This window comes from Pseudomonas sp. NBRC 111139, assembly GCF_001753955.1.
GTDB lineage: Bacteria > Pseudomonadota > Gammaproteobacteria > Pseudomonadales > Pseudomonadaceae > Aquipseudomonas > Aquipseudomonas alloputida.
Genome location: NZ_BCBP01000028.1, coordinates 1 through 55,910, shown reverse-complemented (window position 1 = coordinate 55,910; position 55,910 = coordinate 1). Strand labels below are relative to the sequence as shown.

Here is a 55,910-nt window from a genome sequence, read left to right as displayed (position 1 = left end):
TATGGGTGGAGTGAAATTTTCAGAGCCTCACATAATACAAGTCGACGTTGATGGGGTTCTTCAAAACCCAGTTATCAGCTTGGCGCCAAAGTATTATGTTGGAGCTTTCCTAAAGCACATTATGATTCACTCGCTGTTGGATGCCGTTTTTGAGTCAGAAAATCCTAGTTTGGAAAATTTAGGGTATGTACAAAAATATAAGAAACTTCCTGAAGGAAATGACTATGAAGTTGCGGTAAAAGAAACATACCGTGTCCTCACAATGGTGCGAAACGTTATCACTCATTGTAAGAGCAAGCTTGCGTCTGCTGAAGGGCGTTTAGTATGTTCGTATATGAAGAAGAGCGATAGAAATAAGTCATTAATTCCAATTTCTATCGACATCACTTCGGGTGGTCTCGATATTCTCTACTCAATCGCTGTGATGCGCTCCAAGCTGAAAGGGGATGTGGATGCTTATCACCAGCTCATGATTGTAGCAATGTACAATTCAGCAAAAAGAAAAGTGGCTGACTTTCAAGACGAGTACCGATTTAGTTCAGATATTCCGCTAAGGACAGTCTCTACTTCTCAGGGGGTCAGATGGAGTAGACGTTATCGCCTAATTGCTCCTGAGTTCCGAGTCGATGAGGACTCTGTCAGATTTACAAGGTTCTCTATTCCTCAACAGGATAAATCATGGGCCGGGGATGAATATTTATACAGCGAAGATGGGTCTGATTACATTATCCCTGGTGAGTTTTTGGATGATCATGGATCAATATTCAGAAGGGACCTTGTGAACTGGAAGGTGATCAACAAAGTTATTAGGTTCGGGTGAAAAATGTCCGCTGAAAAAATACTCAATCAGGTTTTAAAGAAGGTTTTGGTAGTCGTGCTGGGGTCAGGAGTTTTGGTTAATGCTCTATATCTTTTTGGCATGTCTTACTACGAAGGGTTCATAAAAGCTCTCGGTTTTGAGTTGCTTATGTTTCCGATAGCATGGAGTGATGGCCGGTTATGGACATACATAGCAAGTCGCGAGATTGGGCTAAGCGCAGTCAGTGTTTGGGTTGAGCTAACAGGTCCTTATGTTCTCCTTTTGATGGCGGTTTGCTACGCCACTACCAGAATCTGGCTAAAGGCGAAAAAAAGGTCAACGATAAATGCAGGAAATCCTACTGGAAGGCGAAGGAAATTTTTAAAGTCAGTCGCTTATCAGAAAAAGAAGCACCCAATCATATTTGCTAAACTTTTGTGGTTTGTAAGGACAGATGATGCTTTTTGGGCGTTTATTTCTGCATATTCAATAATAATTTTTGTTTTCTTTATTCCGTTATTTCTTATTGTGTGGTCTTTTTATCCGTCCTTTGGGTTTGCTTATGGTGAGAAAGTAGGTGAGAGAGTTCGGAAAAGTTTTGAAAGTGCGCTGTGTGGTGAAAATGGAGAGTACTGGAGTTCTTGTTTTGTTTTTTCAACTAAGCATATTGATCAGGAAGGCTTACCGGGCCAAGTGCTTGGTAGGCTAGTCTTTAAGAAAGATAGGACAATCGGATTGTACACAAAGAATGGTCCCGTCACTCTGACTTTGCCTGAGGATTTTTATCAAGAAACGAAAAGAAATGCGTGTTACAGAATGTGCTGTCCAGGTGAAAAATAATGAAAATTTTTTAGTCAGGGTGCATCATTATATTTTAAATAGCATCGCAGGATTTTTATATGCTCAGCCTCTAATCAGGTGCTACATCCCAGTTTTTGGTGTCTCATTTCACTGGGGCCTATGGTTCAAAAGGAGAAAAGTCGTGCTCCTCGCCAGAGAGATGAGTTGTGTCTCCTGAGGCTTCGCCGTAAGAATGAAAGTAATCGCAGTGGATTCCCTTAGATTGAAGGGTTGAGGCTAGTTCTTCCACCAGTGCGAAACGATGATGAATTGCACATATGTCATCGTCTTCCTCTGCATCGGTAGGCATGAAGAAATCAAATTCATCTATTGAAACCAAATAGCGACCTTCATCCGTGATCGTAATTGCCCCCTCACGGTGCAGGGCCCGGGTCAGCGGTTGTCGATTGTCAAGAAGCCATAGGTGAGTTGTGTCGAAATCGCCATATTCACTATTTGTAGTGAAGTGTGGGTCGTTGTTGGCGTGCTTTTCTAATGTATGCTCAATTGCCAGTCTGAACTTTTCTAGCTGAACTTCGTCGCCTTCCTGGGTTGGGTCGGCGTACCATGGGTTAACGGAATTATTTTTTGCACATGCAATCTCTTGCGCGAATTTGCTGTACTGTCCGTTTGTCGTGCTGTCTGCCTCGTTTAGGATAACTTTAAAGTTCTCAGGTTCTATAAGGCCTTTGTCATCCATGAATTGTATGTCGCTCAACAGCTTTTCTAGCTCATGCTGTTGCTTGATGACTAGAAAAATGCTTTGTAGCTCTGAAGGCCATGGGGCTTCTAGGTGTCGGACTTCGATGTAGGTTCCCTCTAAGAAACCTCCGCAAGCGGTCGCTGGCACCCTCCATATCGAATCCAAATGCTGATAATGTATTTTTATATTCATTTGAGTAATTGCGGGGCAGGGAAGGTCGAGTTTAAGGCTGATCTGCCTGCGATTCATTTGGTGGGTCTTGAATCCTCCAAGTTGTCTCAAGTCTTTTATTTCAAATCCTATAGCGTAGTCAACTTGTTGCCAAAGACCTTCCGCTGTCGTCTCTGGGCGCTCTGAGAGTTCGGCGTAATATTGGTGCTCTGTTTCCATTGCCAGCGGAACTCGTCCTGAACGGAGTGTTTGTCGTAAAAACGCAAAATCCTTATTTTCTTTAATATTTCCGTCGGAGACATCCCTCCCTGCATTTCGTGAAGTAAAGTCAATGAATGCAAAGAAAGGCATGGCTGTCACCGGCTATTCTACTTATGGTTTTTTAATCGTAGAAGAAAGACGAGGAAGGTCAACTTCTTGATCGTAAGAATGATCAAATTTATCATCTTCATTGGTGGGGCCGAATGCTCGCTGTTGGGCGCTCTCGCTTGGAATCCCTACCTCCCGACCAATCGGATGAAGGAACCTTCATGGTACTCCAGGGCGTCAAAGATTCAGTTACGTAATCCAAACTTGTACGAGTCGCAATGATCGGTGAAAATCTCCGGGTACCCGATTGCTGCAACCACACACAAAAGGAATATTACGATGTCGAGATTGGCCGAATTCCGGAAGCTTGAGCAAACCTTGGCTGCCCAGCTGGCTGAGCTTGAGTCCATGAAGAACGACGAGTCGTTGAAACGCGAGATCGAATTCGAGAAGAAGCTTCGGGATTTGCTGGAGAAGTACGGAGTAAGCCTTCGAGACGTCATTAACATCCTGGACCCACAAGCTGCCCGCCGTGCCCCGGCTGCGGCGCCGGCAAAGGCGACCCGAAAGGCTCGGGATGTGAAGGTGTATCGTAACCCGCATAACGGCGAGCTGATTGAGACGAAAGGTGGAAATCACAAATTGCTCAAACAATGGAAGCAGGAATACGGGGCACAAGAAGTGGAGTCTTGGGTCGGCAATTGATCCTTCAGAATCCTGTAGTGTGGTCAGGGGCGAGAGCCCCTGATCAAAGTGAACCATCACAGCACTTCAATCAGCGATGATGAGATCGCTTGCTTCTTGAATGTCACGTTTCAAATCGCGCAGCGGCCTCTCGTTGTTGCGGCCGACGAGGACACGAGGGGATGCATGATGTAGCGACGGACTCGTCCGTATTCTTGGGGCGTGGACGAGTTTTTTGTCGGCATATCTCGCTCTGCAAGCGGCGTAATTCCGACAATACACCCAATGGCATACATGATTTAATCCCAATCTCCTGATGCCCAATAGACCGGACCTTGTGAAGACAGTCAGAGATTACCTCGACCGGTTCGACCCGCCATTGTGTACCTCAAGTCCCTGTCTCAAGCCCCGGCTATCGGACCATTCCGTCAGCAATCTGAATCCGAATTGCCTGGTCGTCTTGGTGGGCACTTTCCTGGCGGAACACCCAATGCTGGGCGACCCGCGCAGCGGAGCTACGACGGTTCGCTAGAAGCGTGGGAGGAAATGGAGGGCAGGGTTGAATTGGTCGATGACTTCCTCTCACAGACAACACCGTGAGCAGAATTCAAGTCTAATCTTTCTATCCGTCTCCGCTCGGACTGAAGTCGATGAAAATTGCGATGGCACTCTCTATTACTGATCTGGAGATGATCTGTGAATCACGGATTTGTGGTGGTGTGAGGGACGTGCTGGGAGATTACACAGCGACTCGTATCCAGGGGCTTAAGATTCTTCAAGGAGTACGCATACCGCAAGCTGGGGACGGGCGAGGTGGGTGCGTCGCTCTCAGGTTAGTACAGCGTGCCGGATGAACGACCCATCGAGCGCTGGTAGTAGTCAGAAACGGCTTGGAAAAGCTCTTCAGCCTCATTCTTGTACTGCTGGATGACGTCTGCCGGCGCGCCCGCATCGACCGCTTCGTGATAAGTCTTCAACGAATCTAGGGCTCGCTTCATCAGCGGGTTATCAGGAGGCAGCGGGGCAACCAACGTTTTCATCAATGAGCCTCAATAGCATCCCATGCAAGGCAGTGTCGGCAGAGAATATGCCAGCAATATGGCTACTTTGAATGTGTACTGGATCCTTGCAAAGCGGACCGCGTGACGCTCATCGGCGGGATGCAGGGGGGGCTCAGTGCCCATTGGTGCGCAGGAGTACATCTGTACTCTTGCGGCGAGAGGTCACGTGAAACGTGGCTTTATAGGAATTTATAGACAATTATAGAGTGATTATAGATTCTGCTTGAGTCAGCTCAGCGCCAGCTAAACGGACTCCAAGGCAGAGTCCGTTCTTTAGGCGCTGGCATCCGTCCCCATTGGTTTCTAAAGCGCTATGCCAAAAACGGTGCAGGAGTTTTATCGAAACGGTCGACCACATCGTGTATCTGGGCAGCGAATTGCTCAAGACCGAGCAGGTCCGCCACCCCTACGACTACGGGGATTGCGCCGTATAGGCAGTAGTAGAGAGACACGGCTACCTCATCAGGTTCACCTGCGCCGACCTTATAATTCCAATATTTTCGATCTTCTTGAGGGGCTACCTAGTGATCCAGAGATGAGGCCGAAACGTGTCCGGCATTGTCACACAGCACTTGGTAAACAAAGTACGAGGCCTCCAAAGGACCAAGAGTCGCCAGCGCTTTCGGGCTGATGATGCTCAGCGATTTCTCAAGCTGGCCTATCGCCGCTTGAAGTGCTTTACGCGCCTCAGGCTCTGTGCTTTGAGTGAGGAGAGTTTGGTAACGATTGCGTCGGCTCTTTAAGTGGTCGTCCCGCAGCATCTGCATGAATTTATCTCTGTCGCCATCCATCGCTGAGACTGCAAGACTGACTTCAATCACTTATGGCGCCATGGCTCGACATTCCACATACATAGCGCGCTCAGCCAACATCAGCGCTCCCTGATAAAACCCTGCTGCCCGCATAAGTAGGCGTACTAAAACCGCTCTCTCGCTCATTGAGCTGGTGTGCACGGTATTCACCGCCTCTTGAGCAACCGCCATGATGAGATGGTTTACGTCTTTGACTAGACCAAAGAGCTTTTGGTTTGCTTGCAAGATGGTTGGCACAGCCTCATCAACTTCTGAGCTTAGAAAACCGGCTTTTGGGAGAATCCATTCCATGCACAGCTCCTGACAAACGATCGTTTTGGCCGACCCCCAGACTTTCAACGTTAAGCTCAGGGCGCTATCAACGGTCAAATATTCAGTCCCATACTACGAAAGGTGGCGGATTGATCAATAGTTTTGGGCATAGAACCGTGTTTATGTGCGAGGTGGAATTGGAATTTGCAAATTTTTCCTTTCACAAAGGTCTGTGTGTGCTGGTGCCTGCGGAAAAACGGGCTTCTGGTAAGCGTCCGACGCGGAAGATTTTTAGGCGCTTTTTAACCTTAAACCTGTTTCATCGCGATCTTCTTGATTCGTCCAAAAAATCCTAAGACACATCACGGAAGAGTTGTTAGGTCCCGTAAAAATTGGGTTTAGTAGTTAACTGCCCCGCCCGAAAGGCAGCTTCGGGTCGAAAGCGGCTATTCATATGCCGCGCACTGGTAGAAATAATCACTCAAACGAGTGTAACCATGATGCTGAAAATACTTGCTAGAGTTTGTACAAAAAATCGCCGAGTGGCGATCAGGCAAGGCGAAAACAGGCGAGGAGGCGGAGTTTACGGGTTGTAAATTAGCATTCCGAGCCTGTTTTTAACGCCACCTGATCGGCGCTTAGGTACTTTTCGTACGAAGCCTAGTCTGGAACCATCTCTGTGAACTCCAAAATTTGAAGGGTCACGCTGCAATTTCAATCTAAGTGATCACGCTGATCCAATATCAAAGTCAGCTCAGCGGTTTTGTAATGTGCCAAACAACAGGTCAATATGTCTGCAAAAATAGGGAGAGTCAGCCCCGCCGCCTTGAATGAATATGCCTACAGGTTTAACCCAGCCATCGGGAAAAATTTTCCACACGGGCGCACCGCTCATTCCACCAAAATGCTCGGGCGTGCTTATCCCTTCAGTGAAAGGAATTTTTATCCTAGCGCCTTCCTCATTAACAATAGTAAGAAGGTCGTCAGTTGATGATGCAACAAAGTCAGTCAGGCATGCTATTGCAGCATCAACGGTAGTGCTGCCTCCCTTTCGTAGCTTTCCAGGATAACCAACTATGAAAGTAGAGTCACCTCTGCTAGCTCTCTCTAATGGCAAAGCTTCGGACTTATAAAAGGACTTATTGATTTGCGATGGGCAAAAATTCTTCGGGATTTTTAGTAAACAGTAATCTAGCTTGCAGTCAATCTCTTCAACTTCCCATTGTGATATATCAACCATAGGGCAATCGCTTCCACCGATGAAAGTCGTATAATTATTCCCAAGCGACGCCAGGTAATCCTCTACAACGTGAGCAGCAGTTATTAGCCACTTCTTATTCATAGCTTCAAAAAACCAACCTGTACCGCCACTGACCCACTCTTTTGCCTCGCCAGCATCAGCTTTGTAGTGCAAGATCGGAACAATAATATCAATGACCAGATTGGTATTGTGCTCAGCCGCTTCTTGTAACTCTGAAATACTCATAAGACCCCTTAAGTTTGTGAACTAAGCAGGCGCAGAGACAGTCCACTTTATTGGCGAAATTCCAAAAAACATGATGAAGTCAGCACTTTATCTCATTAACTTCAATCCACGAAATACTCTAAAATAGTAAACATGCTACAGTCAACACTCAAATCATCAGAGAGTGAGGAGGCAAACGAATTTGGCTTGACGCGCTAATTATGTATAGCCTTTGCCGCCAATCCCGACGCATTAAGAACATGCAGGCAGTATATGCGGTTGGTGTGGCATCGTAACAATTATCCAAATCACATTTTGGTACGGAGCCACTTAATGAACGACAGAACCTTAAATTTTTTCAACCGTCTTAACCTATTCAACCTCTTCAACTGCCTCGCTTTATGTGCTTTCCTCCTCAACGCGGCTGCTAATATTTCTTTATGACGGGCGAGAAAAAGCCGCTTGAACTCCGCTAATTTTTTAGGATGATCCCAATGTAGTTTATCCCAGTGCACTGTTACTATCCAATTAGGTGGAGAATGCCAATCGGTTGGTGCGTGCGAGCACGTCGCGCCGAGCGACGAAAAAAGCTTCTCTTGCGCAACGCGTAGCGACATAGGATTGTCTGATGGGTTTGGCGATGCAAATAAAACTGGAGAACCGTGAAATTTGGCAAGAACCTAGCTACATGTTCAGCAAATAGCAGCGCCCCCAAGCCACCAACTCCGAACCCCCTTAGCTCCGCCACGACTGCGTAATGGTTAAAGGAAAGATTGCCGTTACTCTTCTCTCCGGTTGGAGACTCGATATTGGCGATGACGAAGGATCAATAGCAAATAATCGCCGGCCCCAGCCCTTGATATGGCGCCCCGTCGGAGTCTAATACACAAAAGTTCAATTCAGCCATATTTCTTTATGCCTCCGGTCATCTAACCCATGAGTTGAAGCGCTCATACGCGAAAAGCTTAGCGTTGCATCCGAACTCAGTTAATCATTTTCCGTAAGCATTGCTTTATTAATCCCCTGCCTTACTAAGGATCTTTATTTGGCCTTTTTCAAGGGTCAGATTTGAGACATCCAAGGTAATCATAGAGTCGTAAGACATCGCCACCACCTGCTCCTCCTGCTTCAATTTCTGAGTTCTACTCAGGTTTAACACCTCTACTTTAACTTGCGGGCGAGTAGCAGGGTACAGACTGTAGCGATTGGGAATCACGGGGACTATTTGTGTCAAGAGCCTCTCACCAAACACAGGAATATCCGCTTGGCCGCGAAACACTGGGATTTGCAATACCACATTACTAAAACTAATTTGGAACAGCATGTAGGGGCAACCAAACACGTTAGGCTTACGCCGAGCTAGTAGAATATGTATATGCGGATATGGCTTCGGAAGATATATCGTGCTCTTGATCGCACGAAACGCTGAAGCAGGAACAAAATCCCAAGAGTCATGCGCTTTCTCAACCCACTTTCTACACTCCGAAAATTCATCCAGATACTCATCCGGCATGATGGAAAGAGCAATTTTTGTCAGGCACTTAAAGACACCAGCTGGCACATAAGGTGCTCTAACCGTTTTAAATGTAACCGTCTTCTGATCAGGGTCATGAACAATGGATTCAGATCCAGGCATACTACATATTTCAGTGAGGCGCGTATACTTTCCTTTTTGAATTGATCCTCCCTTGAGTTTTTCTTTTGGTAGCCCTTTCTTACCTTTCATTCCTGTTAGAATTCGCTCAATCCCTAGATAGTTAGCAAGATCGGTTTCGATTGTCCCGCCAAATTTATTATTACAAGTGTCACATTCATCTATGGCTATGAGCTTGGTATTCCCCAAAAACTCTGGTACCGCATGAGGTACTAAATCAAAAGTCGTTTTATCTAGCCCAAGACCACAAAATCGACAAATAGGATTCTGCTCAGCCCCCTCAACACCCACGTGCATTTTTTCCCGAAGTTCACCAGCAGCAATAGGCTCGTATTGGTTGAGAATCGCGTCGTCCGGCGATTGAGCGAAGTAAGGTCGAACATGAGTAAGATAGAAAGCAGTGAGATCATCCATGATGGCACTCTAGCCGTTAAGTAGATGTGCCATCATGATACGACACCAAGAGAATGCCAACCCCTCCTTCCCGATACGCACTTGCAGCCTCCCTACACGATGCTGAGCGTCGAGCGATTGATGCTGCCCCATGGCGCCATCCAAGAGAATTCGATGGTGCCAGGATCGATGTTGTTAGGGGCACTCGCAGTCGGTGAAGCAGGTTGAGGGGCTGTCTCTGGCCGACCCTGCTCATACTGAATGGCTGCTATGGGTCGAAACGCTGCCCGGCTTGCGGGTTGGGTACCTGATTGCCAGCCCCGACCTGTTCCCGCACTTGCTGCGGCTCAAGCAATCGGCGGACCTGCACACCAGTCGGGTTGGGCAATGGCAGGTCCTTCAATGGCTGGGGACAGAACGGCTTGAGCGTCATCTTGAAGAGTTACGCAGCTATTACCGGGGTCGTCGAGACGCTTTCCAGGCCGCATTGGAGACGCACTTCGCCGACCTGGCCGAGTGGCAGATGCCAGAGGGAGGGTTGTTCTTCTGGTTGACGCTCAAGCACCCCATCGATACCCGGGCATTGCTCGAACCGGCACTAGCGGCCAATGTGGCGTTCATGCCCGGAGAGCCCTTCTTCCCAGAGCCTGACAAACATCCAGGGCACCTGAGGCTGAACTTCAGCCATGTTGCTCCCGACAAGCTGGATGAAGGTCTGAAGCGTTTGTCGGATGTCCTGCGTCGGGCTCTGAGCCAGCAGGCGGCCTGACTATCTCTAATGGGTCGAAATCTGCGATTCACGACAGGCCGCTTTCGACCCATAGCAGACAGTGAGGAGCCGCTAGTTGCTTCGAAGCTATTCAATAAGCATCATCAGGGCTCGACAAGGAGGCGTCCCCATGCTCACACCAGTGCTTCATCTCATGTCTGGCAAGATTGCATCTGGCAAATCAACATTGGCAAAAAGTTTGGCTACCCAACTGTCGGCGGTTCTGCTAAGCGAGGATCATTGGCTCTCAAAGCTTTACCCAGACCAGATCAAGTCAGTAACCGATTACGTACGCTTCTCGCGCCAGATTAGAGAGGTGGTGGGCCCGCTCGTCACTGATGTGTTGCGTGCCGGGGTGACAGTCGTCCTGGATTTCCCTGCCAACACTCTCCAGGATCGGCAATGGCTGCGGGGCCTGGCTGACGCGGCCGGGGTTGCCCATTGCGTTCACTATATCGAGGTACACGACGATGTCTGTCGAAGCAGATTGCATATTCGTAACCGCCGCGCCGAACATGAATTTGCTGCGACCGACGCCGAGTTTGATCTGATCACCAACTACTTTCAGGCGCCCGATAAGGATGAGGGGCTCCAGATCGAAATTCACCGCATTTGACGAAGACATCTCCAGAAAAATTGGGTCGTCTGGAGTATCCGCTCCTGGCCGATAGCGGTCACTCCACATCAAATGACTAGGGTGGAGCCACCTGACCTGCACAACGACGACTGCCAGTCCTCGAAGAGGTTTGCCAGCCGAAGCAGCGGGCAGCCTCTGAGTTCCGAGCCTATTCATCGTCAGCCCGACAGAGAGGGCACCAGCGGAATCGTTGTATGTGCTGACCCTTCAGGCACTGCCCGTGTCAGCAGCGAACTTGGGTTTCGCGCTCATCGAACTCCGATTGCGCCTCCATGACAGTGGACAGATGCTGGACCGTCCAAAGGCGTAGCGCCGTGAAAGGCTCCTCCAGAGTCCGTCCCAAGGGGGTTATTCGATATTCCACTGCCACCTGCGAAGAGGGAATGACAAGACGAGCAAGTATCCCGTTGCGTTCGAGTCGCCTCAGGGCTTGCGTCAACGCTTTTTGCGTGATGCCCTCCAGACACCGTTTCAGCTCATTGAAACGCAGTGGCTTCTCGCAAAGCGCTGTGAGAATCAGCATCGTCCACTTATCACCGATTTGATCCAGTAAATAACGACTCGGGCAACTGGTCGCGTCGTTGGGTATGTCGATCCTGGCGTCAATCATATAAGCCTCTTCGCGTGCATGTGGTGTATTCGGATAAACCTGATGACCTGAAAGTGCGTAATTGTCATTTATTCTGCATCTTATACCCTGACGCCTTACTTCAATCAGGGTGTTAACCATGTCATCTCAACTCGTTCAAGAAACGACTGACAAACTTGCAGTTGCTGAAGCACTTTACCGCTACGCGGCGGGTATCGATCTGCGTGACCCCGCGCTTTTGGCTTCGGTTCTTACGGAAAGTGCAGTTTCTGATTTCAGGCCAGCCGCAGCTAAAGCCGGTTTTGAATACCCTGTTCTGGAGGGGCGGGACACAATTGTGCAAGCCCTGATGGCTTCACTCACCCCGTTCGACACCACGCACTCGGTGAACAATGCCCGCGTCACCATTGACGGGGACAAGGCAGTGCTAGATGCGCTGGTAGAAGCCCAGCACGTGCTGAAAACCGACAGGACTCGTCATTACCTCATGAAAAACCGCTACGACGTTCAGTTGGTCAAACAGGGTGAAACCTGGCTGATCCAGCACATCATCGTGGACAACGTGTGGCGCACGGGAGATCCCTCCGTCCTGGCCGGTGTTTAATTTGTTTACGCCTTAAATACTCTTTGTTCGCTGAGAATGCGCGCAGCGTCTCGTGAAGGCGGCAGCCCGAAGACTTTCGCGTAGTCCCGGCTGAACTGGTTGCTGCTTTCATAGCCGACTTCAAAAGCAACAGCAGTGACACTTTTCGCGTTGGCCACCATCAGCGTGCGCGCCTGAAGCAGGCGAACACGTTTTTGGTATTGCAGCGGACTCAGTGTGGTAACGGCCTTGAAATGCCGGTGAAAGGCCGAGACGCTCATCGCGGCTCTTTCAGCCATGTGTTCGACGCGAATGGATTGGGCAAAGTCGCGGCGGATCCATTGAATGGCTTGATTGACGCGGGCCATGGCCGAGTCTGGCGCAGCGATTTCACGCAGCATCCAGCCGTGAGGGCCTTGCAGTACGCGGTAGAGAATTTCGCGCTCGTAGGCGGGCGCGAGTGCCGCGATACCTTGCGGGTCACCCATCAAGCGCAGCAGCCGCACCCAGGCATCCATCAGCTCAGGCGTGACCGGCGCTACGGAAAAACCCGGATCCTGATCGTGGCGATCCGCTGGAAGCGGTAGATCGGCCAGCAACGTGGTCAGCGCCACCGGGTCGAGCGTCAGGCTTACCGCCAAATAAGGCTCACCTGTCGATGCCGGATGAACAGAGCCCACGGCGGGCAGCTCGATGGACATCACAAAGTACGTCGCCGGGTCATAGTGCAACGTGTGCTCCCCGACAGTCATGGTTTTACTGCCCTGGAGAATCAGGTTGATCATCGGCTCGTAAACGGCGGCCAGCATGTGCTCGGGAATCTCACCCTGCACCATAGCCACCCTGGGAATTCCCGTTTCAGTGCGTCGATTTTCAGCACTTGCAGTCAGGGCTCGCAGTTCATTTAGTTGTGTATTCATGGACTGGATGCTGCCCCGCGCTTTCAGCACTTGGCAAGCAAAAAGCAGAAACAGGCAGGTTTCGAGTAGGAATGGCCACGTTTCGAAGGGGCGTGATCTCTACTGTGGAGGCTCAAGTCATCGACACGGGAATCGCACCATGGGCGTCATCGTTATTACCGGAGGCAGTCGCGGCATCGGCGCGAGCGCCGCTCAACACATTGCAGAGCGAGGGATGGGCGTCATCCTCACCTATAACCAGAATCCCGATGCAGCAAACCAGGTCGTCGGGCAAATCGAGGCGGCGGGTGGCAAGGCCGTTGCACTGCGGTTGGACGTAGGCGATACCGCAAGCTTCGCTGCATTTCGTGATTCGGTGTTCACCGTTCTGGAAATGACCTGGGGCATAACTACGCTGGCTGGATTGGTGAATAACGCAGGGTACGGGCTGTTCAATCCGCTGGAATCGGTCAGCGAGGAACAGTTCGACGGCCTGTTCGCGGTGCACCTTAAAGGGCCTTTTTTCCTGACTCAAACCCTGCTGCCGTTGCTCGAAGACGGCGCCAGCATCGTCAACCTGACCAGTGCTACCACGCGCGTTGCGACCGCAGGCGTAGCGCCCTATGCCGCCTTCAAAGGTGGTCTCGAAGTGCTGACCCGCTACATGGCGAAGGAGCTGGGCGAGCGCGGTATTCGCGCCAATGCGGTTTCTCCCGGTGCAATTCGCACCGAGTTGGGCGGCGGATTGAACGATGAGTTCGAGGCCTTGCTCGCCGGGCAAACCGCGCTGGGCCGGGTGGGTGAGCCGCAAGACGTCGCTCGCGTCATCGCGATGCTGGTGTCTGGCGAAAGCACCTGGATCAATGCCCAGACCATCGAAGTCGCAGGCGGCTACATCATCTGAATTGTCGGAGGCTCCATGCTCGATCATATTTTTCTCTCGGTGAGCGACATCCAGCGCTCGATCCATTTTTACGAGGCGGCATTGACGCCGCTTGGCATCACGGCACGTCTGGATTACGACGGCAAGGACGGCCCGCCCGGTCATCCTGACCTCAAGGGTTTTGGCGCTCATGGCCGAATGTTCTTCTGGCTGCGCGAAGGGGTGGTTGAGGGGCAGGCGGTGCACGTCGGTTTCGTCGCCAATAGCCGTGCCGACGTCGATGCTGCCTATGCAGCGGCCATGGCCCAAGGAGCGACAGACAATGGTGCTCCCGGCGCGCGGCTGCATTACGACCCGAACTACTACGCGGCCAATGTCCTCGACCCGGACGGTTATAGCCTCGAATTCGTCTACAAAAACTGGCAGCACGCCCAATGAAGACCCTGATGATTTATGGTGCGACCGGCTACACCGGGCGTATGGCCGTGAAGCACGCAAAAGCAGCTGGCCTGGAACTGATTCTGGCGGGGCGTAGCGCGAACCGACTGACGCCTCTGGCCGCCGAACTGGATCTGCCGTTTCGCGTGTTCAGCGCTGAACACGTAACGGCAGACGCCCTGGCCGGTATCAGCGTCCTGCTGAATTTCGCCGGGCCATTTGCGCATACCGCCGAGCCGTTGATGCGCGCCTGCATTCAGTCAAGCGTGGACTACCTGGACATCACCGCAGAGATCAACGTCTACCGGCTGGCGGAGTCTCTGGATCTTGAAGCTGCGCAAGCGGGCGTGATGTTACTGCCTGGCGTGGGCTGGGACGTGGTGCCGACTGATTGCCTGGCCCTGCATGTGGCGGCGAGGGTTGAACAACCTCAGTCCCTGAACGTGGCGCTGCAAGTGGCAGGCCCCATGTCTCGCGGCTCGGCATCGAGCGTGAGTGAGATCATCGGCGCAGGTGTGCTGGCGCGTGTCGAAGGTCAACTTGTGGCGACCCCCGATCAGCCACCCCGACAGTTTGATTTTGGAGCCGGCCCAAAGCTGTGCGTGCCACTGTCGTTCGGGGATCTGGTGACCGGTTGGCGATCCACAGGCATTCCCGACATCGCCATGTACGTGCACATCCCGGACGCCGCCTTTCCCGAGGGTGACCTCTCGGAACTGCCTGAAGGGCCAAGTGAAGATGAACGTCTAGCGCATCGTGCGTTTGCCGTAGCCGAGGTCGTGGGAGCAGATGGCAGTAAGGCCCGCTCAGTGATTGAGACGGTCAACGGGTACACCTACACACCGCTGGCAGCAGTTGAGGCGGCGCGTCGTGTGCTGGGCGGTGAGCGTCGAGCGGGTTTCGAAACACCGGCACACCTACTCGGTGTCGGGTTCGCCGAGACCATCGCCGGTACAACCATTACGGATTTCTAGTCAGAGTTGGGCAGCCGAGCAAAGCTGCCCTGACGTCATACACCGACAACCTCGACAACGAACCACAGGCAGGATGCGATGAACATTTCGATATGCGGCGTGGCGCTGCTCGCACTTTTCACCACCTTGGACTGCTCGGCTGCGTTGCAAACAGACGATCCTGCGGTGGTGTGCGCGATATTGCGGGATACACAATTGCTCGCTGGCAACCGGACGCAAACCTCAAGCAACGGGGCGCGATGTCAAAGTCCCGGTCGGCCAGTGCGCGGCGATGAGCGCCAGGGCAGCGAAATGACTTACTTGGCTGAGGGTGAGGAGGGTCGCGTAAAGCGGGTGTCCCTCATCGTCAAGGTCAAGAATCCAAACGTCCTTGATGCCGCTGAGCGAGAGCTGCTGCACGCGTCGAACCGTCTATCTGTGCGGCTGCTGGGCTTATCGATCCCCACCCAAATTCGCGAGGCGCTAAAAAAACCAGCGGCAGCAAACGCCCTGGTCGGTAGTGGATCGATTCACGTGTATCGAGAGCAGGCCAAAGGCAGTCATGCCCTGAGCATTTTTGTCGTGATGGAGTAGAAATGCGGGTCGAGCAACGTTCGCAGTCTGTAGAGAAGCAGCGGCTGCTTTCGACCCAAAGCTGCCTGTGGAGAGCGGCAGCAATCGGCAAATTGCGGACACAGCTGAACAGTAGTCCCGCCACCTGCCTTTTAGCCTTGAATATCCCGCAGTCTTCAAATGCAGGATCTACATACTTTAAATGGCTTGAAGTCTTCTGAACACGGAGGATTCAGGCTACAGCAATAGAGACCGGGAGACCGTGCAAAGGGCTGTCAGCGAGCGCTGCCAGGCCCCAGGCAAGCCTCGATCATTTCCGCGACGTCAAGCAAGCGCTCGCGCAAAGCGGGAAGCCAGACCACTGCCACGGACGAGTTCCGCTGTGCCAATTCAAGCACTGCCTGAAGCGCATGGTCCGAATGCCGCATTAATTCAACCAAATGAAGGCCGCTGGGACCATGGCTGCCTGCCAGCCAGTGCTTAGCGGTGCGTTCACTGGCATCGGTCCAATTGCGCAGCGTCTTGATTGCGCGATGTGACGTGCCTAATTCGGTACGTAAGGCAGCGGCTACGGCGCCGGCGTAGATTTCTGCATTGATTGGAAAAGGATTGCCCATTTTCGCGATCATTTTTCTGTGGCTCCTATTTATATTCGTTTGTGGCGCATCTGACGAAGGCCGGTAGGCGTAGTGCAATCTACGGCTTGGCATGGGTGTAGACCCCAAGCCGCTGAGGGGGCATCGATCAACAAATGAGACGAGCACAGCCATCCCTGGCAGAGGGCAGCAATAGAGCCGCTGCCTACGTCCGCATGTCGACGGAACACCAGCAGTACTCCACTGAGAACCAGCTAGATGCGATTCGCGTTTATGCGGCAGCGCATGAGCTGGAGATCGTCCGGGTGTACACCGATGCAGGGAAAAGTGGCTTGAGCCTAGATGGTCGGGAAGCTCTTCAGCAGCTACTTCGAGACGTTGACGCGGGTCAGTCCGAGTTCTCTGTGGTTCTGGTCTATGACGTAAGTCGCTGGGGGCGCTTTCAGGACCCTGATGTGAGCGCCAGCTACGAAGTACGATGTCGGCAGGCGGGTGTCAGGGTCGAATACTGCGCCGAACAGTTCGTTAACGATGGCTCACCGGTCTCCAGCATTATCAAGAGTGTTAAGCGCATGATGGCCGGTGAGTACAGCCGTGAACTGTCCGTCAAGGTATTTGCGGGGCAGTCGCGCCTGATCGAGTTGGGCTACCGACAAGGAGGCCCGGCTGGCTATGGATTGCGTCGTCAACTTATAGATCAGGCTGGGCAGCCTAAAGCAATCTTGGGTCGGGGAGAGTACAAAAGCCTTCAGACGGATCGGGTGATCCTCACTCCAGGTCCTGAATCCGAACAACAGGTCGTTCAAGACATTTACCAGGCCTTTGTCAGGGAAGGTCGAACCGAAGCTGAAATTGCAACGCAACTGAATCGGCGTGGCCTGCTAACAGACTTCCAGCGGCCCTGGACACGGGGCGTAGTGCATCAGGTCCTGATCAACGAAAAGTACATCGGTAACAACGTATGGAATCGCACGTCTGGCAAGCTGAAACAGCCCCGTACACCTAATCCAGTTGATCAGTTGGTGCGGGCGGACGGTGCCTTCTCCTCAGTGGTCGACCACGCCTTGTTTCTAGCGGCGCAGGCCATCATCCGTGCGCGGTCACGGCACTGGACTGATGAGCAAATGCTGGCCACGCTGAAGCAACTATTTGCGGAGCGAGGTTGTCTGTCTGGTTTGATCATTGATGAGCAAGAGGATTGCCCATCCAGCAGTTGTTATCGCCAGCGCTTTGGTAGTTTGCTACGCAGCTACAGCCTGATTGGTTATTCACCCGCACGGGACTACAGCTTTCTGGAGGCGAATCGCCGGCTGCGAGAGCTGTACCCGCAGATCTTGGTCGAAACGCAGGAGCGCATTCGTCTTGTCGGTGGACGCATCTCGGTCGACCCCCAGACCCAACTGGTTTGGGTTAATGATGAGTTCTCGATCTCGGTGGTGCTGTGCCGCTGTCAATGCTCAGAGTCGCCGCGCAGACGTTGGCAGCTACGCTTCGACTTCGGTTTATTACCGGACCTGACGGTCGCTGTTCGCATGCTCCCAGGTGAGCAGGAAGTGCTTGATTACTACCTCTTTCCCATGATCGATTTGGCGGCACCTCACCTGCGTCTGGGAGATACTAATCCGCGCGAACTGGAACTTTACCGGTTCGACAGCTTGGATATCCTGGCGGACCTGAGTCGACGTATACCCCTGGGGAGCGCTGCGTAATGACCACATCGGGAGAGCATCTTGCACTTCATGTGGCGCAGGCAGCGCCTATTGCGCAGATCCCACTCGCGGATATTCGCGTGCTCAACCCGCGTAGTCGCAATCAACAAGTGTTTGCACGCCTGGTGGAAAACATTGCGAGTCTGGGGTTGAAACGACCGATCACGGTGACCCGTAATGGTTCGAGTTTCGACCTTATTTGTGGGCAGGGGCGCTTCGAAGCCTTCAAGGTCCTGGGGGAGTCGGCCATTCCGGCGGTCGTGGTGACGGCGGCTGAGGCGGACCGCTATCTCATCAGCTTGGTGGAGAATCTGGCGCGACGCAAGCATTCGAACCGCGACTTGCTGATGGCGATCAACGTACTGCACGAGCGTGGTTACTCCATCAGGCAGATTGCCCAGAAAACCTGCTTGAACCGTGCCTATGTCGGCGGGATTCTGATCCTGTTGCGGCAAGGAGAGGAGCGCTTGATCGCTGCCGTCGAAAAGGGCTGGCTACCGATTAAAGTCGCGATCCATGTGGCACGGTCCGACGATGCCCAGGTCCAGGCCGCCATGGTCGAGGCCTATGAAAGTGGGCTGTTGAAAGGGGATGAACTCATCAAGGTGCGCCGTCTGATCGACCGTCGACGGGTTCTAGGGAAAGATTATGGTAAGCATCAGGGAGGCGAGCGCATGACCACTCCCCGGCAGTTGCTAACCGCCTATCAGACTGAGGTGCGTCGTCAGCGCCTGATGGTGAAGAAGGCCGACATCAGTGAGCAACGATTGCTCTTCGTCGTGACCGCATTGCGTCGGTTACTAGCCGATGAATTTTTTCGCTCAATGTTACGCAGCGAAGGCATTGATGATATGCCGCAGGTATTGGCCGAGCGTATTCAGGGGGACGCATGACTGTCGTCAAGCGTGCCTTTGAGCCTGATCTAATTACCGTCCGCCTATCGCTGATCTTGCCCTCTCGCCAAGTCACCCACGATATGCTGACCTCCGTCAAGTATGCGGCGATCCTAGCTTCCATCCGTGAGCTGGGGGTGGTTGAACCGCTTGCGGTGCATCCCGAGCCGGTTCACGGGGCAGGAGAGGAGCCCCGTTATCTGTTGTTGGATGGTCATTTGCGACTAGCTGCGCTCGTACAGTTGGGTGCAAAAGACGCGTTGTGTCTGTTGGCGACAGATGACGAAGGCTTCACCTACAACCGGCAGATCAACCGACTTACCCCAATTCAAGAGCACAAGATGATTCTGGAGGCCATTCGCAAAGGAACGACCGCCGAGCGGATTGCCGAAGTCTTGAGCGTCAACGTTGGACACATCCGCGAGCGCCAGCGTTTGCTGCGGGGAATTGCGCCGGAAGTCGCTGAGATGCTGAAAACGCGAATGGTCAGTCAGGCGGTCTTTCGTGTGCTGCGCAAGATGAAGCCTATGCGCCAGATCGAATTAGTCGAGATGATGATGTCCGCTAACTGTTTTACTGGCCGCTACGCCGAAATGGTCTTGGCCGCAACGCGTCCTGAACAGCTGGTCGAGGCAAAGAAAGTCAGTGAGGGCGTGACTGCTGAAGACATTGCACGCATGGAGCGGGAGATGGAAAAGCTCTACCACGACTACCGGTTGGTTGAAGACACCCTTGGCGAAACCATGCTGGTACTAGTGGTTGCCAAGGGCTATGTGTCTCGCATGCTGCGCAATCAGACTATCGCAGCTTACCTGGAGCGCTTCGAGCCTGACCTGGTACGGGAGCTGGCGGGGGTTGTGGAGGCGGTCACCGCAGATGCTCGTAGTCTGGAGCGTGAATAGACCCATCTGCTGTGCTGGGTGGGAGGTCATCATTCGTTCTTAGGACCGATCGTCAATGCTATTTTGGCGAGGGCATGGACTCTGGCTGAAATCGCGGCTTCGTCCCACGCAGAGCTAGCAATCAGTGGGACATTGAGACCAAGGCCAGCATTGGCATCAGCTTGTCGCGTTTCGCCGCGAAATCGCAGTGTTGGGCCGTCCTATTGACGCTGAAGTTAAGCAGCGTCAAGTTGCCTAGCATTGGGATGCTCTCATGCCGTTCACGAATCAGGAGCTGCCAGGGCGTCAATGTAGCGCAAGAGCGCACTATCACTTCGATATCGACGCGTCGCTGTCCGCTGCCACGCTGTCATCTTTCAGCGGCCAGTGGGACGTTCCAACTGCGCGGCGAAATATGTTCTATATCAAGCGCTGATAGGTCTGGTACTTCTGGCTCTTCGCTTTTAACGGATAGCCGTAAACCGCTTTCGAGTTCCGTTAACAGCGAACAGGTTTTGCGGTATCCAGCCGGTCTGGGTACAACGGTACGCTGACGCAGGCGTTACGGAATTCACCGATCCCCGTCAGCTGTAGTCGAACGTGATGAAGGATTGTGCTGGGTCGAAGGCAGCGTCCGTGACTCGCAGCGTTTGCCCATTGCGGCCCTTTGCGAAGGGCCGGTTTGGGTCGAAAACGGACAGTGGTGTGCTCATTAACTCAGCCCGCGTCCACCGGCCTTGAAGTCAAAGGCTTGTAGATTTGTCGTGGCAGCGGGTGCTTGGGCAGGGCACTTAGCATGGCAAGTTGCTGAGCCCGTGCCTGCCCAGCCTGAACGGCTAATGCTCATGGTCACCCATCGAGTGGCCTCATTCTGTACGACTGTACTGGGGGCCACAGGTCGGGCACTGTCATTCAAGCAGTTTGCTAACGGAACCGTGGTGATCGGCGGGAAGCTGATTGGATCTGTCGAATTCGCTGACCGACACGGCGAAGTGGAGATGCATAGGCTGAGTACCAGTGCGCGCACTGTGACTGACCGTTTCCCACACCTCCGACACTTGGCTGTGAACCGTGCTTGGTCGGGCATAGAAAATTTTATCGCTGACGATTCGCCAGTGATTGGCAGAAATGGGAAGGCAAGCAACCTCAGCTTTGTGGGTAAGGTTGGCGTTTTCCCTAACTTTTAAAACGGCTGAGATGAAAGGAGAATCTATTTCCTATCTAAGTTCGCAAACCGCATACGTTCCATTGTTAATGTCCTTGACTTTAGAGAAGTAGGGATAGTGCTCCTGTACCTGCTGTGCACTGCAATCCGTTGTGTCGGTGGTTGTACCCTGGTCAAATGACCACAAGAGTAAACCATAAAGCCTATTCTGCTCTGCGGTGTCTCTAGCTACTTCTTTAATTAGCCCGGCAAATTTTAGAAGTCCTTCCGAATCTATTCTTTTTACATTTCCGAAAAGATCTTGCACTCGCGCTGCGTGAAATCCGAGTAGCGCCGAATTGTCATATAGTATGCTTTCATTTCCGGAAATTGAAACCCAAACACATGAAGACTGACAATAGCCTTTTCTTTCGGATCCATCTGCTTTTTTATATTTATTAGCAATGCAAGTTTTTAACCCTTTACGATGAATAAAGCGGCCGAGCGCAACGGAAGTGTCGACATCCCCACCTTCAGATACTAAGCATACTGTATCTACTTCGGGGTGGGACTTAATAAAATCTAGGAGGTCCGAGGTGGTTTTGGATTCTGATCTTAAATTAATTGGTCCTTCCAAGAGCGCTACTGGATCTCGGCACTCTCCTTTCCCATCACAAGCAGTCGCTAGGGAGATCTGAAGCGGCGCGCCATCCTTAAAATGCAAGTAGGCCACAACGATCACCAAAGTAATTCCTAGGGCAAGTAAGTATGCGCAAAGCTTATTGATTTTTCTCATGCTGCCTATTCCGTAAAATATCAAGCCAGTTGCTTTACGTGAATGCTAGCAAGGGCACTGCTTTCAAAGCAATCGATTTAAGTTTGGTGCCCTGCCTGATGGGGTATGCAATCATAAAGCTATCCTAACCTTTACTTATAAAGCCCAGTGATTCCGGGTATTGACATGAACTGAGAGGCGCTGCCGTTTTTTGTATTGTTTTCAGAGTTAATTCTTTGGGTGCTCGTGACCAAGACACACCACTTCCTTGCTCTTGTAATCCCTACAAAGTGAAGATTCAAGTCTTGGTCCCAATCTGGGAAAACTTTTTCGTCAAAGTTTCCAGTATATCTGCGAGTAGGAAATACCCAGTCATAGAGGTCCAAATGCACTACGAGGTCGAACTCTAGTCCTTTCGATTTATGTAGAGTCATTATCTGGATTTCACCGGGGCGCGCGCTTTCATAGTGCAAGATTTCTTCTGGCGACGATATGGTTATTTCAAGAGCATCGAGTTCAGCTTGATTGTCGGTAGGGAAACGGAATGAGTGCGCGATCTCCAGAAAGGCTGGTGGGAGGCTGGCTGGCTGTAAATTCCGGAGGTCATGTATCGACTTCCTTAGGGCCCGCAGCTTAGCAGGGGTGGTCTTAAGGAGCGGAAAATCTTCTAGGATTTGTTCTACTAGCTTGCGTTTGTCAAAATAGAAGTAGAGTAGTGCGGAGAAAAAGCGTCCCAGTGGACTGACGATCTGTGATAATGGATCATCTTTATAGAATCTGGCAGGAAGTGTGAGATATCTTTGCAGGCGCTCGATTGAATTATTCCATCTCACCAAAATTGCTACTTCACTCAAATCCTCAATCTTGAGAGCCCGTGCTGCTTTTTCTATCCATTCATTAAGTGTGCTGGCCACATCGTCCTGTGTGCCATTGAAGCGCCTGTGATATACCCGAACGTCGTTTTCCTCTACGGGCAGTAGCTGGCACTGAGGGGCGAACAAGCGGTTAGCATAGTTGATAATGGAGGGGTGGCTGCGATGGTTAATATTGATGACGTGGTGTTCGAAGTTTGATTCGTCTGCCGTGAGTGCCAAAAGATAAGTAGGGTCGCTGCCTCGGAACGCAAATATAGACTGTTGCGTGTCTCCTACAGCGACAGCTTTCAAACCCAATGAGTGTAGAGCACAGAAAAGCCTGTGCTGAGGCTCCGAAGTGTCTTGATATTCATCTATATACACAGAACGATATCTTGCCTTGATGTAGCGCCTGCATGCCTCCGATTTTTCTATGATTTTGCAGGCAATGATCGTGACCGCTTCAAGAAGAATAAATCCTTTTAGATAGTGCTCTTTAAACTCGGGCTCATATAGGTTGTAGTCGCTTGTCTGAAGATTTATATTGGTTTTCGAAAGCTCAGGAAGATTTGCTTTGTAATTTTCCTCTAGTTGGCTATATTGTACGCAAGAGATTTCCTTGGCGGAAGAGCCATAGATTCTAGCTATGAATGGAAATACTATTTCTGCGAGGCAAAAGTTATCGATGGTCCCGAAAAAGCTTGATCTTATATTGGCTCCGTTTCGTTTGCACTTCTCGCCAAGTTCCTTGCTGGATTTGATGGTGAAGGAAATTCCAATAACCCCCTGATGTGGTTTGAGACTATCAAATTCACGGCGGATTTTTTCCACCATTACAGTTGTCTTTCCACTACCAGGGCATGCTGTGATAACCATGCTGCCTAGACAGTCAATAGCTTTTTCTTGTGCGTTACTGTAGGTGATTTTAGTAGGCATGCTTAGGTCTCAGCTAGCAATTTAGCATGGAGTAGCGGCTTCGCGAGATGGCCGCCTACAATTACAGGAAGGCTATTTGATATCTGCGTCAGTAACTCCCTCATGCGGATTGCTTTCTTGCCTTGTAAGTACTTAATAGCACTTGGTGCATCTAAAGTCCGCTTCTTCAGCTTTTTGCAAGCATAGGCAATTACCTCAGACTCCAATTCTTCCGTCAAGTCGTGCTCAAGATCAATGCGTGAAAGATAGGCGCCTTTTGGATTTGTCTCCATCGAGATTCTATGCCAAGTACCGTCGGCCAGCAGAGATTGGGTAGTCGTGCCGACTGGATAATGCGGCTCGGCTGTTAATGCTGCTGCGGCCCGGCAACGATTAATTCCCGCAACGTGACGCTGTAGAACCTTCTTTACTGTGATGTCAGATACGTCATTGTCTGTTCTCATTACCCACGGAATTTCCATGGCGTCCAAGATTTTTACATATACACTAAACTGTATACCGTCAACTGACAGAATTGAAATGTTGTAAAAATCTAAATCTATCGATAATTTCTTTGCAAGCTCACTATAAAATAAAATTTCAGATGGGCCTTCTACCAGTAAAACGCATTTTGCAAAGAAGGCTTCGGCGGGCAGAATACTCATTCTGTAACCTAAGTGATCCCATGCTTTGCTGATGCAGTTACTGCAACCGTTGCTTGCTGCTTTGGTTCTTCCTCCCGCGACTTTCAGGTGGACTATCGAAGAAGGGGTATAGCGAGCCGTGATCTGAGGGGAGTGGCTGGTAATGAATGTCTGACCAGGGAGGTCATTGATTAAGTAATCAGCAAGCTTTCGTTGCTGGTGGGGATGCAAGTGAGCTTCAGGTTCCTCGACACAATAAAATACAACCTCACTGTCTGGGTCATGTTCACGCTGGCTTTTGGCCTTCCATAAAGCCATCAGAATCTGATTGTTTCGACCATCGCCTCCAAGCATAACGGATGCACCAGACGTTGACGCTCCAAGGCGAAGGCTATCAATAAACTGCTGTACTTGGATCGCGCCCGAGTCGAGCTTCACTTCGTACTCACTAAAATCGTGAGCAAGCTTCTGTAACTCCTCATTTACAGAGTCGGTCGCTCCTTTTACATAGTGTAGGTTACGAATTCTACCGTTGATGGCCTCTAGCGCTTTTCCAATTCTAGCCATCTGCCGATGATCCGACCTAGACTCTTCATCGCTACGATTTTCTAAGGATAGCTTTAGGAGTTGTCTTTTTTCACTATTGATGTATTTCTCAAGGTCTCTTCGAGATTTTACGTACCTGAGATTTATGTGCTTCAAATAATACCTTGATGGGATTTCTACAAGCGAAGGCTTTGTAGCGCCGATTTTAATCTGGTATGTCAGGCTGCGCCTATCGGCTGTGTACTGAAGCACAAAGCACGAATCATCTGTAATGTTTCCTTTCAAGCTTGCGAGCACAGCGTCCTCTGAGACTTCAGAGAAATAGATCGTAATAGACAGATTGTCAGATATTTTTCCAGCACCTGAAATGTGAAAATCAGACTCCATCGGCTCAATTTCTGCGTCAGAAAGACTTTTGTCTAAGAGCAACCTCAGCGCATAAACTAGATTGGTCTTTCCAACATTGTTCGCGCCAATAATCAATGTGTTGCGTTCAAGGCTGACAGTCGCATCCGCGAAGTTTCGAAAGCCTTTTAAAACCAGTCTGGTGATTAGCATTCTCGTCCTTGGTTTAGCGTTGCATAAGGATCGGAGCTTCAGCCGGAACGGCTATAGTGTCAATAGGGCATCAGCGATGGGCTGCTTTCAGTAAGCCCTGTCTAAAGGACTGGAACGGTAGCCCTGTCGCTTATAGGCAGTTTTGGGTAATGCGACGCCGCCCGCCTGATAACACAGCAACGCATACTGTATGCCTGCTACCAGATGGTGCGGTAGGTGCTATGGAGGTTCTATTACAGAGTGTCAGCTCTGTTTAGCGATGCTCATGAAGGGAGGGGTATCGTGCTTTCCGCGTTCTCAGCTGAGCTGAGAACGCAGAAACCCTCAACACCCGCGGGAGCTGGCGAGCGTGCCTTGTCTCAGTTATGCCTACCGCGCCCGCAGCCAGGTCTGGCGCTTCACCGATGCCTCCGGTACCGAAGAAGACGTGGTGCCGAACGGGCCGCTGCGCGTCACCAACTCCGACGCCATGCTGCCGGTATTGCTCGAAGGCCTGGCCATTTCAGAGCTACCTGAGTTCATTGCCAGCGAATACCTGGCCGATGGGCGCCTGGAGCGGATTCTCCCCGAGTGGAGCATGACCCAGGGTGGGGCTCTCGGCCAGACGCGCAAGCAATGCTAGCTGCCAACGCAGCCCTACCGATAGCGGTGAAGTAATGTCGCCAAAAGCGATGTCACTGATACCAAAATAGTGGCGCGTTGTCAGTTTTTGGCGAATGATGAGAAGCGGATCGATTGGTCGCACGCTTGGGTACCGCTTCCAATTACCTTCTCCAAAAGCGCTGGCAGGGAGGCCTCGATGTGGGCTGATGTTGATACAAAGCAAGATTTTCTGAATTATTCAGAAGTCGCGGATCTCGTTATTGATGTAATCCGTGATCCAAGCATGAGACCGGTGACGGTTGGGGTTTTCGGTTCTTGGGGAACCGGAAAATCGACGCTCTTGAATTTGATTGAAGAAGGGCTGAACCCTGCTGATGCCGAGGCCGACTTCGTTGTAGTTCGCTTCGACGCCTGGTTGTACCAGGGATTCGATGATTCGCGTGCAGCGCTCATGGAGGTAATAGCCTCAACGTTAATGGATGCCACTCAGTCATCCCAAACACTGTTCGAGAAAGCTAAAAAGCTGTTTTCACGAGTCAGGAAGATGCGATTGCTGGGGTTGATGGCCGAGGGCGGCGCGCTTGCTGCTGGTCTACCCGCTTTTGGGCTTGGAGCGAAGAGCTTGGAAGCCATCGGCAACCTATTTTCCGGAGATGTCGACGCAGATGCGGTGTCTGCTGTTAGGGAAGATGGCGCTAAGGCGAAAGTGCATTTCACCGGCCTTCTAGAAGACGAAAAGCAAACCTCGCCCCCTAAGCAGATCGCTGCTTTTAGGGCGGAGTTTGCCGACGTATTGAAGGGGCTTAACAAGACCCTAGTGGTCTTCGTTGACAACTTGGATCGATGCCTACCTGCTCAGACCATTCACACCCTAGAAGCTTTGCGACTTTTCTTGTTCATGGGACACACCGCTTTCGTGGTTGCCGCAGACGAAGACATGGTTCGGCACTCAGTCAGTCAGCATTTCAAGGATCCGGGCGATAGGCATGTAACTGACTACCTGGACAAGCTGATTCAAGTACCGGTCAGAGTGCCGAAGCTGGGTGTGCAGGAGGTGAGGGCGTATCTTTTCCTTCTTTTTGCATCGGCTGGCAGCCAAGCAGATTCCGAAAGCCTTGAGCGCCTGCGTACAGGTCTAGAGGCGAATCTTCGCGAGGCCTGGAAAGACGAGCCTATTAGCACGGAGAAAGCATTGGCTCTCATGGGGACGGTGGTGCCCAAAGAGGTAGCTGAGGCATTCCCGATAGCTGATCGCATCGCATCGATGCTCGCGACGTCAACCTCAGTCTCCGGAAATCCCCGAATAGTCAAGCGCATGCTCAACGTGATCCGGATGCGATCTCGTGTTGCTAAAGCTCGAAAAATGCCAGTTGATGAAGCCTTGATCGCCAAGGTCGCGTTGTTTGAGCGATGCATGGAGGAAAAGGCAATTGCTCATTTGTACACCGCCATCAATATTGCGGCAGGAGGCAAGCCGGAAATACTAGCGGTTCTCGAAGCTCTTCTGGAGGATCCTGAAACGTTCAAAGCAGCGTGCCCTGAGGTATGGAAAGAAAAAAGTGAGTTACTGCGTGAGTGGCTCACATTGGAGCCTCCGCTTGCTCCGATAGACCTTCGACCTATTGTTTACTTGAGCCGTGAAACAACACCATTGCGTGTGCTGCGCGCGGGGCTGTCGGCGGATGCTGCAAACGCGCTTGGCATCCTGAAGCGGACGGCCAACACGTCCTCCCCAGCGGCAATCACAGCCATCAAGACTATTCCGACTTCTGAACGAAGTCTCGTCATGGCTCAGCTCATTGAGACGATGCGCTCTCATTCGGATTGGTCAGGTAGGCCCCCGGGTTTTGAGGGCGCGCAACTGCTAGCAGAAAGCTCATCTGATGCTGGAGGCCTTCTTTCGGACTTCATCCACACAGTAATGCCTGCCAAGCTCAAACCATGGCTAAACGCGAAGGTGCGGGGCGCTAAATGGTTTGTGCAAAAAGAGTCGAACTGATATGGGGACATCTACATCGAGCAAGGGGCCGGGAGGAAACTCTCCCTACATTCCTGGTTGGGTTGATTCTGAAGGTCAACCTCCAACACATGAAGTGCCTCCGCAGCGCTTCAAGGACTTCCGGACTAACCTGGGAAAATTCGTCGCCAGTGGCGACGGTGGCTACCTGCGCTCGGCAGTAAGTAGCTATGCAGGTGCAGCGACAGGCGGTAGCGCTATCGGTGCGGCTAGATTTGGTTCTATGGCCGGAGCTGGAGGAGCGCTATTCGGAGCGATGGCAGCCCTGCGCGAAGGGCAGTCCCTACCAGGACTGGACCTGGCAGCACTTAATGGTCAAGACACTGATTTAGCAATCAGCGCCATTGTCGAAGCCCTGGCAACTGAAGATGGTGATTCGGACCGCGTTCACGTAGCAATGAATGAAGCTCTCTCGGAGTGCCTTCAGGGTTATGACGAATTCGATTTTTCAAGCATCACTGATGAAATGCTTGTGCAAATGATGTTGGTTTACGTGACAAATTGTGTCTTTAGCCAAGTCGTTTTGGATTCGAACGATGCATTCGCAAAGACTAAGTCAGCCGCTCAAGTAGAGCAAGCAGAGAGGGATCTGCATACCCTGGTTGAGTCCGTCACTGATAAACATATGCGGCCTTTGCTGAGCGGTAATTTGAAGTCATTCACTTCCAGTCGTGTTGAGCAGGTACAGCTGATGGCAATCAAGGAAGTATGGCGAGAGTGGGAGAGCTACAATCAGTGACGACCCTTATTTTTCATCATGAAATACACCGATTACCGCCACCGTCGAGCGGTGTGATACCTGTACTCATGTACGGAACTCGACCACCAGGTCGCGGTACATGCTGCATCGGTGGGCCGGTAAGAGCTGAAGTTCGACGATTGGGTGCGCCAGTTAGTAGAGCTGGCTTTGATCTGTTGACTATCGCTATGGCGATCACTGCTGCTGATACATTTGTTGACAAGGCAGAGGCAGATGATGGGTGGGCACGGGTGCTTCGGTTGTCGATTCCGATAGCCGACCCGGATCTCTGGAACCCAGCTGTCCCGCTCCTTCAGAAAGCCTTGCATTTTTTGAGTGGAGATATTTGGGACATTACATTGCTGCCTGATGGGCCACGTCAGTTACCATCGCAGAGGCGTGGGAACATCACCGTCATGGCTGGTCATGATTGCGTTAGTCTATTTTCGGGAGGTATGGATAGCGGGATAGGTGCGCTTGACCTTATAGCCCTAGGTCGACGTCCACTTTTGATTAGCCATTCCTATCGCGGTGATTCGGAAAAGCAAATCCTCATTCGCAATCAGTTGCCCGTGAATTTGTCGAGGTTCGCCGCGGTGGCGCACCCGATTTCAGGGCTTGGGACCCAGAGTGATGTGCAAATGCGTACTCGCAGTTTTAATTTCCTAGCATACGGTACTCTAGTGGGAGCGACATTGGCTCAGCTGCGCGTGGCCGGCCCCCCCGTTGACCTTTTCGTTCCTGAAAATGGATTAATCGCGCTCAACCCTCCAATGACAAGAAGGCGGATTGGTGCTTTAAGTACACGTACTACCCATCCTCATTTCCTAGGGCTGTTCCAAAAAGTTCTAAGTATTGTTGGTCTACCTGTGAAGGTCGTAAACCCTTATGCACTGAAAACCAAGGGAGAGATGCTCAACGAGTGCCTAGACCGAGCTTCACTCAGTCAGCTGGTGTCAGATACCGTCTCGTGCGGAAAGTGGAAGAGGGCTCATGTGCAGTGTGGAAAGTGCGTCCCATGTATTATACGGAGGGCATCGTTCCATGCAGCAGGCATGACTGACGACACAGAATACGGAAAGGGGCAGGATCTCAGCTCTGTGATGAACGACGGCAAAGCGCGTGATGACCTTATGGCGATGATCCTTGCTTCAAGGGGACTGCCGCATGTTGATGCCGCGAGGTGGATACTCCAGGCTGGCCCTCTTCCTTATGGCCGACAAGCTCGGGATGACTTGATCGCCGTGGCTACACGAGGCATGAAGGAGGTCCAGAAGTATTTAGCAAGCCTCAACCTTCTCTGAAGGAGGCGAACTCCTCGGTTAATCATCTAGCGCTACGGGGTTATGAGGGTGAGCGAGCAGTACCTGTTTGATTCGCCAAATATCGATCGAGAGTGATTGCCCTTTAACCTGCGTACCCTAAACCCATGATCCATATCACAACCGCTGGGCATGTATAGGACTTAGCTTGCAAAACGTTCATTTGCGAGCCCATCTCAGCGGGAGGTGATACTCTCATTAAGGCCGAGACCACCACTGGACTACACCCACTTCGGACTCCTTAGGTTACCTTTCGCTGAATTGTCATTGCTTTAACTCCTTCAGAAACGCCATAAGAACAGTGTCTGTGAATTTCCGGTACTCCCTGTCAGACATTGGAGTACCGCGCTCCGAAATCATCAGAATTGCATCATCTAATTTGTCGAAGATACGATTGCGCATGACTAGCTTGTCGGGTAATTCCAATGCCGCAAGCTCTTGCTGGGCTTGTTTCAAATAGTGAATAGGCGAACTTCGACTGCGATGACCTGCGCTTTGCATAAGCTTCAGGATGATGATTTCATTTCGGTCAGCGTAGCCTTGGATCTTAGAGTCAACACTTGAGTCAAGTGTAAGGTTTAAGTCATGGTGAAGGTTTTGAATAAAGAGGTGCCTGAATTGATGTAGGTGCGCCTTACCTTCTATGCCAGCTTTCTTCTTCAAATTGTGAGTGAGTGTGGTGAGGTAGTTAATTGATAATGGGCGGCCAGTTCTCTCTGCGATAAAAAGAAAGCCATGATCATTTGAAGTGCCTATCGTCTGTCTCATGACTCGTTGCCTGGATCTTTTGATATAATCGTCTGCCATTGACAGAACGGCAGGGTTTACCCAAACCTCACGCGACGATGATTTCCCTTGTTGTTTGAGTGAGTCAATCCTTAGACAGTTCGGCGTTTTAAGGTTGTTTATGGCATCATAGATGCTTTTGACCGTTTGCCTAGCCAATTCTCCTCTGCGGCCGCCAGTCGCCTCAAAAATTTCGAAAATCAAATGGTTTCGAGCCGACAGAAAACTTGACGAACAATTTCGTGTTTCATTCTTTAAAGCTTTTACTGTATCGATACCGATGGCTAGCCCTTCTCCTGGTGCATCATCAAGCGGCAGATCTTCTACAATCCAACTAGAGGAGCGGGTGTATGGGTTCTCTGTATTGAATGGTTTCTTCTCAGTAGGCCTGTAAGCCCGGATTACACCTTGTTTACTGACAAAGTCAGCATTTCCCATCATCTCACCAACGAACTCTAAAAAATCGAGTGACTGGTAGATGACTCGACGTATGCGTTTGCCTTTACGTTTATTTTCACCGTCCAGTCGCTTGGCACGTAGGGATGCCATGAAGTGCTGAAAGCGTGAGTTAGTAATGTCTGTAATGGAGATTGAATTATAAAAGGCGTACTTAAGCAGCAAGCTAATCGCCATTAAGTAAGTGCGAATTGTTCCGCCTCTGTTGAAAGTGGAAAGACCTTTAGCGTGCAAGTGTAAGCAAAATAAGTTCCCCCAGAACGATGGTTTACCGTCGGGAAGCCGAACTATCGGAAGCTCCCCGGAATTTTTCATTTTTACTTTTCCGTGAGCAGTAGCATACAGCGGGAGCTGGAAGCCACTGCCGACAGATTTAATTGAGCTAATCTTTGAACTCATGGAGGCTCCAAAAGTCTGATAATTCCATGGTGGCCATCAAGCTGTTGAGTTCAGCCTCATCTATTTTGAATGCGGCTGGCAGGAGATGGGCTGGTTTATGTGCGGCGCGTTTATACATCTGAAAGATCTTCATAAACAGATAGTTAAGGCGCAGAATATGCTCTTCAAGGTTTGAGATGCTTTCTTCGAGGGACTTGTTCTTTGCTTGCAGCGCGCGCACAGTATCCGCTCGGTCGGGAGGTTTAGTAATAGCTGAAATTTTTTTAAAACAGAGTTCGCGCTGTTTGTTAATAGTCTCAAAGCCGCCCGGGACTAACTCATTCGCGGCTTCTTTCATTGAGTTCAGGGAGCAGGGTGCTAGGCCAAGATCGACGCTTTCAAAGGAGGCAAAGCGGACCTGCGTTGATAGGGCCGCTACCAGGTCGGCAGATACCTTGTCTTGAGTGTCATCACCGGTGAGTGCTGCCAATAATTCAAATTTTCTTTGAATCCCGCTGAGTGTAGACTTTTTCATGATTAATCGTCCGGAATATCATTGACTTTCAAGACTAAGCTAAAGCTCTGAATGGTTTCTCCATTTTCCGACTTCACAGCAAAGAAGGATGGTTCTAGGCTTATTTCTCCATTTCGTAGGTATGACAAAAGGTCACGTTCGAGGTTTTCACCAGTCATGAACTCTTCAAAAGTAGGCTCCATATTTATAAGCCCCTCATTCGAGAGATACCCGAGATCTTCACTAAGCTCTTTAGATGTATTGATGAAGACGCGTTTGGCATTGTAATCATCTTTCAATTTCTCAATTAACGAGTCAAGGTTCTCTACAGGGTCGCTCTCTTCATGAGTGACAAGTTTTTTCAGTTTTTGAGCTTTAACCTCGTTGAGAGCCCGCCCGCCCACAACCTCCGTCACATACCTATAAAACGAAGACAGATCAGTGTGTCCAAGCATCCAGGCAATTGTATTGAGCCTGTTGTTTGGTGCTGAATTGAAGAATATCAGTGCGAAGAAACGTCGCAGTGGATGGGGACGCAGATAATGCCTCCGCTTTACGCCATCCTCACCGGTATCAGTTCCTGTCTCAAAGAAATCACTTGCCATATCGAAGTAGTTATACAGACTTTTTTTAGAAAGATGCGATAGCTTTCCATCGAGCCTTCCAACGCTTATTAAGAGATTGTCTTCACCTCGCAAAAAACCTTGTTCTTGCAAGTTTGAGTGAAACTTCTTAAGTTTGAAAATTATTTTGGCAACAATCCTGGGGATTGGACGCTTCAGTGTTTGACGGTTTGTTCCAGTACCCGTCTTCCTGCCTTCAAAGACTAGAAAATACTGTGTATTTGAATTGGGTTTTTGGTATGGGTCAGTATCCGGATACAAGCAGGTGTGCGCCTTGAGGTGATTAAGTTCTCCGCTCCTTCTAGCGCATAACCCACATACCGCTATGCCTGTTGCACCAATAAGAACTTGATAAAGTTCACAAAGCCCAACGCCACGACGAAGGTCGCTGAAGAATGTAGTGTCATTCCGATTAATCGACCAATGTGTGCATTCAAAGTCTACTGGGTGCTTTTCTTTTTTCGGATCGGGCTTGTGGTGTAATATGCTTCCCCTCGTTAAATGGTATTCGGGGTGGATTATTTGAAATAGGATGGTGCTAAGGATAAAGTCCGCATGCTCAACTATGAATTCTAAGCTGCACCTCAGACCGTGCCCGATAACATCGAGTGGTGCAATCTGGTAGCGACCATCTGGTTTGATAGGTGAAGAATGCATGATGCGGCGTGCGGTCAATGAGAATATGGCATCTCTATCAATGTAAAAATCTTTGTCTGGGTAAGAAGACACTTTTCTGAATGTGGAAAGATACCGGTCTACACTGTTTTTCGTCATTCCCTCAATATAGCCATTACGTATTTCTATTGCGGGATATTCTGTAGCGTATCCCTCTAGGCCTATGTCGAGTTCTAACAGTCGATTAGGTTTCTGCCTGTGACCATGTAGCGTGTTTTTGTACAGAACCTCAAGAAGTTTAGGGGTCCTGAATGTCCAGCATTTATTTCCAGGCCTGTACCAGCCTTTTTTCCAGAAGATATATCGTGCCTTGATTAGTTCCTCATCTGTAAGGCTCAATGTTCTTTCGTCGAGAGAGGGCAGGTCCGCAAGCGCGGGAAAGGCAGTCACTTGCTCGTTGAAATCAAGAGCATCCATTTGCAAAATTTCTTTGCGGATGTAAGTCTCTGTTCGTGAAGTCAATTGATAAACAGCCTCGCTGACAGGTAGGTCCGCTACGGTGATTAAAAAGTCTATATAATCGCTTTCCGTTATCAGCCCGAGGCCAAAATCACAAATACTGAACCTGTCACCATTAAGGATTATCCAGTCTATCGTATAGAGCACCCTTGTGAGTTCTGCCTGAGCATAGAGTGGCTTAAAAAAACATCCGTTGAACCGTGGATGAACCTGGATTGCGATCCAGTATTTGAATAGATCAAGAAGTGAGCGATTTTTACCTTGAGTTAGCAGCAGTCCATTGGCTAGCCGGATGTGGAAGTTTATTTCTCGTTCAAAAAATCCACCTTCGGCATCGGGCATTTTTTGGTGCCAAACATTCAGAACGTAATGAGTTTCTTCCGAAAACCAGTATGGTCGATATATTGGAGATCCGATAGTGAGCGTTGAGAAAACCTCATCACGTATTCTGCCAGCGTCATTCCATAGATCATTTTTCTCAAAAAGCTCCAATAGTCGCGCAGCTTCCTCAGGTTCAATGTGTTTTTGTATAATCTCATGATTCGACATTGACGAGTCATTGGTAGTAGACTGATTATGCTGCTTCATAGACTGCCTCTTGAATGCGTTCAGTTATGGCGTGCGACACTGGGGTGTTTTTGAAAAGATATGCGGCAGATTGAGAACAGTTGCTTCCGATTACTCCTTCGGAAGCCAGATTAGCTGCAACTTTTATCAGGCACGCTACTCTGTACCATTTCATGGCTGATTCATTGACTGGGATCTTTTTGCTAATTGCATGACTCACTAAGTCATAGACAGATAGGAGGATTAAGATTTTCTCCTTGTTTAGACTGATATAGATACGATCAGCATGAGTAGCCGTCTTGTGGTCAATGCGGCGCATGCTTTGTCCAGATATTTCAAAGTCATAATCAGAGCGAGAGTTTTGTAGGAACCATTCAACTTCTTCCATGGTGTTAAAGTCCATGCATTCAAGCAAATGCTTGCTGGGTTTCATTACTTCATAAATAATTGCATTTTGGTATTGTCTTACCCAGCGCTCCATTACGAAGTACCGTATAGCTGCGGGGATGTAAGCTTTCATAAGGTTTTCGCTGCGCTCTTTGTGGCCAGCAGCTTTTGATACTTCATCTTCGCTAAGTGTGTTGAGGAATACTAGCACCAGAGTGTCTGCTCTAATTGAGCGTAGGGTGAGTCTTCTAAGCAATGTCTCGCTGTCGGAGTGATATGTGTTTTTAAATTCCGTTAAAATGTTATTCTTGAACTTGTCGGATTTTGAGTTTTTGGTTATGGGTGTTAATATTGTTAATTTGTGCGGATAGCTAAGTCCTTTTCTGGAGGAAAGTAACAGGGATCTCCAGTCAGTGTTGTTTGTATGCTTTAAGTAATCCCTGGCTTCCTGTGTAAGATCTACCAAGGAGTCAAATAATTCAGACGATTCGCTGTTAAGTTGAACCGATAGCGTTCGTTTTGCCCTTGCCTTAATGCTTCTAGCAACGTTTAGTATGTTGGCTTGTGTGAGACCTGTTTTGGCGCCAAATTTATTGTGAAGCTCGAAGTGTAGAAGCCACGATGGTGTGATTTGTGCGTGAAGTGCTGTGATTAAATAGATGAATGGGTTAAGTATGGCTGGCTTCAGCATGTAAATGTGTTTCTGAATTTCTTCTGAGGGCAGTCCCGTTGTCCGAAGGGTTGAAAAAGAAAAGTATGGGTTAGCGGCCCATGTGGCGGCGATGTCAGCACTGTAATAGTCTTCGTTGAACTTGAGGCCTTCAAAACAATTAAATACTCGACCTTTACTCGCAGATGCCTTATAGCGGTTCAGTAATCTGAGTTCTTCAGCGCACGTTTTACGACAAGCCTTCAATAATGCTTCTCTATTTAAGAGTAGCTGGTTTTTTAAGGCATCTAGAGCTTCATCCGTTGTTAGCGTTAGCGGGATCGGTGTAAATGTACTGTTGTATTCATCGCTGCTCTGATGGATAGCATTTTTGTATGTTGGAATAAGTATTTGATGGGCGGGCTCGGCCACAAAATATGACCCAGCAAAAATTTTATTAAAAATGCCAACTTTCACGGCCCAGGAATGGTAGAAGGTTTTGAGGCAGTTCTTTTGGGATACAGCGTAGAGATAATCTTGAGTGAAACATTTTTCCATGAAGTCATTTACAAGATTAGGGTCTCTCAATTTTTTTAAGAGTGCCGTTGACGGATGCTGGTGACAGATCTGTCGAATAATGGATTCAAAGATTTGTTTGTGATTCGAAACGGAGTGGTGTGAGTAAATTCCAAGTTTCTTAGAGGCGCGTTTTAAGATATAGTTTGTGGCTTCTTGCCCATATAGTTCGTTGAACTCGTTTAAATCCACGAAAAACTTCGTTCCGGTGTTGGATTTTATAAACCAACCTTCATAGCGCTTCAGTCGGCTGAGGTCTTTCTCGCAAGACGAGTAAAATCGGATTGAGTGATTGGTGCGATCTTTTGATGCGCTCTGGCGAGTTCTTGAAGGGGTTAAGGGAAAACAAAATGTCAGCGAGAACATTCGCAGGACTTCTGAGTAGTTTGAGGCTGCCATTCGCCGACTAAGTTTCGTATGTTTTAGTAAGAAGCCTTCAAAACCAGCTAGCTTTGATGAAATTGAATTCTCAGATCTGATATCTTCTACTGTGAGTGTGATATTTCGAATGTCAAAGAAAGCACTCACGAGCGCAATCAGTCGCTCCCAATTACGACTCACGTCTTGATGCGTAATTCTCCCCCTAATCAACTCGGCTTTGATTTCACCAGCGATCGCGCGGAGTGAGAAACGTGTGATGTATTTGGTATCAATCATATCGCCACATGCATCGCGTTGGTGCATATAGCTCACTATAGAAGTTCTGCGTCGTCAACAATTTAATTTTCTTGCAACGGGGAAATATTGGCAGGAAAGTTGCCTGGGTTTATATGGTTTTTGTTCTTTTCGTTTTATTATAGGCTTATATTATGTTGGTGCCGATATTGTTGTTCGATTTTGTTTTGCATTGTTTTCAAGGTAAAGTCGTCTATGTTGTGATTTTTGTAACTACTTGCACTTAACGATGGTGCGCTATTTTGTTCGTATTTCAATTTTTTGGATGTGTATTTTGGTGGTGCGGAAATGATCGTTCTTGACGACCGTCAAAAAAAATGGAAGGAAAAAATCTAAGCGAAGCCCTTGTTTCCTCTGCCTTCTAGATGTTTTTGATTACTGTCGTAAATAGGAAAATGAGCGATGTCGAGAATATCGCCAATCAGCTCAAGCAGGCCAATGGCCGAATCATGGGCGGTCTGCAAGGTCTGGGCGTCGCTTCGGCCGCTGCGGCTATCTTCCAGGGCCAGCTCCAGCAGACCGATCACCGCATTCATCGGGGTACGGATCTCATGGCTCATGGTGGCCAGGAAAGTGCTTTTGGTCTGGCTGGCCTGTTCGGCATCGTCTTTGGCCTGGCGTAACTGTTCCAGCAGCCCACGGCTCAGCGCGAGCTGTGCCTGCAGTGCGTGCTGTGCCTCAGTTCGCTGGTTGATCAGCTTGCGCAGGTAGCTGTTCCAGAACACCACCCCGGCCAGCAGCAGGGCCGACAGCACCAGCACCTGCAAAGCCAGGGTGCGGTAGTCGCGCCATGGGCTGTCGCTCACCAGTGTGCTGGTGCGCCAGCGGTTGATCAACTGGTCCAGTTCTTCAGGTGGAATGCTTAGCAGCGCCTTGTCGAGAATGGCCTGCAGCTGTGGCTGGTCGGCGGCTACGGCAAATGCGGCAATGGCCGGGGCGTCGTCGAGCACGCTGGCAATGCGCAAACGGTCCTTGAACACATGGCTGATGTAATAGGCCGCATTGATATGGCTGCTCAGGGCCACGTCGGCAACACCGTTGGCCACGGCCTCCATCTGGCCCAGTGGGTTGTCAACTTCGACTATCTTGGCCTGCGGGTATCGCTGTTGCAAAACGGCCTGCAGCGGTGAGCCGCGCACCAAGGCGATGCGCTTGTCATCCAGGGCCTTGGTCTGTGCAGGTGATTCACCGTCGTTGCGGGTGACAAGCACGCGCGGGCTGACCAGGTAGGGGCGGGTGTAGCGCAGTTGCTTCAAGCGGTCGGCACCATAGCCCAGCGCCCCGATCATCTGTGCCTCGCCGTGCACCAGGCGGTCGATCATGGCCTGCGATGAAGCACTCTCGACGGGTGTGAACTGCAGCCCAGTGCGCAGCGAGATCTGCTTGAGCAGGTCCAGGGTGATACCGCTAGGGCGGTGCTGAGCATCGTTGAACGTCAAAGGTGCCAGCGAGGTATTGACCAGTACGCTGATAGTGGGGTGGGCGGTGATCCAGGCTTCTTCTTCTTCGCTCAAGGCAGTGAGGTGGCGCTGCAGCAGCAGGCTGGTGTTACCACTGCTCCAGCGGCGCAGAATGTTCAGGCGTTCACTTTCGCTAATGCGTGACAGCGCCTTGTCCACCAGCCGATGCAGGCGCGGGTTGTCGCTGGCTATGGCGAAGGCAAAAGCCTCTGGAGCCAGTTGGGAGAAATGGTCGATTTTCAACGTGCCCTGAAAACTTTTGCCGATCATGTAGTCGGTGCTGATCGCATCGCCCAGATAGGCGTCTGCCTCGCCCAGCACCACAGCAGCGAGCCCGGCCAGGGTTGAGCGGTACAGGCTCAGTTGCGCCTTTGGGTACAGGGTGCGAACGCTGACGGCCGGCAGGTAGTGATCGACCATCGCCAGGCGCAGGCCGGCGAGGTCGGGCGTGCTTTTCAAGCTGTGCCCCTCACGGGTGACGATCACTGGCAGGTCGTCGGCATAGGGGGTGCTCAGGCTAAGCTGGGCGTCTGCCGCTTCGAAGGCGTTGGAGCTACCTAGCAAGTCGATATGGCCATCACGCAGGGCAGTGATGGCCTCGTGACGGCTGTCAAAACGGCGTACTTCAATGGGTATGTCAAGCTGTTCGCCGATGATGCCGGCGTAGTCTGCGCTTAACCCCTCATAGTCATGCTGACTGACATTGATTTCGAACGGGGGGTAGTCGGGGCGCGCGCTACCCAGTATCAGGCGTTGGCGATTTTTCAGCCAGTGGCGATCATCGCCGGATAACGCCAGTGGGGCAGCGGCACTGATTGAGCGCGCCAGCAGATGGCGTGGTTCGCTGCTGGCCTGCAGCACCGTGGAGTTGGCCAGACCGATAGCCAGAAGGACGCTCGCCAGCAACTGTTTCATGGTAGCCGAGCGCTCAATAGACGCTGTTGCGCTTGGCCAGGTCGACCATTTCCACGAGAGACTCAGTCTTGAGCTTTTCCATGATGCGGCCCCGGTAGGTACTGATGGTCTTGGCGCTGAGGTTCATGCACGTGCCGATGTTCTTGTTGTTCTCGCCGCGCGCAAGGCGCCGCAGCACTTCCATTTCTCGGTTGGAGAGACTGGCCAGGCGCACTGGCTCGCTCTCCAGCGAGTTGCTGTTGACCGACATTTGCGGAAAGGTCGAATAACCTTTGGTCAGGGCCTTGAGGGCGAACAGCAGGGCCTCGTGGTCCTCTTCCTTGGTCACGAAGGCACCTATCCCGGCATCCAGGCAGCGGCGTACATACAGGTCAGTGGCCTGGCCGGTCAGCACCATGATCTTCGGTACCGGCTCCAGGCTCTGCAATCGCTTGATGACTTCCATGCCGTCAAGGCCAGGCAGGCCGATGTCGAGAATGACTACGTCCGGGCGCAGTTCGCGGGCTACCTGAGCCACTTCACTGCCATTGCCGACCTCGCCGATGACATGGAAGCGCTCGCGCTCGAGCAGTAGGCGCAGGGACAGCCGGACAATGGGGTGGTCGTCGACGATCAGCACGGTTGTCATGAGGAAAACTCCTGTAGGGATGTGGTCCGCTTCCTGGAACACTCAGGAATACGTCTGCAAGTGGGGTTATCGGAAGCGCTGCACGATACGACCATTCCCGAAGTTTGGTAATGCCGAGTATAGAAGTGTTGAAAACCCCAGTGCTTTTTGTTGAAAAGTCCTACAAGAAACAGGAAAGACATCACCCTGAGAAAGCGGTGATGCCGCTTCTTTGCAGTTGTTCAGGCGCAGGCAGCGTGCGGTTTGTGTATACGCAGTGTGGAGGCAGGGTTGTTGGCCAATGCCTGGCCGACCCGCGTCGGGCGGGCTACCAACTGCCCGGTACAATTTGGGCAGCGGCCTTGGAAGCGGGTTTCGGCACAGGCACGGCAGAACGTGCATTCGAAGGAGCAGATCATAACGTCGGGGCTGTCACCCGGCAGGTCGGCATCACAGCACTCGCAGTTGGGGCGTAATTCCAGCATGGGCATGGCTCCTGTTCGCAGGCGGGAACCCGGAGTCTGCTACGCCCGAGGCAAGGCTGGCAATGTTCAGTCGCCAGGGCGGTACAGATGGGCATGCCCGGCACGGTACAAGGCCGATTCGGCGAACGGTGTATCCCCCAGTACGTGGCCTACCAGGATCAGCGCCGTGCGCCGGAAATCCTTGGTCGCTACGCGTTCGACGATATCACCGAGGTTGCCGCGCACCCAATCCTGGTCTGGCCAGGTGGCCCGATGCACCACCGCAACCGGGCAGTGCGCGCCGTAGTGCGGCATCAACTCATCGACAATGCGCGACAGGTGCTTGACCCCCAGATGAATTGCCAGGGTGCTGCCATGGCGCGCCAGGTCGCCTAACTGCTCACCCGGCGGCATGGGCGAGCTGTCGCCATAGCGGGTGAGGATCACGGTCTGCGCCACTTGAGGCAAGGTCAGCTCGCAGCCGAGCAGGGCGGCGCTTGCTGCCGTGGCGGTAACGCCGGGGATGATCTGGTAATCGATGCCCAGCGCCTGCAGGTGGCGAATCTGTTCACCGATGGCGCCGTACAGGCTGGGGTCGCCGCTGTGCACCCGGGCCACATCCTGACCTTTTTCGTGTGCGCTGCGCATGGCAGTGATGATCTGTTCCAGATGCAGTTCGGCGCTGTTGATCACGGTTTCGGCCTGGTGGCCTTCGAGCAGGGCGGCGGGTACCAGTGAACCGGCATAAATGATCACCGGGCACTGACGAATCAGCCGTTGGCCCTTGACCGTGATCAGCTCCGGGTCGCCGGGGCCGGCACCGATAAAGTAGATGGTCATGCAAAGTCCTGGCAAAAAAGAGGGTACGAAACGCTCAGCAGGCCAGGGCGAGCGTCGCCGGGCCCAGTACCTGGCGCGTTAGCAGCAGCCTGGCCGTACCCTGCCGCTGGCTGGCCAAGGCCAGTGCCGCGCTCTCGGCTACGCCCCAACAGCCACTGTGCTGGTGGGCAGCGGCGGAACGGTGGCTGAGCAGTGGTTCATAGGGTTGCAGTTGCGCGCCATGGTACAGCACCAAGGGCAAACCGAGGCGCTCTGCCAATTGCTGCAAGCCGGGCTCGTCGGCCTTCAGGCTGATGCTTGCGATGCCGCGCAGGTCGGCCAGCGCCAGGCCCTGGTTGTCCAGGGCCTGGCGCAGCAAGCGTTGCAAGGCATCCGCCGGGCAACCCCGGCGGCAGCCAAAACCGGCATAGAAGGCAGGCATCAAGCCTGGCTGGAACGGCGGAACAGCCAGGCGCTGAGCAGGCCCAAGGCCAGCCAGAAGGCGGCGTTGGTCAGCCAGGAGGCGACTTTGAACTGGGTTTCCAATGCTTCAGGGGCCAGGCTTTCGTGCACCTCGGGTTGCGGTGCACCGATTACATGGGGAATGACCAGCAGCACGGCGCCCAGCGCCTTCAGCAGCCAGTGGCGGGCGAACACCAGCAAGGCCAGGCCCAGCGCTGTGGCACTGGCTGTACCAACCCACCAGGTTTGGCGTTGCCCCAGGTCGGCGGCCGCAGTCCCCGGCAGTTCTGGTGGCAAGCCCAGGGTGGGAGCCAGGCAGAACACGGCGAAGCCAGCCAACCCCCACAATGCGCCAGTGGTAGCGCGTTTGGGCTCGCGAAGGCTGTACAGGGCGGCGAGGATCAGGGCGAAGCCGACTGCGACCACCAGGTTGCCGCCTGTGGTGGACAGCACGCGCTGCCAGCCGTCTTCCGGCGACCAGGCTTCGGCGCTGTGTTCATGAGCGGCCACTTCGCTACCGTGTTCGTGGTGTGCGGCCGGGGCCGAGGACTCGTAGGTTTCCGCCTCCAGAATCAGCGGAGCCACCCAGAAGCTTTGCAGCAAGGTCAGCAACAGGGCTGCAAGGAGCCCGCTGAAACCCGCAGTACGGGCAATGCGCGTGATCATCAGGCGTACTCAGTGGCAGGGGAAGGCGGCGCTGTGGCGGGTGTCGTGGGCAGCGTTGTGCACAGCCTCGATGTGCGAGAACCCGGCAAAGTACACCAGGCACAAACCCAGCAAGCTGGCACCGACGGCGATGATTACACGCTGGCTGAGGGTAACGGGGGTAGCAAGGCTGTGTTGTTTGGCGCTGGTGACGGGCATGACGCGATCCTCTGCTTTTTGTGGGCAATGGGCGAGCGCGGCAGCCCCGGACGTGGTCGCCCAAGGGAATGCAACAGCGCCCGCCCACCGCGGGGTGTTCATGAACGCCAGGCCGGTCTCCGGGCTTGCGAGGAAGAGCTGGGCTCCTGGAACGCGTCACCTTCCCATGCCGCACTACAAGGCACAGTGGTACAGACGCTTCACTCGCTTACCGTTGCGGGGGCAGCACCGGCATTGTCCGGCCCTGCTGAAGGGCCTGGGACGCACCGGTTTCCCGTTTCACCCCCTGAGGGGCACCTGAACGTGAGGCATAAGGAGAGCATGGGGCGGGCTTGGCGTCAATGTCATACAGCGCGCGAGGCTGCCGAGCAGCAGGTAGGACAGGCTCAGGCCTGCCGTGTTCTTCCAGCAGGCAGAAGTGCAGAAACCGGGCGATCACCCGCGGGCGAATGCCGCCAGCTTGTCGCCATCCAGGCGGTAGCGCACCCACTCATCCTGCGCCTCGGCCCCCAGCTTCTGGTAGAAGCCGATCGCTGGCTCGTTCCAGTCCAGCACGCTCCATTCCAGGCGCCCGCAGTTGTTCGCCAGCGCTTCGCGGGCAATGTGCTGCAACAACTGCCGGCCGGCGCCATCGCCGCGTTGTTCGGGGGTTACGTACAGGTCTTCCAGATAGATGCCATTGCGCCCGAGCCAGGTCGAGTAGCTGTAGAAGTACACGGCAAAGCCAATTGCACGGCCATCACGCTCGCACATCAGGGTGTGCACAGTGCTGCCTTCGTCGAACAGGCTGTGCTCGATGTCGGCAAGGGTGGCGACTACCTCGTGGCGCGCGCGTTCGTACTCGGCCAGTTCAGTGATGAAGGTGAGGATCTGCTCGGCATCGGTACGAACGGCAGGGCGAATGGTAAGGCTCATGGTGACGGCTTCCTTGATCCGGATTGTCGGTACAGTGATGTGTATCTGCGTAATTTAATAGAACTGTACCGGTTGCTGGGAGTGGCGCTCCGTTAGTGTGACAGCACCCATAAAGAAAGTGGAATGCCCGCCATGCTTGCCTCTGCCGACCTGCTGACCGCCTTCGTGCTATTTGCCTTCGTGTCTTCCATCACCCCGGGTCCCAACAACACCATGTTGCTGGCCTCGGGGGTGAACTTCGGCGTGCGCCGCTCGGTCCCTCATGCCTTGGGTATCAGTTTTGGTTTCATGATGATGGTGCTGGCCGTCGGCCTGGGGCTGGGTGAGGTATTCAAGGCCTGGCCACCCCTGTACACGGTGCTGCGCTACGCGGGCGCCGCCTATCTGCTGTACCTGGCCTGGAAGATCGCCACTTCCGGGCCGGTCGGCACGGCCGCGTCCAGTGCCCGTAAACCGCTGGGCTTCTGGGGGGCGGCGGCGTTCCAGTGGGTCAACCCCAAGGCTTGGGTGATGGCGGTAGGGGCGATTACCACCTACACGCCAGCGCAAGGCTATGTAACCAACGTGATCGTCATTGCGGCCTTGTTCGCGTTGGTCAACTTGCCCAGCGTGGGGGTATGGGTGATGTTCGGCAGCGCCCTGCGCAACCTGTTGCAAAACTCGCGCTGGCTGATGCTGTTCAATGTCGTGATGGCCCTGTTGCTGGTGATTTCCCTGTACCCGCTGCTGTTTGTAGAATCAGCGTTTTCCTGACCCCGAGAGTACAGTAAGCCGATGCAGTTGATTCCCTGGTCCCACGAATGCGCCGAAGGTTTCACCCTGCGTGGCTGGCGAACCCCGGCCAGTGGCAAACCGCTGCTGCACTTCCTGCATGGCAACGGCTTCTGTTGCCTGGCTTACCAACCGTTGCTGATGCGCCTGGGCGAGCATTTCGACCTGTGGCTTTGCGACGTTCAGGGCCATGGGGACAGTGACCATGGTGGGGTGTTTCGCGGCTGGAACCGCACCGCTGCCTTGGCGGTGGAGGCCTTTCAGGGCGGACGTGGCGAGTATGGCGACGTCCAGCGGTTTGCCGTAGGGCACAGCTTTGGTGGCGTGCTTACGGGGCTGATCCTGGGCAGTGAGCCGCAACTGTTCGCACGTGCCGTGCTGCTCGACCCGGTACTGTTCAGCCGACGCATGATCGGCGTGATGGGGGCGGCCGCCCTGGTCGGCCTGCATCAGCGCCACGCCCTGGCCCGCAAGGCTGCCACCCGCCGCAGCCACTGGCCCGATCGCGAGTCGGCGTTGGCCTCGCTGCAAGGGCGCGGCATCTTCAAAGGCTGGACCCATGCGGCGCTGCAGGCCTATGTCGAGCATGCCATCGGTGAGTGTGGCGAGGCCGTGGTGCTCAAGTGCCGGCCCAGCCGTGAAGTGGAGATCTTCAGCTCATTCCCTAAACGCATGTGGGCCAGTCTGGCCGCAATCAGGACGCCGACACGGGTGTTGTATGGCGAAGACACCTATCCCTTTGTGCCACGTTCGGTCAATCGCCTGGCGCTGCTAAACCGCAATGTGACCGCACGGCAAGTTCCCGGTGGGCATTGTTTCATGCAGGAAGACCCGGCCATGGCGGCCGAGCAAGTGCTCGGTTTTTTGCAGGGTTGACTGTTCTGCAGATGGGACGATGCATGCCATTTCAGCCGTCTACCGCTTGATTGGCATCATTGATAAGGTTACCTCAACCAAGAGAGGAGCCTTCTCATGAAAACGATTCTGGGTATTCACCGCAGCCCTCACGCACATTGGGTGGGTGATGGTTTCCCGGTGCGCAGCCTGTTCACCTACGACAACCTGGCCAGCCGGATCAGCCCGTTCCTGCTGCTGGACTACGCCGGTCCGCATGATTTCACCCCGACCCAAGCACGACGCGGCGTAGGCCAGCATCCGCATCGCGGCTTCGAGACTGTGACCATCGTCTACCAAGGTGAACTGGAGCACCGTGATTCCACCGGTGCTGGAGGCTTGATCGGTCCAGGTGACGTGCAGTGGATGACGGCGGCCAACGGCATCATTCATGAAGAGTTTCATTCCCCGGACTTTGCACGCAGTGGCGGCACGCTGGAAATGGTCCAACTGTGGGTGAACCTGCCGGCGCGGGACAAGCGTGCAGCGGCCGGCTACCAGACGCTGCTGGCCGGCGACATTCCGGTGGTAGCGCTTGACGGTGATGCCGGGCGCTTGCGAGTGATTGCCGGTGACTACCATGGCCACCACGGGCCGGCCAGAACCTTCACCGCGATGGACGTGTGGGATTTGCGGCTCAACGCCGGCGCGGCCTTGCAGTTGCCGGTTGCTGCCGGGCGCAATGCAGCGCTGGTGGTGTTGCGTGGTAACGTTCGAATCAATAGCGAGCGCGAAGCAGGCCCGTCGAGCCTGGTGCTGCTCGACCGGGAGAGTGTAGACGTAGCTGTCGAGGCGCTGGACGGCGCAAGTGTGCTGCTGCTCAGCGGTGAGCCAATCGATGAGCCGATCGTCGGCTACGGCCCGTTCGTGATGAACAGCCAGGCGGAGATTGCCGAGTCGTTCGATGATTTCCATGCCGGGCGGTTTGGGCAGATGCAGGATGAGAGGGGAGGTGCCGCGCACTGATCCTGTTGATTGGGTGGCCTGTCCCGGCCCTGTCGCTGGCAGGCCATCTTCCCACGGCTACCCGGCTGGACATTGGTCAGCGCGTTGCTGACCAAGACCACTCGTCGTCAAGTTTGCTAATGCAGTCGAACACTCGGCCCTCGCGGAGAATCTTCCACTAAGGTGCTAAAGGATCCCCCGCAAGCTCATTGCCCGGGCGCATGGACAGCTGGCCGAGCATGCGCAATATCAATTGGCGCCCCGCCCGACAAAGGCGTACTCCCAAACAACAGGCCATCCCACAGAGAGGGTCGTACCATGTCGTTGATAGGCGTTTCGATACTAGAGATGCGGCAACTGATCGAGCAGGCCTGCTTGCCAGACCGCTGTGAAGTCAGCTGCCCGGACGGCGCCAACCTGACCATCCGCCTGGGCCAGGGCCAGGATCTCGATCAGGGCGTGACCCTCAGCGGGGTCGCGCTGCAAAATCTCAACAGTTGCCGTGACCTTGTCAACCTGGTGGAGCAGCTGCATGCGCTGCGTGACAACCACCCGGCGCCACTCAAGGCGATTGCCTGAGCGCGCCTGTCGTGCCCCGGTCAGCCAAGGCTGGCCGGGCTGCTGAAAGCAACGCGCTGGCATGCGCCCAGGCAGCCACAACCCCCGTTGATCGGCTTATTGCAGTTCCAGCAGCAGGTTCAATCCACCGTCGCCGCACTTTCCCTTCTCGCGAACCACGCCGTGGTAACTCCGCCCATCCCAGACGAAGGCCACACTGTGAGCTCGGTCGATCTTGTCAGGCAGTGGGGGGCACACGTGCAGGCGCAGCCCTGGGCGACCCTGCAGGTTGAGGGCGGCGAGCTGGCATTGGCATTCCACGCGTTGCGCCACCGGGCCGAACAGGGTGTCGCGTACGTAATCGAGCTGCAGCGAAGCATTGGGTGCGCGGCCAGGCATCTTCATCGGTACATGGCTCCGTTGCAACGGCTCGAAGAACCAGGCGGGTTGGGCATGGCAGGCTCCAGACAAAAGAAAGGCGGCTTATCATTCGAAGCTTGCCTGGCCAAGATGTTCAATGTGTTTCATGTGCGTTCATCTTGTTTTGCGCGGGGTGGCAGATGACGGCCCCTGTTCAGGCACCCGCCTTGCGCAAGGTCAGGTTGATCCGCCGTTCGCCCAGGCGCGGATGCACACCGGGTTTGATCGGTAGCACGCCGTGGAAGCGCAAGCGGTCTTCGCCGCCCCAAACCAGCACATCGCCGTGGCTCAGCGCAATGCGCTGAGCCTTGTCGGCACGCTGCAGGCCGCCGAACAGGAACACCGCCGGTAAGCCCAACGACACCGACACGATCGGTTGGCCGAAATCCTGCTCGTCGCGGTCCTGGTGCAGACTCAGGCGTGTGCCTGGCAGGTAATGGTTGACCAGGCAGGCATCCGGCACAAAACCGTCAAACCCGGCCATGGCTGCCGCGCGGGAGGCCAAGGCGAGCAGAACCGGGGGCAGGGCGGGCCAGGGCTGGCCACTGAGTGGGTCGCTGGGGCTGTACCGGTAGCCATGTTGATCACTCACCCACCCCAGCGTACCGCAGTTGGTCAGGCCCACTGCCATGCGCAGGCCTCCTGGGGTGTACATGTGCCGGAACGGCGCAGCACGCAGCACCGGACGCAGGGCATCGAGCAGCGCCTCGGTTTCGGCCAGGGCGAAGCCGGGCAGCAGCACAGTGTGGCTGGCCAGGCGTTGCGGCTGGGCGCCGAACAGGTCGAGGTCGGACTGGATCATGCGGCTGCACATTTTCGAGCGGTTTGCCATTGTACCCGACCGATACACGTCAAGGGATCGCACACGCCGATCGGATCGAACGATTGCAGAGGGCGGGATAACAGAAAAAGGAACCGCGGCACCAGGGAGAGGAGCACCGCGGTTCAAGGGGGAGCGGTTTACTGCTGGGTCACAGTGGCCAGGTTCGCGCTGCCCAGCTGGGTGATGGTGGCGGATTGGGCGACACCACTTTGGTCGACGAACGCCTTGTTGCTTTGGCCTCCCTGGGTCACGTAGGCGACGTTGATGCTGTCAGTCTGTTTGATGGTGGCTTCGTTTCCGCTTCCGTAGAGTTGGTTGGTGTAGCTCTGGTTGCTATAGCCGGACTGGTCGAGCGTGATGGTGTTGCCGGTGCCCTGGCTGCTGCCGTAGGCATAGTTGTCGGTCCCACGCTGGTCGGCGATCAGAATGTTGTCAGTGCCGTTCTGTTCGAAGTACAGCTCGTTGCTGACGTCATCCTGCTTGGTCGACATCTGGTTGCCTTTACCCGTCTGGGTCAGCGTGGCCTGCTGGTCAGCGCCCTTCTGGGTCAGATTGACACCGTTGCCATTGCCCGTCTGGTTGATGGTGGCGTTCTGGTTGGTGCCGAACTGGCCACCCATCTTGGCGCCTTTCCAGTTACTGGCGGTGATGCTGTTGCCATTGCCTTGGGTGTTGATGGTCAGGTTGAGGTTCTCACCATTCTGATAGGTGAAATGCAGGTTGTTGTTGCCGGTTTGGGTAATGGTGGTGGTCGAGTTGTTGGTCTCGAACTGGTCCGACCAACTGGCGTTGGCATTGCCTTGCTGCGACAGGCTGACCTTGTTGCTGACGCCGAAGCTCTGGTCGATATAGCCTTCGTTCGACTGGCCGGTCTGGACTACGGAGGCCTGGCTACCGATCTGTGTGTCCTGCCACACTTCCACGGAGTTGCCGCCCCCGTACTGGCCAATGGCAATGGTGCCACCGGTGCCTTCGCGCTGGTCGCCATAGGCCCAGTTGTCGTGGCCATCCTGATAGACCTGGATATCGCCATCGATATGGTTCAGGTGCTCGGCGGCGGCGTAGTTGTCCTGGCCGGTCTGGTTGACGGTGCTGCGGTTGTTGCTGCCACCAAAGGTCTGCTCGATGAACGCTTCGTTGCGCTGGCCGGATTGCCAGCTGGTGGCTTTGCTGCCTTCCTGGCTGTCCTGCCACACGGTGGATTTATTGCCGACGCCTTGTTGGGTTTGCAGCGATTCGTTGTTTGACCCTATCGACTGGCTGGCGAAGGCATCGTTGTAGCTGCCTCCGGCGTGCTGGGTGATCTGGCTGCCGTTCTCGAACAGTTGCTCAGCGTAGCCGGCGTTGTACTGGCCGGTGGCGCTCTGCTGAATATCGCTGGTGCTTTCGGTCTGCACGGCGAGGTGGTTGTGGCCCTTGCCAGTCTGGTTCTGGGTGGCCGAGGCGAAGGATGCCTGGGTCTGAGAGACTTCGGCGATGTTTTCCTTGCCGTCCTGGGTCTGGGACGAGGTGCTGTCAGCAGCCATGGCCTGACCTGCGAGGGCCAGGACGATAGCGGCACTTAACGGAGCGAGCTTGTACATGGTGGTGCCTCCAGGTCTATCGGTATTGGGTGATCTGAACATGCTGGCCATTGCCAGCCTGGGTCACGGAGCTGTTGAGCCCCGAGCCGGACTGCACGATGCTGGCGCTGTTGTCGTTGCCGATCTGCTCGATGGCAGCGTTGTTGCTGCTGCCACTCTGGCGAATCGACGCGCTGTTGCCATTTCCCTGTTGGCGGATGATGGCCATCAGGTCACTGCCTTCCTGCAAGATGTACGCTTCCTGGGCACCGCCGGACTGGACGATACGGCCCAGCAGGGCCTGACCGTTCTGGTCGAGGGCGGCGCGGTTGCCTGACCCTTGCTGCTCGATCACCGCAGCCTGGCCGGCACCGGCCGGCAGCAGGCGGATGATCACGGGTTCACCGAGGTCGTTGCCGGGTGCGAGGTCGGCATTGTCCATCAGGTCCTCTGCCCAGCAGGCCTGGCCCGCCAGGGCCAGGCAGAGCAACAGGGGGTACAGCCGTTTCATCGAAGCCTCCGGCTTTTACTGCACGACTACGTTGACGGTGCGCGTGGTGCCTTGGCTGGTTGTGATCGTCGCCGTCGGTGCCGCAGTCGGGATGATCGTGGTGCTATTGCTCACCGCCAGGCGCCAGCGGCCGGTCAGCGCTACCGTGGCCGTACCCAAGGTCTGGACGCCGGTAGTCGTGGTTACCCGCACGGTTACGGTATTGCCGGTGGTCACCGACGAGGTGCCACTGATGTCCCAGTTGTAACGGTTGTTGGAGCGCGCCGTGACCGTGGCTGCCGTGACGGCGAAGGTTTCAGCGGCAGGCCGAGGCGACACGTTGACGGTGACCGTACCTGGGGTGGACAGCCCCCCCAGCGAGTCACGTGCCTGGTAGGTGAAGGTGGTGGTGAAGGCTGTGGTTACAGTGGCCGGTGGGGTATAGGTGACGGTTGTGCCGTCGGTGCTGACCGTGCCGCGGCCGGCGGGCGGCTGGGTGATGTTGGTCACGCTCAGCGGTACGTTGCCTTCTGGATCGGTGTCGTTGGCCAGTACGTTGATGGTCAATGGCACGCCCAAGGTGGCGACGGTTTCCGGGTTGGCAGTCGGTGCCTGGTTAGGTGCGACGTTGATCGTGACCGTGGCCGGTTCCGATTTCAGCCCCTTGGCATCCACCGCCCGGTAGCTGAAGTTGGCTACCAGCGGTTGTGTGGCCCCGGTCGGCGGCGTGTAGGTAACCGAGGTGGTGCCATTCATCACGACGCCGCCAAGGCCGGTCCCGGGTTGGGTCAGGTCGCTGATGGTCAGCGGCACGTTGCCATCCGGGTCGCTGTCGTTCAGCAGCAGGTTGAGTGTGATCGGTACACCGACACTGGTGCTGCCGACATCGGCCTGGGCGAGCGGTGGCTGGTTGGCGGCCTCGACCGGGGCGTTGCCGACCACGATCACTGGCTCTACATCACTACCGCCGCGGGCAGACTTGACCGTAACGGTGGCGGGCGGTTGCGCCAAGTCGTTGACCGTGATGCTTTGCAGTGTGCCCGATTTCGACAGGCGGCCGTAGCCTTGGGCGAGCAGGTCGGGGACCGCTACTTCGTCGCTGGAACTGGCCTCGATCAACAGACGTTTGTTGGCCCAGTCGTAGCGTGCGGTGCTGACTTTGACCACGTCGCTGAGCTTGCTCGAGAGCGCAGTCGGCTGGGTGCCGCCGACTGCGTTGCTGGCGGTGACAACCACCACCTCTGGCGGCACCGACTGGTTGAACTGCTGGCTGAAGAACAAACCGTTGTTGTCCGAAGTCAGGGTGAACTGACAAGGCGAAGGCGGCGTGCCGATCAGTGCCAGGCCATTGCGCATACACAGGCTGGCCTCACTCGGGGCCTTGGCGAACACCTCCACGCGGGTACCGCTGCCGTTGCGCGAGTAGGTGGCGCGCTCCAGCGTGACCGGGGTTTGTGCTCGCGGGTCCAGCACCTTGCCAGACACTGTGAACGTGTTGGTCTGAATGGCGCCCGCGGGCCCTTCGATGCGCACGAAGTTGGTATTGAAGGGGCTACCGGTTACCGCTTCGGTGATATTGGGGTCGCCGATGTAGGTTTCGGTGGTGCCAGTGTCAGGATTGACCTCTGTATACGGCCCGCCAACCCCCTTCAGCCAAGGGCCGATCGCCCCCCCCAGCGCCCCCCGGAAGTTGCCGGGAGCGCCAATGCCTATGTCCCGGGTGATATTGATCGCGCGACGACCTGCCGTGGTGACGTTGACCGTCTCCACCCCGTAAGGGTGCGTGATGGTGTAGGTACCGGTGCGTGGGACCGAAGCGCGGATACGGATGCGGGCGAAGCTTTGCTGATCACCGTCTACCGGGTTTTCAGCCGCGAAGGCTGCCTCTATACCGGCAACGTAGACCTCCAGTTCATAACCGCTGTTACCTACTTGTGGTATCGAGGTTTCGGCCAGGAACCAGAACATCTCGGGTGGCCAGTTATCTGGAAATACCAGCGGCAGGGCATCGTCATAGATCCCGGGCTCGGGCAACAAGGTGCACATGTAGGCGGGCGCCCCTGGTGCGCCTGGCGCACGGGTGCTGGTGGCACGCGACTGGCACAGCTCCAGGGATTGGTCGAGGCTGTCCTTGTACCACATCGGATAGCCACCCGTGGCGAAGGTGTAGGGCCCCGGGTCGACATCAGACAGCGCGGCGAACGCGGCGCTGGTAACGGTAAGAGAGAAACCGGCGGCCAACAGCGCACGGCGCGACCAAGTGTTCATGCTGCCTCCTTGAAGGCTGAGCCTTTGTCTGTTCATGGCACCAGCACCACGTCTTCGGTGTCGCTACCACCGTTGGCGCTGGTGACCTGCACCTTGGCCGGCGGAATGGGCGAGAGGGTCATGCTCAACGTCTTCACGGCGCCGGTACCGCCCAGGTTGCCGATCAGCGTGCCGTTGCCGGTATGTGCGGTAAGTACTGGAGGTGTTGTTTCGTCACTGGTGCTGGCCACCAGGGTCAGCTCGCCGGTGGACAGGCGGTACTGGGCCTGCGTGATGGTGACCAGGTCGGTCAGGGGAACGTTGCTGGTGGTCAGGCTGCTGGTCGGGATTGCCACGCTGTTGTCAGCGGACAGTGTCACGAGGGTTCCGGCCGCCGGGTTGAGGGCTGACTGGGCGTACCAGGCGCCGGTGCCGTTGGCCTCGGTGAGGCTCAGGTTGGGGGTCTGACTGGTCAGGGTGACGCTTGCCGGTGGCGGCGGGGCCAACACGAAGATGTCTTGCTGGGCGATGAGGTCGCCGTTCTCGGTATGGCGTGAGTAAGTGCTGCGTTGTGGCATCAGCGGGGTTGGCAAGGCCACTTCGGAAAGCTTGCCCGAGACAGCGAACAGCTCGGTGCGCAGGTCGATGCCACCAGGGCCCTCAATGCGTACGTAGTTGGTGTTGAATGGGCTGCCGGTGACCCGCTCTTCCAGGTTCGGGTCGCCGATGAAGCGCTCGTTGCCTTCGGTGTAGGGGCCGTTGACACTGCGCAGAAACGGCCCGACATCACCCTTGAGTGCGCCGGTGAAGTCGCCTGCCCCGGCGATGCCGATGTCACGGGTCATGTTGATCGCCCGGCGCCCTGCAACGGGCACATCGAACACTTCAACGCCATAGGGGTGGGTGACCACGTAGGTGCCCGCGGTGGGTACGTCGACCCGGATACGGACCCGGGCGAAGCTGACCTGGTCACCCTCGACAGGTTCTTCGGCAGCGAATGCCGCTTCGATCGCCGTGCCATAGCTGAGGTCGATGCCACGGGCGGCGTCGACGATGGCAGCGTCGGCAGTGAACCAGAACGCTTCGTCAGGGAAGTTGGTGGGGAAGACGATGGGTTGGGTATCGTCGAACACACCAGGCGTGGGCAGCAGCGTGCACATGTATGAAGGTGCACCAGGTGCGCCGGCGACCCGGGAGCTGACGGCCTTGGTCAGGCACAGGTCGAGGGTACGACCGTGGCTGTCCTGGTACCAGGCGGGGAAGCCGCCATTGGCAGGGACGTAAGCGCCTGGATCGACAGCGTTCAAGGCGGCCTGCGCGGGAAGCTGGAGCATGCCGGCGAAAATCGCCACTGCCAGCGGGTGGGGTATCGGTCGGTGCATGAGTCAATTCCTCCTGCAAACGGGCCCATGGACTTGGGGCGTCTGGGAGGAGATCGGCAAGAGCTGTGCCAAACCCTGAAAAATGCGTTGCAGGCCTTGTGGGGCAAGGGGCGAGCCTCTCCGCGAGGGATTTTGCAAGCGGCTGGCGGTGGGCAGCGTTCCCCCAAGGTTGGGGATTGGGGGCCGGTAATTTCAACCCGCTTTTCGATGCAGAGCCGAGCGCTGAATACAGTCAGGATCAGGCAGTAGGCGCGGCCGGTTATTCTTGCGATCTGGAGGCCCGTGGTTTGCGTGGTTTTTTCGCCGGCCGCTTACCAGGCTTGAGCTGCCAGCGGTCGGCGTTGGCGAGCAGGCGTGCCTGGATTGCGGGTGGGTAGTCGCTCAGGGTTGTCACGGGTGGGACTGGCTTGCCGGGCAGGCCGGCCTCGCGGATGACCTTCGGCCAGCGCGGTCGCCAGCACAGCAGCAGGCTGAGCCAGTGGCCGGTGCCGATGATGATGAACGCGGGCCAGACAAACAGCAGCGCAACTTTGAACAGCCAGCTGCTTTTGCGGAAGAAACGCCCAAGGCCTTCGAACTGGGCGCTGAATGCCTGGAGGGGTGAGGGTAGCTGGGTGCTCAGGCGGGGGCGGGGGATGGCGTGTGGGCCTTCTTCCATGTAACGACGGATGAATTCCCACTCATCACGCAGTTCGCTGCCGCCTTGGCCTTGTTTGCCCAGCAGGGCCATTTCCATGTGGGGCAGGCCGGTGCGGCTGGGGTGCCAGATTAGGCCGAGTCGTATTCCAACGCTTAGCGAATCATCTTCTGGGCGAATGCCCGTGCTGCCGGTTGTTTTCCAGGGGAAGGTGACGATGCCACCACAGTAGCTGGGTCGATGGAGGTGGACCTGTTGAGTTATTCGATTGAATCGAATGAGCAGATGGCGGCTGGTCAGCATTTCCAGTCGGGTCAAGCTTACTCCATATTTTGTGTAAAAAAATATCGTAGCGCCTGATACGAGTGCCATCATGAATGTCAGTGCCACCATCAGAAGTGATCGAGCCTCACGGTCTGCTATGTCTTCCCAGAGAAAATACAATGTGGAGATTGTCGTAACACCTATAATGGGCATGATTCCGCCTAGCGTTGCAATGGTTATGAGTCCGCGCTTCTCCTCTGAGCCGCCACATCGCATTTCAATAAATGTTTCGTTGAAAGCGAAAATCGGTCCGCGTGTGTGGGGTTTTTCGCTAACAGTTTGGAAGTGTATGTCCTCTTCCAAATCCCCTTCGTAAAATTCCTGGGTGGCGCGCTTCTCAGCAGATGTTAACTCTGCTTCGTACGCTTTTCGTTCGGTCTCTGACTCGGTTGCCATTTGCCAGAATCCCCATTCAATCAAATACATTACAGAACCTCGCTGAATGCGGCATGTAGTGCCATCAATTCTTCTTGCTCTTTGTAAGGCTCCGAGTTTTTCCCCACGCGGAAGCTGCTGCGTTTGCACCACTTTTCCAAAGCGTCATCTTCAAAGATGTAAATGATCACCGTCAAAACGTGCCCTATCCAGAACGCGCCGAGAACTAAACAAGCGAGCAGTAGCCTCGCCGATTACGCACTGGCCGGTCTGCTCGGCAAAGGCCAGGCCGTTGATGAGGTCGGCGTTGTCATAGCGGTCCAGCGCTTGCAACAAGCGTTCGCTGACCACCCAGCGGGTATGGTCCTTGGCGCGGTCTTCGGCGGTAGCCGGAAGTGATGGTTCAAAGAGTCCATGGGTACGCTCCATCTGCAAGGATGATGTATGGCATCAATTGATCTCCTTGGGCCTTCTGGGCGTGCGCGGTTTGCGTGGCTTTTTCTCCGGCCGCTTGCCGGGCTTGAGCTGCCAGCGGTCGGCGTTGGCGAGCAGGCGTGGGACTGGCTTGCCGGGCAGGCCGGCCTCGCGGATGACCTTCGGCCAGCGCGGTCGCCAGCACAGCAGCAGGCTGAGCCAGTGGCCGGTGCCGATGATGACGAACGCGGGCCAGACAAACAGCAGCGCAACTTTGAACAGCCAGCTGCTTTTGCGGAAGAAACGTCCAACCGAATCAGTGAAATCCCACCACGCCAGCAGTGAACCCCCGGTGCCAGCTAAACTGGCGCCCCATAGTTTCAAGCGCCCTAGTCAGCGCGCTTCCCGCTGCCCGGCTCGCCGGACACTTGAGCCACGCCAACATCGTCACGGGCACGGACGGCCATTCGTACCTGTTGCGCTTCCACACCGCCGCGGCTCTGCTAGTGCTGGACAGGCACCGTGAGCTGCCTGGGGTTAGCGAATGGCTGGCTCCCATCCATCACTGGTGGGCCCCCGTGGCACACCCGAGCAAGCGGTTGTGGATGCAGATATCCGGCGGTAATCAGCCTCAATCCACGCACTGTCCGCCAATCACGTTGAACGAAGCGTGTTGGGCCGAACTGGCGGGTGACCCGCTGAGCTATCAACTTGCCGAGTTGCTCAAGAACGAGCAGTCCTGCCCGACCTTGCACGCTGCCTGCCACGGCACACGGGTTGGCTTGATTCAGCACTATCTGGATCAGGCGCGCGCGCAAGGTCTGGGGCGTGAAGAAGACCTTATCAGCTATGTGCTGATGCTGGCTCGCGGTGGCGAACAGCTCGGTAGCTCGCCAGCCTGGCAGGAGGCGATTGCCGCCACGCGCGAGCAGCAGACATCCCTGATGGACAACGTGCAGCGCTGCCTGCGCACCAAGGACTGAGGCACAACACAACCATGGACTCACTCAGCGAAACCCTCGAACTGTGCAGGCGCATCACCTCCGGCTACCGCCCGGCCCTGCGCAACAGCCCCGTCGCCGACTGCACCCGCCGCTTCGAACTGCTGCCCCTGCGCTACGCCGCCGTCGGCGGCAACCCGGCACAACGTGCTC

At 54.2% G+C, this 55,910-nt stretch carries 52 protein-coding genes, 5 pseudogenes and 1 riboswitch (1 of these 58 running past the window's edge); of the genes and pseudogenes, 23 read left to right on the top strand and 34 right to left on the bottom strand.

The window, feature by feature from the left end:
• Both BJQ17_RS10660 and BJQ17_RS30995 read left to right on the top strand, forming a co-directional pair.
• Positions 1 to 820: the 3' portion of a hypothetical protein gene (locus BJQ17_RS10660; RefSeq protein ID WP_139139769.1), read on the top strand. Its footprint begins 62 nt before the window's first position; 820 of the gene's 882 nt are visible here — the last part of the coding sequence; its start codon lies beyond the left edge, outside the window; its stop codon occupies positions 818 to 820.
• Positions 821 to 823: 3 nt separating this feature from the next.
• Positions 824 to 1,639, top strand: a complete 816-nt coding sequence (locus BJQ17_RS30995) for a hypothetical protein (RefSeq protein WP_139139768.1) — start codon at positions 824 to 826, stop codon at positions 1,637 to 1,639.
• Between the two features lie 118 nt (positions 1,640 to 1,757).
• Here the strand turns inward: BJQ17_RS30995 and BJQ17_RS10655 are convergent, their stop codons facing one another.
• Positions 1,758 to 2,864, bottom strand: coding sequence for a DUF4427 domain-containing protein (locus BJQ17_RS10655; protein ID WP_139139767.1), 1,107 nt, complete (start codon positions 2,862 to 2,864; stop codon positions 1,758 to 1,760).
• A gap of 297 nt (positions 2,865 to 3,161) precedes the next feature.
• Between BJQ17_RS10655 and BJQ17_RS10650 the strand changes: the two genes are divergently transcribed.
• Complete coding sequence (locus BJQ17_RS10650; RefSeq protein ID WP_070096015.1) at positions 3,162 to 3,527, top strand: histone-like nucleoid-structuring protein, MvaT/MvaU family; 366 nt, start codon at positions 3,162 to 3,164, stop codon at positions 3,525 to 3,527.
• A gap of 812 nt (positions 3,528 to 4,339) precedes the next feature.
• Here the strand turns inward: BJQ17_RS10650 and BJQ17_RS10645 are convergent.
• The 5 genes from BJQ17_RS10645 to BJQ17_RS30990 all read right to left on the bottom strand — a co-directional run bounded on the left by BJQ17_RS10645 (position 4,340) and on the right by BJQ17_RS30990 (position 9,164).
• Positions 4,340 to 4,546 (bottom strand): hypothetical protein, encoded by a 207-nt coding sequence (locus BJQ17_RS10645; protein WP_070096014.1) that lies wholly within the window; start codon positions 4,544 to 4,546, stop codon positions 4,340 to 4,342.
• A gap of 542 nt (positions 4,547 to 5,088) precedes the next feature.
• The gene (locus BJQ17_RS10640) at positions 5,089 to 5,388 is read right to left on the bottom strand and encodes a hypothetical protein (RefSeq protein WP_070096013.1); all 300 of its coding nucleotides are present in this window, start codon (positions 5,386 to 5,388) and stop codon (positions 5,089 to 5,091) included.
• On the bottom strand, positions 5,389 to 5,670 hold the full coding sequence (locus BJQ17_RS10635; RefSeq protein ID WP_070096012.1) for a hypothetical protein: 282 nt from the start codon (positions 5,668 to 5,670) through the stop codon (positions 5,389 to 5,391). It abuts the gene before it with no gap.
• A gap of 715 nt (positions 5,671 to 6,385) precedes the next feature.
• Complete coding sequence (locus BJQ17_RS29905; protein ID WP_083285039.1) at positions 6,386 to 7,117, bottom strand: serine protease; 732 nt, start codon at positions 7,115 to 7,117, stop codon at positions 6,386 to 6,388.
• A 994-nt stretch (positions 7,118 to 8,111) separates the two neighbouring features.
• The gene (locus tag BJQ17_RS30990; protein ID WP_139139766.1) at positions 8,112 to 9,164 is read right to left on the bottom strand and encodes an HNH endonuclease; all 1,053 of its coding nucleotides are present in this window, start codon (positions 9,162 to 9,164) and stop codon (positions 8,112 to 8,114) included.
• 262 nt (positions 9,165 to 9,426) lie between these two features.
• Here BJQ17_RS30990 and BJQ17_RS10625 point away from each other — a divergent pair.
• Both BJQ17_RS10625 and BJQ17_RS10620 read left to right on the top strand, forming a co-directional pair.
• Positions 9,427 to 9,912 (top strand): annotated as a pseudogene (locus BJQ17_RS10625) (aminotransferase class I/II-fold pyridoxal phosphate-dependent enzyme); the annotation flags it as partial.
• Between the two features lie 130 nt (positions 9,913 to 10,042).
• Entirely contained in the window at positions 10,043 to 10,528 is a 486-nt protein-coding gene (locus BJQ17_RS10620) for an ATP-binding protein (RefSeq protein WP_070096010.1), read from the top strand.
• 244 nt (positions 10,529 to 10,772) lie between these two features.
• Here BJQ17_RS10620 and BJQ17_RS10615 read toward each other — a convergent pair whose 3' ends face one another.
• Positions 10,773 to 11,159, bottom strand: coding sequence for a helix-turn-helix domain-containing protein (locus BJQ17_RS10615; RefSeq protein WP_070096009.1), 387 nt, complete (start codon positions 11,157 to 11,159; stop codon positions 10,773 to 10,775).
• Between the two features lie 118 nt (positions 11,160 to 11,277).
• Between BJQ17_RS10615 and BJQ17_RS10610 the strand changes: the two genes are divergently transcribed.
• Complete coding sequence (locus BJQ17_RS10610; protein WP_070096008.1) at positions 11,278 to 11,742, top strand: nuclear transport factor 2 family protein; 465 nt, start codon at positions 11,278 to 11,280, stop codon at positions 11,740 to 11,742.
• A gap of 5 nt (positions 11,743 to 11,747) precedes the next feature.
• On the opposite strand, the gene BJQ17_RS10605 is transcribed toward BJQ17_RS10610, so the two are convergent.
• Positions 11,748 to 12,641, bottom strand: coding sequence for an AraC family transcriptional regulator (locus BJQ17_RS10605; protein WP_175442723.1), 894 nt, complete (start codon positions 12,639 to 12,641; stop codon positions 11,748 to 11,750).
• Positions 12,642 to 12,780: 139 nt separating this feature from the next.
• Here BJQ17_RS10605 and BJQ17_RS10600 point away from each other — a divergent pair, with 139 nt between their 5' ends.
• The 4 genes from BJQ17_RS10600 to BJQ17_RS10585 all read left to right on the top strand — a co-directional run bounded on the left by BJQ17_RS10600 (position 12,781) and on the right by BJQ17_RS10585 (position 15,488).
• Positions 12,781 to 13,524, top strand: coding sequence for an SDR family NAD(P)-dependent oxidoreductase (locus BJQ17_RS10600; protein ID WP_070096007.1), 744 nt, complete (start codon positions 12,781 to 12,783; stop codon positions 13,522 to 13,524).
• A 15-nt stretch (positions 13,525 to 13,539) separates the two neighbouring features.
• Entirely contained in the window at positions 13,540 to 13,941 is a 402-nt protein-coding gene (locus BJQ17_RS10595; RefSeq protein WP_070096006.1) for a VOC family protein, read from the top strand.
• Positions 13,938 to 14,915: a trans-acting enoyl reductase family protein gene (locus tag BJQ17_RS10590; RefSeq protein ID WP_070096005.1), complete on the top strand. Its 978-nt coding sequence runs from the start codon at positions 13,938 to 13,940 to the stop codon at positions 14,913 to 14,915. The genes BJQ17_RS10595 and BJQ17_RS10590 overlap by 4 nt, the downstream gene beginning before the upstream one ends.
• 78 nt (positions 14,916 to 14,993) lie before the next feature.
• The gene (locus BJQ17_RS10585) at positions 14,994 to 15,488 is read left to right on the top strand and encodes a hypothetical protein (protein ID WP_070096004.1); all 495 of its coding nucleotides are present in this window, start codon (positions 14,994 to 14,996) and stop codon (positions 15,486 to 15,488) included.
• Between the two features lie 254 nt (positions 15,489 to 15,742).
• On the opposite strand, the gene BJQ17_RS10580 is transcribed toward BJQ17_RS10585, so the two are convergent.
• The gene (locus BJQ17_RS10580) at positions 15,743 to 16,096 is read right to left on the bottom strand and encodes a hypothetical protein (protein WP_021782005.1); all 354 of its coding nucleotides are present in this window, start codon (positions 16,094 to 16,096) and stop codon (positions 15,743 to 15,745) included.
• Between the two features lie 122 nt (positions 16,097 to 16,218).
• On the opposite strand from BJQ17_RS10580, the gene BJQ17_RS10575 reads away from it, so the two are divergent.
• Genes BJQ17_RS10575 through BJQ17_RS10565 form a run of 3 tightly spaced genes read left to right on the top strand, consistent with a single transcriptional unit; the run spans position 16,219 to position 19,567 of the window.
• A complete protein-coding gene (locus tag BJQ17_RS10575; RefSeq protein WP_083285038.1) occupies positions 16,219 to 17,772 on the top strand; it encodes a recombinase family protein in 1,554 nt (517 codons plus the stop codon).
• Complete coding sequence (locus BJQ17_RS10570) at positions 17,772 to 18,665, top strand: ParB/RepB/Spo0J family partition protein (RefSeq protein ID WP_070096002.1); 894 nt, start codon at positions 17,772 to 17,774, stop codon at positions 18,663 to 18,665. Before BJQ17_RS10575 ends, BJQ17_RS10570 begins: the two co-directional genes overlap by 1 nt.
• Positions 18,662 to 19,567: a plasmid partitioning protein RepB C-terminal domain-containing protein gene (locus BJQ17_RS10565; RefSeq protein ID WP_041166987.1), complete on the top strand. Its 906-nt coding sequence runs from the start codon at positions 18,662 to 18,664 to the stop codon at positions 19,565 to 19,567. Before BJQ17_RS10570 ends, BJQ17_RS10565 begins: the two co-directional genes overlap by 4 nt.
• 121 nt (positions 19,568 to 19,688) lie before the next feature.
• Here BJQ17_RS10565 and BJQ17_RS32065 read toward each other — a convergent pair whose 3' ends face one another.
• Positions 19,689 to 19,808: a DUF1524 domain-containing protein gene (locus BJQ17_RS32065; protein ID WP_021782002.1), complete on the bottom strand. Its 120-nt coding sequence runs from the start codon at positions 19,806 to 19,808 to the stop codon at positions 19,689 to 19,691.
• A 475-nt stretch (positions 19,809 to 20,283) separates the two neighbouring features.
• Here BJQ17_RS32065 and BJQ17_RS10555 point away from each other — a divergent pair, with 475 nt between their 5' ends.
• Positions 20,284 to 20,733 (top strand): FAD-dependent oxidoreductase, encoded by a 450-nt coding sequence (locus BJQ17_RS10555; protein WP_083285037.1) that lies wholly within the window; start codon positions 20,284 to 20,286, stop codon positions 20,731 to 20,733.
• Between the two features lie 30 nt (positions 20,734 to 20,763).
• On the opposite strand, the gene BJQ17_RS30985 is transcribed toward BJQ17_RS10555, so the two are convergent.
• The 3 genes from BJQ17_RS30985 to BJQ17_RS10545 all read right to left on the bottom strand — a co-directional run bounded on the left by BJQ17_RS30985 (position 20,764) and on the right by BJQ17_RS10545 (position 24,982).
• On the bottom strand, positions 20,764 to 21,486 hold the full coding sequence (locus BJQ17_RS30985; protein WP_139139765.1) for a hypothetical protein: 723 nt from the start codon (positions 21,484 to 21,486) through the stop codon (positions 20,764 to 20,766).
• 131 nt (positions 21,487 to 21,617) lie between these two features.
• Positions 21,618 to 23,255 (bottom strand): UvrD-helicase domain-containing protein, encoded by a 1,638-nt coding sequence (locus BJQ17_RS10550; RefSeq protein WP_070096000.1) that lies wholly within the window; start codon positions 23,253 to 23,255, stop codon positions 21,618 to 21,620.
• Between the two features lie 2 nt (positions 23,256 to 23,257).
• Positions 23,258 to 24,982 (bottom strand): ATP-dependent endonuclease, encoded by a 1,725-nt coding sequence (locus tag BJQ17_RS10545; RefSeq protein ID WP_070095999.1) that lies wholly within the window; start codon positions 24,980 to 24,982, stop codon positions 23,258 to 23,260.
• Positions 24,983 to 25,301: 319 nt separating this feature from the next.
• On the opposite strand from BJQ17_RS10545, the pseudogene BJQ17_RS10540 reads away from it, so the two are divergent.
• From BJQ17_RS10540 to qatC, 4 genes and pseudogenes are all read left to right on the top strand, one after another.
• Positions 25,302 to 25,574 (top strand): annotated as a pseudogene (locus BJQ17_RS10540) (LysR substrate-binding domain-containing protein); the annotation flags it as partial.
• Between the two features lie 207 nt (positions 25,575 to 25,781).
• A complete protein-coding gene (locus BJQ17_RS10535) occupies positions 25,782 to 27,584 on the top strand; it encodes a P-loop NTPase fold protein (protein WP_070095997.1) in 1,803 nt (600 codons plus the stop codon).
• Between the two features lies 1 nt (position 27,585).
• Positions 27,586 to 28,341, top strand: a complete 756-nt coding sequence (locus tag BJQ17_RS10530; protein WP_256559565.1) for a hypothetical protein — start codon at positions 27,586 to 27,588, stop codon at positions 28,339 to 28,341.
• Positions 28,311 to 29,645, top strand: a complete 1,335-nt coding sequence (gene qatC / locus BJQ17_RS10525) for a Qat anti-phage system QueC-like protein QatC (RefSeq protein WP_305775669.1) — start codon at positions 28,311 to 28,313, stop codon at positions 29,643 to 29,645. Before BJQ17_RS10530 ends, qatC begins: the two co-directional genes overlap by 31 nt.
• Positions 29,646 to 29,927: 282 nt before the next feature.
• Here the strand turns inward: qatC and BJQ17_RS29900 are convergent, their stop codons facing one another.
• The 12 genes and pseudogenes from BJQ17_RS29900 to BJQ17_RS10465 all read right to left on the bottom strand — a co-directional run bounded on the left by BJQ17_RS29900 (position 29,928) and on the right by BJQ17_RS10465 (position 42,914).
• Positions 29,928 to 31,304, bottom strand: a complete 1,377-nt coding sequence (locus BJQ17_RS29900) for a site-specific integrase (protein WP_083285035.1) — start codon at positions 31,302 to 31,304, stop codon at positions 29,928 to 29,930.
• A complete protein-coding gene (locus tag BJQ17_RS10515; RefSeq protein WP_070095994.1) occupies positions 31,288 to 31,818 on the bottom strand; it encodes a hypothetical protein in 531 nt (176 codons plus the stop codon). The genes BJQ17_RS29900 and BJQ17_RS10515 overlap by 17 nt, the downstream gene beginning before the upstream one ends.
• 2 nt (positions 31,819 to 31,820) lie before the next feature.
• Entirely contained in the window at positions 31,821 to 34,103 is a 2,283-nt protein-coding gene (locus BJQ17_RS32060; protein WP_256559560.1) for a hypothetical protein, read from the bottom strand.
• A 25-nt stretch (positions 34,104 to 34,128) separates the two neighbouring features.
• Positions 34,129 to 36,417 carry a hypothetical protein gene (locus tag BJQ17_RS30980; protein ID WP_139139764.1) on the bottom strand — a complete coding sequence of 763 codons (2,289 nt, stop codon included), beginning with the start codon at positions 36,415 to 36,417 and terminating at the stop codon, positions 34,129 to 34,131.
• A 389-nt stretch (positions 36,418 to 36,806) separates the two neighbouring features.
• Positions 36,807 to 38,783, bottom strand: a pseudogene (locus BJQ17_RS10500) (transporter substrate-binding domain-containing protein); the annotation flags it as partial.
• Positions 38,784 to 38,796: 13 nt separating this feature from the next.
• A complete protein-coding gene (locus BJQ17_RS10495) occupies positions 38,797 to 39,411 on the bottom strand; it encodes a response regulator transcription factor (protein ID WP_003253824.1) in 615 nt (204 codons plus the stop codon).
• A 221-nt stretch (positions 39,412 to 39,632) separates the two neighbouring features.
• Positions 39,633 to 39,875, bottom strand: coding sequence for a DUF1272 domain-containing protein (locus BJQ17_RS10490; protein ID WP_003253822.1), 243 nt, complete (start codon positions 39,873 to 39,875; stop codon positions 39,633 to 39,635).
• Between the two features lie 66 nt (positions 39,876 to 39,941).
• The gene (gene cobM / locus BJQ17_RS10485) at positions 39,942 to 40,694 is read right to left on the bottom strand and encodes a precorrin-4 C(11)-methyltransferase (protein WP_003253819.1); all 753 of its coding nucleotides are present in this window, start codon (positions 40,692 to 40,694) and stop codon (positions 39,942 to 39,944) included.
• Positions 40,695 to 40,728: 34 nt separating this feature from the next.
• Positions 40,729 to 41,115: a cobalamin biosynthesis protein gene (locus BJQ17_RS10480; protein WP_003253817.1), complete on the bottom strand. Its 387-nt coding sequence runs from the start codon at positions 41,113 to 41,115 to the stop codon at positions 40,729 to 40,731.
• Positions 41,115 to 41,801 carry a CbtA family protein gene (locus BJQ17_RS10475; RefSeq protein ID WP_003253815.1) on the bottom strand — a complete coding sequence of 229 codons (687 nt, stop codon included), beginning with the start codon at positions 41,799 to 41,801 and terminating at the stop codon, positions 41,115 to 41,117. Before BJQ17_RS10475 ends, BJQ17_RS10480 begins: the two co-directional genes overlap by 1 nt.
• Before the next feature lie 9 nt (positions 41,802 to 41,810).
• Positions 41,811 to 41,999 carry a CbtB domain-containing protein gene (locus tag BJQ17_RS10470; RefSeq protein ID WP_003253813.1) on the bottom strand — a complete coding sequence of 63 codons (189 nt, stop codon included), beginning with the start codon at positions 41,997 to 41,999 and terminating at the stop codon, positions 41,811 to 41,813.
• Between the two features lie 92 nt (positions 42,000 to 42,091).
• Positions 42,092 to 42,315, bottom strand: a riboswitch (cobalamin riboswitch).
• 119 nt (positions 42,316 to 42,434) lie between these two features.
• Positions 42,435 to 42,914: a GNAT family N-acetyltransferase gene (locus BJQ17_RS10465; RefSeq protein ID WP_003253811.1), complete on the bottom strand. Its 480-nt coding sequence runs from the start codon at positions 42,912 to 42,914 to the stop codon at positions 42,435 to 42,437.
• A gap of 123 nt (positions 42,915 to 43,037) precedes the next feature.
• Between BJQ17_RS10465 and BJQ17_RS10460 the strand changes: the two genes are divergently transcribed.
• The 4 genes from BJQ17_RS10460 to BJQ17_RS10445 all read left to right on the top strand — a co-directional run bounded on the left by BJQ17_RS10460 (position 43,038) and on the right by BJQ17_RS10445 (position 46,103).
• Positions 43,038 to 43,667, top strand: coding sequence for a LysE family translocator (locus tag BJQ17_RS10460; RefSeq protein ID WP_012052198.1), 630 nt, complete (start codon positions 43,038 to 43,040; stop codon positions 43,665 to 43,667).
• Between the two features lie 21 nt (positions 43,668 to 43,688).
• On the top strand, positions 43,689 to 44,561 hold the full coding sequence (locus BJQ17_RS10455; RefSeq protein ID WP_003253806.1) for an alpha/beta fold hydrolase: 873 nt from the start codon (positions 43,689 to 43,691) through the stop codon (positions 44,559 to 44,561).
• 96 nt (positions 44,562 to 44,657) lie between these two features.
• Positions 44,658 to 45,545 carry a pirin family protein gene (locus tag BJQ17_RS10450; RefSeq protein WP_003253804.1) on the top strand — a complete coding sequence of 296 codons (888 nt, stop codon included), beginning with the start codon at positions 44,658 to 44,660 and terminating at the stop codon, positions 45,543 to 45,545.
• Between the two features lie 297 nt (positions 45,546 to 45,842).
• The gene (locus BJQ17_RS10445) at positions 45,843 to 46,103 is read left to right on the top strand and encodes a DUF1652 domain-containing protein (RefSeq protein ID WP_033725899.1); all 261 of its coding nucleotides are present in this window, start codon (positions 45,843 to 45,845) and stop codon (positions 46,101 to 46,103) included.
• Between the two features lie 96 nt (positions 46,104 to 46,199).
• On the opposite strand, the gene BJQ17_RS10440 is transcribed toward BJQ17_RS10445, so the two are convergent.
• From BJQ17_RS10440 to BJQ17_RS10400, 9 genes and pseudogenes are all read right to left on the bottom strand, one after another.
• Positions 46,200 to 46,487, bottom strand: a complete 288-nt coding sequence (locus BJQ17_RS10440; protein ID WP_003253801.1) for a hypothetical protein — start codon at positions 46,485 to 46,487, stop codon at positions 46,200 to 46,202.
• 169 nt (positions 46,488 to 46,656) lie between these two features.
• Complete coding sequence (gene alkB, locus BJQ17_RS10435) at positions 46,657 to 47,316, bottom strand: DNA oxidative demethylase AlkB (RefSeq protein ID WP_019751428.1); 660 nt, start codon at positions 47,314 to 47,316, stop codon at positions 46,657 to 46,659.
• 146 nt (positions 47,317 to 47,462) lie between these two features.
• Complete coding sequence (locus tag BJQ17_RS10430) at positions 47,463 to 48,908, bottom strand: curlin (protein WP_003253796.1); 1,446 nt, start codon at positions 48,906 to 48,908, stop codon at positions 47,463 to 47,465.
• Between the two features lie 16 nt (positions 48,909 to 48,924).
• Positions 48,925 to 49,398: a curlin gene (locus BJQ17_RS10425; RefSeq protein ID WP_003253795.1), complete on the bottom strand. Its 474-nt coding sequence runs from the start codon at positions 49,396 to 49,398 to the stop codon at positions 48,925 to 48,927.
• A gap of 15 nt (positions 49,399 to 49,413) precedes the next feature.
• Entirely contained in the window at positions 49,414 to 51,645 is a 2,232-nt protein-coding gene (locus BJQ17_RS10420; RefSeq protein WP_070095991.1) for an Ig-like domain-containing protein, read from the bottom strand.
• A 32-nt stretch (positions 51,646 to 51,677) separates the two neighbouring features.
• On the bottom strand, positions 51,678 to 53,006 hold the full coding sequence (locus tag BJQ17_RS10415) for a hypothetical protein (RefSeq protein WP_003253790.1): 1,329 nt from the start codon (positions 53,004 to 53,006) through the stop codon (positions 51,678 to 51,680).
• A gap of 259 nt (positions 53,007 to 53,265) precedes the next feature.
• Entirely contained in the window at positions 53,266 to 54,393 is a 1,128-nt protein-coding gene (locus BJQ17_RS10410; RefSeq protein ID WP_070095990.1) for a DUF6708 domain-containing protein, read from the bottom strand.
• Positions 54,394 to 54,513: 120 nt separating this feature from the next.
• Complete coding sequence (locus BJQ17_RS10405; RefSeq protein ID WP_070095989.1) at positions 54,514 to 54,771, bottom strand: hypothetical protein; 258 nt, start codon at positions 54,769 to 54,771, stop codon at positions 54,514 to 54,516.
• 21 nt (positions 54,772 to 54,792) lie between these two features.
• Positions 54,793 to 55,074 (bottom strand): annotated as a pseudogene (locus tag BJQ17_RS10400) (hypothetical protein); the annotation flags it as partial.
• A 71-nt stretch (positions 55,075 to 55,145) separates the two neighbouring features.
• Here BJQ17_RS10400 and BJQ17_RS10395 point away from each other — a divergent pair.
• Positions 55,146 to 55,739 (top strand): annotated as a pseudogene (locus BJQ17_RS10395) (hypothetical protein); the annotation flags it as partial.
• Between the last annotated feature and the right edge of the window lie 171 nt (positions 55,740 to 55,910).

Coding starts and splice junctions, on each gene's coding strand:
- BJQ17_RS30995 (WP_139139768.1), top strand. CDS start 824: ATGTCCGCTGAAAAAATACTCAATCAGGTTTTAAAGAAGGTTTTGGTA.
- BJQ17_RS10655 (WP_139139767.1), bottom strand. CDS start 2,864: ATGCCTTTCTTTGCATTCATTGACTTTACTTCACGAAATGCAGGGAGG.
- BJQ17_RS10650 (WP_070096015.1), top strand. CDS start 3,162: ATGTCGAGATTGGCCGAATTCCGGAAGCTTGAGCAAACCTTGGCTGCC.
- BJQ17_RS10645 (WP_070096014.1), bottom strand. CDS start 4,546: ATGAAAACGTTGGTTGCCCCGCTGCCTCCTGATAACCCGCTGATGAAG.
- BJQ17_RS10635 (WP_070096012.1), bottom strand. CDS start 5,670: ATGGAATGGATTCTCCCAAAAGCCGGTTTTCTAAGCTCAGAAGTTGAT.
- BJQ17_RS29905 (WP_083285039.1), bottom strand. CDS start 7,117: ATGAGTATTTCAGAGTTACAAGAAGCGGCTGAGCACAATACCAATCTG.
- BJQ17_RS30990 (WP_139139766.1), bottom strand. CDS start 9,164: ATGGATGATCTCACTGCTTTCTATCTTACTCATGTTCGACCTTACTTC.
- BJQ17_RS10620 (WP_070096010.1), top strand. CDS start 10,043: ATGCTCACACCAGTGCTTCATCTCATGTCTGGCAAGATTGCATCTGGC.
- BJQ17_RS10615 (WP_070096009.1), bottom strand. CDS start 11,159: ATGATTGACGCCAGGATCGACATACCCAACGACGCGACCAGTTGCCCG.
- BJQ17_RS10610 (WP_070096008.1), top strand. CDS start 11,278: ATGTCATCTCAACTCGTTCAAGAAACGACTGACAAACTTGCAGTTGCT.
- BJQ17_RS10605 (WP_175442723.1), bottom strand. CDS start 12,641: ATGAATACACAACTAAATGAACTGCGAGCCCTGACTGCAAGTGCTGAA.
- BJQ17_RS10600 (WP_070096007.1), top strand. CDS start 12,781: ATGGGCGTCATCGTTATTACCGGAGGCAGTCGCGGCATCGGCGCGAGC.
- BJQ17_RS10595 (WP_070096006.1), top strand. CDS start 13,540: ATGCTCGATCATATTTTTCTCTCGGTGAGCGACATCCAGCGCTCGATC.
- BJQ17_RS10590 (WP_070096005.1), top strand. CDS start 13,938: ATGAAGACCCTGATGATTTATGGTGCGACCGGCTACACCGGGCGTATG.
- BJQ17_RS10585 (WP_070096004.1), top strand. CDS start 14,994: ATGAACATTTCGATATGCGGCGTGGCGCTGCTCGCACTTTTCACCACC.
- BJQ17_RS10580 (WP_021782005.1), bottom strand. CDS start 16,096: ATGATCGCGAAAATGGGCAATCCTTTTCCAATCAATGCAGAAATCTAC.
- BJQ17_RS10575 (WP_083285038.1), top strand. CDS start 16,219: ATGAGACGAGCACAGCCATCCCTGGCAGAGGGCAGCAATAGAGCCGCT.
- BJQ17_RS10570 (WP_070096002.1), top strand. CDS start 17,772: ATGACCACATCGGGAGAGCATCTTGCACTTCATGTGGCGCAGGCAGCG.
- BJQ17_RS10565 (WP_041166987.1), top strand. CDS start 18,662: ATGACTGTCGTCAAGCGTGCCTTTGAGCCTGATCTAATTACCGTCCGC.
- BJQ17_RS32065 (WP_021782002.1), bottom strand. CDS start 19,808: ATGCTAGGCAACTTGACGCTGCTTAACTTCAGCGTCAATAGGACGGCC.
- BJQ17_RS30985 (WP_139139765.1), bottom strand. CDS start 21,486: ATGAGAAAAATCAATAAGCTTTGCGCATACTTACTTGCCCTAGGAATT.
- BJQ17_RS10550 (WP_070096000.1), bottom strand. CDS start 23,255: ATGCCTACTAAAATCACCTACAGTAACGCACAAGAAAAAGCTATTGAC.
- BJQ17_RS10545 (WP_070095999.1), bottom strand. CDS start 24,982: ATGCTAATCACCAGACTGGTTTTAAAAGGCTTTCGAAACTTCGCGGAT.
- BJQ17_RS10535 (WP_070095997.1), top strand. CDS start 25,782: ATGTGGGCTGATGTTGATACAAAGCAAGATTTTCTGAATTATTCAGAA.
- BJQ17_RS10530 (WP_256559565.1), top strand. CDS start 27,586: ATGGGGACATCTACATCGAGCAAGGGGCCGGGAGGAAACTCTCCCTAC.
- qatC (WP_305775669.1), top strand. CDS start 28,311: ATGGCGAGAGTGGGAGAGCTACAATCAGTGACGACCCTTATTTTTCAT.
- BJQ17_RS29900 (WP_083285035.1), bottom strand. CDS start 31,304: ATGAGTTCAAAGATTAGCTCAATTAAATCTGTCGGCAGTGGCTTCCAG.
- BJQ17_RS10515 (WP_070095994.1), bottom strand. CDS start 31,818: ATGAAAAAGTCTACACTCAGCGGGATTCAAAGAAAATTTGAATTATTG.
- BJQ17_RS32060 (WP_256559560.1), bottom strand. CDS start 34,103: ATGTCGAATCATGAGATTATACAAAAACACATTGAACCTGAGGAAGCT.
- BJQ17_RS30980 (WP_139139764.1), bottom strand. CDS start 36,417: ATGCACCAACGCGATGCATGTGGCGATATGATTGATACCAAATACATC.
- BJQ17_RS10495 (WP_003253824.1), bottom strand. CDS start 39,411: ATGACAACCGTGCTGATCGTCGACGACCACCCCATTGTCCGGCTGTCC.
- BJQ17_RS10490 (WP_003253822.1), bottom strand. CDS start 39,875: ATGCTGGAATTACGCCCCAACTGCGAGTGCTGTGATGCCGACCTGCCG.
- cobM (WP_003253819.1), bottom strand. CDS start 40,694: ATGACCATCTACTTTATCGGTGCCGGCCCCGGCGACCCGGAGCTGATC.
- BJQ17_RS10480 (WP_003253817.1), bottom strand. CDS start 41,115: ATGCCTGCCTTCTATGCCGGTTTTGGCTGCCGCCGGGGTTGCCCGGCG.
- BJQ17_RS10475 (WP_003253815.1), bottom strand. CDS start 41,801: ATGATCACGCGCATTGCCCGTACTGCGGGTTTCAGCGGGCTCCTTGCA.
- BJQ17_RS10470 (WP_003253813.1), bottom strand. CDS start 41,999: ATGCCCGTCACCAGCGCCAAACAACACAGCCTTGCTACCCCCGTTACC.
- BJQ17_RS10465 (WP_003253811.1), bottom strand. CDS start 42,914: ATGAGCCTTACCATTCGCCCTGCCGTTCGTACCGATGCCGAGCAGATC.
- BJQ17_RS10460 (WP_012052198.1), top strand. CDS start 43,038: ATGCCCGCCATGCTTGCCTCTGCCGACCTGCTGACCGCCTTCGTGCTA.
- BJQ17_RS10455 (WP_003253806.1), top strand. CDS start 43,689: ATGCAGTTGATTCCCTGGTCCCACGAATGCGCCGAAGGTTTCACCCTG.
- BJQ17_RS10450 (WP_003253804.1), top strand. CDS start 44,658: ATGAAAACGATTCTGGGTATTCACCGCAGCCCTCACGCACATTGGGTG.
- BJQ17_RS10445 (WP_033725899.1), top strand. CDS start 45,843: ATGTCGTTGATAGGCGTTTCGATACTAGAGATGCGGCAACTGATCGAG.
- BJQ17_RS10440 (WP_003253801.1), bottom strand. CDS start 46,487: ATGAAGATGCCTGGCCGCGCACCCAATGCTTCGCTGCAGCTCGATTAC.
- alkB (WP_019751428.1), bottom strand. CDS start 47,316: ATGTGCAGCCGCATGATCCAGTCCGACCTCGACCTGTTCGGCGCCCAG.
- BJQ17_RS10430 (WP_003253796.1), bottom strand. CDS start 48,908: ATGTACAAGCTCGCTCCGTTAAGTGCCGCTATCGTCCTGGCCCTCGCA.
- BJQ17_RS10425 (WP_003253795.1), bottom strand. CDS start 49,398: ATGAAACGGCTGTACCCCCTGTTGCTCTGCCTGGCCCTGGCGGGCCAG.
- BJQ17_RS10420 (WP_070095991.1), bottom strand. CDS start 51,645: ATGAACACTTGGTCGCGCCGTGCGCTGTTGGCCGCCGGTTTCTCTCTT.
- BJQ17_RS10415 (WP_003253790.1), bottom strand. CDS start 53,006: ATGCACCGACCGATACCCCACCCGCTGGCAGTGGCGATTTTCGCCGGC.
- BJQ17_RS10410 (WP_070095990.1), bottom strand. CDS start 54,393: ATGTATTTGATTGAATGGGGATTCTGGCAAATGGCAACCGAGTCAGAG.
- BJQ17_RS10405 (WP_070095989.1), bottom strand. CDS start 54,771: ATGGAGCGTACCCATGGACTCTTTGAACCATCACTTCCGGCTACCGCC.